Genomic DNA, 57,671 nt, shown 5'->3' with positions numbered 1-57,671 from the left:
CGACTTCACGCCGGCGCAATGACTCCAACTCCGTGGCGGCGCCTTTGTATTGCGCCTCAAGCCGGGACACTTCTTCCTTCAGAGACGCCTCACTTTTTTGAGCGACCTCCTTTGCAACAGACTCATTCATACTGGTTGCCCGGGTTCTCGCCACATCCTGTCTCAAATCAGCATTTTCCCGCTCCAGTTTCCTGAACAGATCAGAGGCTGGCGCAGGCGTGACCGCAGCGGGAAGCGAGTTCGTTGCCGGCATGGCGGCGCTGGCGGCAAGGGATTCACGCAACCGCTCAATCTCGCGGACTAACACCACCTTTTCCGCATTGAGCCGCGCCATCTGAGCCGCCAACTCGTCAGGGGTCTTGAGTTGGGCGACCAAGGCGGTCAGCTGATCGCGCTTGCGTTCAAGGTTCTGAATGTCAAGCAACAGGGTGGCGTTTTTACGGCGGAGCGCCCCCGCCTCACCCTCAAGCCGGGCCTGTTCTTTGCGTAAATCCAAATTCTCCTCAACCACGCCCTGATACATGGCCGCATCGATGCGGGCAGGAACGGAAGCCGTCTGGGCCAGCGCACAGGAGGATGCGGAAAGCATCCAGCAGAAAATGCAAAAAGCGACGCGCGGGAATACGGTTTCGACGGAACGAAACCGTTTAGACTTGAGAAGAAGACTCATCGTGTAAATGTTGTTTATCAACCTGATGGGCCAAGCCCCTTTTATTGCACAAATTCAGCGGCGGTCACACCCATCGAAGGGATCGCCCCCTTCACTGGCTTCTTCATATCCTTGCCACGTTCGAAAAATTTATCTCCGGTAACAATCCGGGGGGTCAACAGGACAATGGTCTCCGAATTTTCCGTGGACGTTTCATCGTACCGGAACAGAACCCCCAATAGCGGAATGCTGCCTAGAAACGGAACTTGAGCGCGCTTCTTAATTTGCGTCTCATCGATCATGCCTGCAATAATAATAGTCACTCCGTCCTTCACACTGACGCTGGTTTCCGCATATGATTTGTGGACCACCGGAACACCGGAATTCCCCTCCAGGGATAACGGATCGGCATCATACCAACTTAGCACAGCGCTGATTTCGGGCCGAATGTCGCAGGTGATGAAACCAAGCTCATTAATGTGAGGGGTGACCGCCAGCGTGACACCGACATCGACAAATTTATAGGTTTTACCGACAATATTTGAACTTCCGGTTTCATATTGCAGCTCAGAATAAGGCTGAGTTGTAATCGCCTTGATCGTCGCCTCCTTGCCATCCAACGTGGCAATATGAGGGTTCTGAAGTAATTTTGTTTTGCCTGTTGTGGCCAGGGCTCTCACCACCATGTTCAAATCCGATCCTGCGGCGATGGTGTGATACGTCAAGCTGCTTCCGGTAAGCGACGCGGCCCCAAGCGGATTTATCCCGCCCGCTGTAGTCATTTTCGAAACCGGTTCCAGCGAAAAACGCGGATCAAGTCCCTGGAACAGATAATCCCAGTTAACCCCGAAACTCATTTTATCTGACAATTGAACCTGAATGATTTTCGCCTCGATAAAAACCTGTTTCTGGGGCCGGTCAAACATGGCGACCAGATCCCCGATTTTCTGAACCACATTGGGCAGGTCTGTCACAATGAGGGTTTTGGTGCGTACATCCACTTTGAGCTGCCCGATGCTGGCATCTTTGATTTTCGTAAGCATGGGCGTAACCATGGGTTCAATTTTATCCGGCAAGGCATATTGCAGCACAAAATTCGTGGTCACCGTGGGATACGCCCGCTGAAACGAGGGGAGTTCGGCGCGGCTGATCACGTCTTCCATCTCCCGGATTTTCTCCGGGGTATCGATCAATACCAGATTTCCCGTGCCGTCATCATAAACGATTTTGCCCATTGGGCTCTTCACCTGCTCAAGAAGCACCGCCATCTGACTGGGAATAGAGGACTTGAGTGCAATTATCTTGGCTTTTTTCCTTTCATAGAAGCCTTCCCCGTACAGTTCCCGGTACTCCTTATCGGTCATGACCTTGATGATATTGGCCTGAATTTCATAGGCCAGACTGTTCGCCGCCAGGACAATCTCCATCGCCTCGCCGATCGTCACGTCTTTGATCATCAGCTTGCTGGACCCCGCCACATCTTTTCCGATGATGATATTCAGGCCGGCCTTGACCGAGAGAAACTTCAGCAGATCCACCACATCCATGGACTCCAGCAGATCCAGTGAGATCTTTTTCTCCAATCCGGGCAGATGATAGTCGCTGATCATATGCGGTCGTTGACCCGGAATCTGGACGGCCGCCATGAGCGGGGCGGCCTCTGGTGCCTGAGTCCACCCGCCCACCGGCAGGAAGGCCAACATCCACGCCACCCCGACACTCAACCGCAGGGCAAGACACGCTCTATATCGGTATGTATTCATATCAACCTTTTATTTCAGCTCAAATTCCTGCTTCCGCTGTTTCAGGACAATGCGATCCGCCAGTACCCTGGCGAGAACTAACCCGGTATCGCCAACACTCTCCCCCAATTTCACAAAATAGGTCTTTGAATCCGCCTTGTTTTTGATGATGGCCATGGATTCAGAAGGCGTGGCGGCATCCAGTGAAACCGCGACCAGTTTGAAATCTTTTGTCAGCCCTGCCGGGACAGCGGCTTCTGAACCGGCCTCCCTGCCTTTTTCAACCACTTTAGGAGAAAAGAAATTCCTCGTATTGACTTTTTCCACGAATACTTCCACCGGAGGGACGGGCTCATCCGATATGGCCATGGGCGGGACCGACATCTCTCCTGCGCCACTCATCTGACGCTGAAGTTCTTCCTTAATGCCGCGCTGGGTCCCTGCCACGCTGTAAAACACCACGACAATCAGCAGCATCACGACGACCGCCAATACCCGGTTCGTGATCGTCACCCCCGAGATTCGAATCGAGGGAAACGCCATAGGCTGGGAAGCGGGCAGAGTTGTCGGGCTGTTGAGTGGTTGAGTTGCCAGGGAAACCGCTACAGGGGTGACGGCTACAGGAGCAGCCACAGGTACAGGTGCGGTGGACGGCAAAACGACAAGGGGGGCCTTCTTGATTTCAGCAGGAGGCGGCGCTATCACCACAGGGGCGGGCGTTACTGGCGCGGGCGCCTGCGTGGCAACAACAACGGGTTGGGTGTTTGCGGCCTGCGGCTCAGCCGGAGGCTTCGCCCTACCTGACGAAATCTCCTGTATTCCGGTAGGGCGAGGCGTCCCTGCCGAGCTGGCGGCGCGGAGAGGTTTAGCAGGCACAGGATCAGGTGCGGGGACAACAACAGGTACCGCCGCGACGACAGGCTGAGCCTGCACCGCGTCCGGTTTCCGCTTATCCTGTTCAAGCAGCGCCAAGAGCTTCTCCTGCGGCGTAACGGAGGAGGCCCCTTGTCGCTTATCCTGCTGGATCAACGCTAGAAGTTTTTCCTCTGGCGTCATGTACTGAATAGTCCCCTCATAATGATCTCTAATTAATACACAATCGAACGGGGTTCGACAACTCCCGAAACAGGCCGTAATTCTTCAGCCAGCACTTCCTTGACGAGGCTCTCATCAATGATGGAGCGTTCTCTCATCACCAGCATTTCCAGAAGGTTATGACAGAGAATGGACATCTGTCGCGGATAGCCCCGGGTATGCGCATGAATCAACCGGATGGCTTCATCCTTGAAAAGCCCGGATCCATGATATCCCGCCTGCAACAACCTGTAATGGATCAACTCTCGGGTCTCATCAAAATTCAAGGGATTAATCACACATTTCAAGGCAATCCGGTCCCAGAAATTCGGCATCTTGCTCAACACCGGCACCAACTCCATCTGGCCTACCAGAATCAATTGGAGGATTTTGAACTCATTGGTCTCGTAGTTTAACAGAATGCGCAGAATTTCGAGAACGTAAGGGGGCAGGAGCTGTGCTTCATCAATCAGCAACACCACCCTTTTTTTTTCCTGAACCCCGGTTTTATAAAGGAATTGCTCCACTGCCTCAATGCAATCCAGACCAGACGTTTTTTTGGGATCGATGGGCGCATGAAGAATGGCCACCAGCCGGGTTAAAAACTGTTTTTGGGTCCTGAAATACGGATTCAGGATCATCGAAAAACACACATCATCCTCATTACTAAGTACTTGTGATAGTTTCCGACTCAAGGTCGTTTTCCCGGTACCGGGATCACCGACAATAATACTCAATCCACGCTTGAGATTAAGCGCTATGCGCAACCGCGTCAGGGCCGACTTATGCTGAGCGGACTGAAAGAAATAGGACGGGTCAGGGCTCGTAGAAAACGGCTCATCTTGCAGGCCCAATAATTTATAATAGCTCATACGCCCCGCACCCTCCGCGACGATTCGAATAGCCGTCAATTATGAAGAGCCTGGTCAAAAACTTCAAGCCCCATTAATGGGCGCTCAGTCTTCCTGGGCCCGGACGGCCTTACGGACCCGGGGATCTTTCCTCAGCCGGACGCTCTTGGGAGTGACCTCGACCAACTCATCCTCATTGATATAGGCAATGCAATCTTCCAGACTCATGATGGTCGGGGGAACAAGGATGATATTCTCATCTGAACCGGCCGCCCGCATATTGGTGAGCTGCTTGCCTTTGGCCGGATTAACGGTCAAATCGTTGTCCCGGCAATGCTCCCCGACAATCTGTCCCTTTTGAACCCGGACGCCCGGCCCCATGAACATTTTACCCCGTTTCTGGAGATTGAAGAGCGCAAACGAAACCGTTTGACAGGTGTCCATCGAAATCAACACCCCGTTTCGCCGCTTGCGCATCTCCCCGGCAAAAGGCCCGTATTCGAGGAAAATATACGTCAAGACGCCCATGCCCTTGGTGTCCGACATGAACTCGGACTTGAACCCGAGCAGACCCCGAGTGGGAATCCGGTATTTGAGCCGGTTCATACCCGCCCCCTTCTCCATCTCAAGCATGATGCCCTTGCGCGCACCGAGTTTCTCGATCACGGTGCCCATATACTGCTCGGCCACATCGATCGTGAGTTCCTCGTAAGGTTCCAGCATCTTGCCATCCTCTTCACGGTAGATGACATTGGGACAGCTGACCTGGAATTCATAACCTTCCCGGCGCATCTTCTCGATCAGAATGGACAGATGCAGTTCACCGCGCCCGGACACCTTGTGCCCGGAGCCATCGCTCAGCACCTCAACCTCCAACGCCACATCGTACAAGGCTTCGCGCTTCAACCGATCGGCCACGTGAATCGATGTGACAAACGTACCTTCAGTGCCGGCAAAGGGCGAGTTGTTGGGAATGAAATTCATGGAGAGCGTGGGGGGATCGACCGGGATCGAGGCGACCGGACGGGGTGACTCGGGGTCCGTATAGGTGTCACCAATGGCTACTGAATCCAATCCTGCCACCGCCACCACCTCTCCCAACCCGGCATGTTCGGTCTCAACTTTTTGATTGCAGTTGAACCGGTACAGCTTGGTAATGCGCGTGGGGGCCAGTTTGCCGTGCATGTTGGCCACCACCACCGGCATGCCAACCTTGATGGAGCCTGAGGTGATTTTACCGATACCCAGTCGTCCCATGAATGGCGAATGGTCGATGGAGCTCACCTGCAACTGGAGCGGTGCCTCAACGTCGCCGGACGGCATGGGAATATACTTGATGATCGCATCCAGAATGGGCCGCATATCCGTGCCCTGCTGATGCGGGTCAACGGAGGCAAACCCGCCAATGGCCGAGGCATAGATGGTATGGAAATCGAGTGCCTTATCGTGCGCATTCAGTTTGACAAAAAGATCGAACACATGATTGACCACCCAATCAATCCGCGCGGCGGGTTTGTCGATTTTATTCACCACCACGATCACCGGAATGTTGCGCGCCAGAACCTTTTTTAGCACGAAAAACGTCTGGGGCATGGGCCCCTCCTGCGCATCCACCAGCAGCAAGGCCCCGTCCGCCATCTGCAGCACACGTTCAACCTGTCCGCCGAAATCCGCATGTCCGGGCGTATCGATAATATTAATCGTATGCTCCCCGTACTGGAAGGAGCCATTCTTGGAGGCGATCGTGATCCCGCGTTCACGCTCGAGATCCATGGAGTCCATCAGCCGCTCGGCCACCGCCTGGTTGTCGCGGAACATTCCACTCTGCTGGAACAATTTATCCACCAGGGTGGTTTTGCCATGGTCAACGTGAGCCACAATGGCAACATTTCGAATAAGGTCAGGTCGATACATATTTGTTTATTTACTTTCAGGGGGGATCGCCAGCGGGGACTTACGAAAACTCACCAACACCTGAATAGAGTACTCGACCTGGGCGGAACTGTCAAATGGTGACAAACGGCCGCAGGCGGCGTATCCGCCGCCTGTGGCCTTCGCGAGCTTTGCGCCTTCTGTTCAAATTTCCTGATCTGACAGCCGTGCGCTTTTCCGCCTTGAATAGCGGTTTACGCCTTCTGTTTTTTCGGATCGAAGCCGTATTCCGCCAAAATCTTGGCGACCTGGTCGGGCTTGACCTCGGCATAGACCTTCTCATCCACGATCATCACCGGGGCCAGCGCACAGGCGCCGACACAACGGGCCACATCGATTGAAAACAGGGCGTCCGGCGTCGTCTGACCGACGTCAATGCCGAGCAGGTCTTTCAACTTGCTCAGGACATGCCCTGCCCCCTTCACAAAACAGGCGGTTCCCATACAAAGGGAAATCCGGTGTTTTCCCCGGGGGGTGAAATTGAAGAAATGATAGAAACTCGCTACCCCCGTGACCTTGGTTGAAGGAATCTGCATCAGGATGGACACCCCATCCATGTGCTCCTTGGCCAGATACCCGAAGTGATCCTGAACCTTGTGCAGGACGGAAATCAGGTGGCTGTCAGGATTTTTCTTCGCCACACATTCCTCGATATAGCGAACCACCGTTTCCGGAAAAATCGCCTTGGCCTTGTCCTGTTCCTTTTTCAATAACTCGGACTTCATTTCACACCTCGCGGATACTTGGGTTCATAGTGGGTATGCAACAATTCATGACAAAGATGGCTGTTCGGCGCCCCCAGGAAATTCTCATACAAGAGTTCGATGGCGGGATTCTCGTGTGACTTCCTCAGGGACTTGCTCGCATCAATGGAGTAGAGCGCCCGGGCACGCAAGCGTGCCAGTTCGGGATCCAACACATGCATCCCATCCGGCGGATAGGGCTGGCCCCCGCCTGCGACGCACCCACCCGGACAGGCCATGATCTCGATGATGTGGTAGGCCTTCTCACCACTGACGACGCGATCCAGAAGATTTTTGGCATTCTGCAACCCGTTGGCCACCCCGATGTTCACCGTCAGGCCATTGATCTCCACCGAGGTTTCCTTGACCCCTTCGACCCCGCGGACATCTTCAAAATCAAGGGCTTCGAGTTCCTTGCCGGTAATCTTTTCATAGGCGGTCCGGAGCGCCGCTTCCATCACGCCACCCGTGGCACCGAAAATATCGGCCGCCCCGGACGAGACGCCCATCGGGGAATCATACATGCCATCCTCCAGGTTATGGAAATCCACCCCGAGGCATTTCAGCATCCAGACCAATTCGCGTGTCGTCAACACGGCATCCGTGTAGGGCTTACCCCAAGGGGCCATGTGGGCGGGCCGGCTGGCCTCGAATTTTTTCGCCGTGCAGGGCATCACCGCGACCACGAAGATATTCTTCGGATCCAGCCCCATCTGCTGGGCATAATAGGTTTTCAGCAGCGTGGACATCATTCCCATGGGCGACTTGCAGGTCGAGGTCAGGGGAATCAGCTCCGGATAGAAGCGCTCCATGAAATTCACCCAGCCCGGCGAGCAGGAGGTGATCAGGGGAAGGCGCTCATTTTTCTGGATCCGGTGAATGAACTCCGCGGATTCCTCAATAATGGTCAGATCCGCCGCGAAATTGGTGTCGAAGACCTTATGGAACCCGGCGCGACGGAGCGCCGTCACCAACTTGCCCGTCACCGGGGTGCCCGGCCTGAAGCCGAACCCTTCACCGATCGTGGCCCGGATGGCCGGCGCCGTATGCACGACGACATGCATGTCGGGGTTCGCCAGGGCCTCGAATACGGTTTCGGTGGCATCCTGCTCGGTGAACGCGGCCGTCGGACACACATTGACGCACTGTCCGCAGTGGATGCAGACCGAGTCAATCATGTTGCACTCATGGGCGGGCGCCACCACGTTATGGAACCCGCGGTTCTGGACGCCCAGATTGTGAACGCCCTGTACTTCTCCGCAGACGCGGATGCACCGGCCGCACAGGATGCACTTATCCGGGGTGCGGTGCACCGGGGACGACGTATCCTCTTCAAAGTGCTTGCGTTCCCCCTGGAACAGCCGCTCGCGTACGCCGAGATCATAGGCGAGTTTCTGCAATTCGCACGTGCCGTTACGCACGCAGGTCTGGCAATCCATGGGATGATTGTCAAGGATCAGCTCCACCACATCACGGCGCAAGCGGCGCAACAGCGTGGAGGAGGTCTTGACTTTCATGCCTTCTGCCACCGGATAGGAACAGGAGGCCACAGGATTGCGCTGCCCCTCAATCTCCACCAGACAGACCCGGCAGGCACCCAGAACGCTCAGGTCGGGGTGATAACACAAACTGGGAACATCGATATTGATGGACCGGGCCGCCTGAAGCACCGTGCTTTTATCAGACACGGTCACCTTGACTCCGTCAATCCAAAGGGTAACTTTTTTTTCTGTTGTCATGACTATTTCCTCTTTACCGCGTCAAATTTGCACACCTCGAAACATTGTCCGCACTTGATGCAACGGGACGCATCAATGGTATGAAGCTCTTTCGGCTTCCCGCTGATGCAGGCCACAGGACACTTGCGCTTGCAGGCCCCGCACCCGATGCACTTCTCCGTAATCGTATAGTTCAGCAGGTGCGTACAAACCCCCGCCGGACAGCGCTTTTCGCGGATATGAGCCTCATACTCGTCCCGGAAGTGCTTAATGGTGCTGATGACCGGGTTCGGGGAGGCCTGTCCGAGACCGCACAACGAGGTCCGCTTGATCGTGTCGCCCAGCCGGAGGAGCTTCTCGATATCGCCCTCCACGCCCTTGCCATCCACGATGCGCTGGAGAATCTCAAGCATACGCTTGGTGCCCTCCCGGCAGGGAGTGCATTTGCCGCAGGATTCATCCTGGGTGAAATCCAGGAAGAACCGGGCCATGTCCACCATGCAGGAATCCTCGTCGATCACGATCATCCCGCCGCTGCCCATCATGGAGCCGGCCGCCGAAAGCGACTCATAGTCCACCGGCGTGTCGAGACACGACTCAGGAAGACAACCGCCGGCCGGACCACCCGTCTGGACCGCCTTGAATTTCTTACCGTCCTTGATGCCGCCGCCAACCCCGTACACCACATCCCGCAGCGTCGTGCCCATGGGGACTTCGACCAGCCCGGTGTTACATACCTTGCCCGCCAGCGCAAAGACCTTCGTCCCCTTGCTCTTCTCGGTCCCGATCGAGGCGAACCACTCGGGTCCGTCCAGAATCACCACCGGAATATTGGCGAACGTCTCTACATTATTGATGACGGTGGGTTTGCCCCACAGTCCGCGAACCGCCGGATACGGGGGCCTTGGCCGGGGCATACCCCGCGCGCCCTCGATGGAACGGATCAGCGCGGTTTCTTCGCCACAGACGAAGGCACCCGCCCCGAGCCGGATCTCAATGTCGAAATCCCATTCGGTCCCGAAAATATTTTTGCCGAGGAACCCGGCTTTACGGGCCGCCGCGATGGCGACTTCCAGCCGTTTGATGGCCAGCGGATACTCCGCACGGATGTATACATACCCCTGTTTGGAGCCGATCGCATAGCCGCCAATAATCATCCCCTCAATGATGGTATGGGGGTCGCCCTCAATGGTGCTGCGGTCCATAAAGGCGCCGGGGTCACCCTCGTCGGCGTTACAGATGATGTATTTCTCTTCGCTCTTCTGGACCGAGGCGAAGTTCCACTTCACACCGGTGGGGAACCCGCCACCGCCGCGCCCGCGCAGGCCGGACTTGGTGATGGAATTCACGACATCCTGAGGCTTCATTTCCGTCAGGACCTTGACCGCGGCCTGATAGCCCCGGACGACCAGGTACTCATCCAGGCTCTCGGGATCAATGACCCCGCAGTTCCGCAACGTCACACGCATCTGCTTGCCAAAGAAATCCACATCGCCGAAAACGGAGGAAAACCGGTCCGCCAGACGGGCATCAGACCAGAGCTTTTCCTCGGAGAAGTCGCTGCCAGCCTTCTCCTTGTGCGGCATCGAGAGGGCTTGCACCGGAGCCCCCTTGAGAATGTGCGAATCGAATATGGTCGCCACTTTGTCAGGAGTCATGGAAATGTACTTGATCGGTGCAGATCCCTTGGCAAACACGGCCACCACGGGCTCCATATCGCAGCGTCCGGAGCAACCCACCCGGCTCAACGTAACATCCTTGAGCTTGTGTTGCTGGATTAAGGTTTCAACCTGCTTGAAGACTTCATTGGCCCCAGCGGCATTTTCACAGGTTGCCGAGCCCACCGTGATACGGATTTTCGAACTCAACTTCTCCTTCTGCAGCCGATGTTCGGCCTTGCGGCGAAGTTCAAGCAATTGTTCCATTGGTTTACTCATACGTATTCCCTTTTTATTAGAAAAATAGCTCAATAACGCATCTGCGCGTCTCTTGTCAAATGATTAACGTTAAATATTTAACATTTCTATTACTATCCAATAATTAAGGTGTAGTTCGTGAAAATATTCACGAACTTAATCCTGAAACGGACCACCAATAAACTTTCTTTTGAGGCCTCTTTCCGTTATTCATTTTCAAACATTTATTTGGAGATCATCTTATGGCCAGAACCGTACGCTTGAATAAACGCCCCGAGTGGAAGGCATTGAAAAAAAACGCAGACTTGCTCAAAGTGACCCACCTGCGCGACTTGTTCCGTGATGATCCGGGCCGTGGCAAGCAGTTCACCATGGAAACCTGCGGTCTCTACCTCGATTATTCAAAAAACCGGATTACCGCAGAAACCCTGAGCCTTCTGCTTGACCTCGCCCGGGCCTGCCATATCAATGAGGCCGCACAGGATATGTTCACTGGAAAGAAGATCAACCAGACCGAGAACCGGTCCGTCCTGCATATTGCCCTACGGAACCGCTCCAACACTCCAATCATGGTGGATCGCAAGGATGTCATGCCTGAAGTAAACGCGGTCCTCGACAAAATGATCACCTTTTCCCGCAAGGTTCGCGCAGGAGAATGGCTGGGCTATAGCGGCAAGCCCATCCGGACCATCGTCAACATCGGGATTGGTGGCTCTGACTTGGGCCCTGTGATGGCCTATGAAGCCCTGAAGGCGTATTCGGACCGCACCCTCACGCTCCGCTTTATTTCCAACGTGGATGCCACGCATTTCGCCGAATGTACCCGTGACCTGAATCCGGAGGAGACCCTCTTCATTGTAGCCTCCAAGACCTTTACCACGCAGGAGACCATGACCAACGCCGAAACGGCACGGGCCTGGTGCCTGAAATCCCTGAAGGATCCCGCCGCCGTGGCCTGCCATTTTGTGGCCCTCTCCACCGCCGCCAAGGAGGTCAGTGCCTTTGGCATCGACACCGCCAACATGTTCGGCTTCTGGGACTGGGTAGGCGGCCGCTACTCCCTCTGCTCCGCCATCGGCCTGCCGGTCATGCTGGCGATTGGGCCTGAAAAGTTTATCGAGTTTCTCGAGGGGTACCACGCCATGGACCGGCATTTTATCGAAGCCCCCCTGGAACAGAATGCCCCCGTTCTGCTGGCCCTGCTGGGGCTCTGGTACAACAATTTTATGGGCGCCGAAACCCACGCCATCCTGCCGTACGATCAGTATCTGCACCGGTTCGCGGCGTATTTCCAGCAGGCGGACATGGAAAGTAACGGCAAGGGCTGCGACAAGCAGGGCAAGCCGGTACAATGGCAGACGGGCCCGGTCATCTGGGGTGAGCCCGGGACCAATGGCCAGCACGCCTTTTATCAATTGATTCATCAGGGAACCAAATTGATCCCCTGTGATTTCATCGGGTTCAGTCAGAGCCAGAATCCCATTGGCGACCACCACGACAAGTTCATGGCCAACTTCTTTGCCCAAACCGAGGCATTGGCATTCGGCAAGACCGAGGCGGAAGTGATCGCCGAAGGCACCCCGGCCAAACTGGTCCCCTTCAAAGTCTTTACAGGGAACCGGCCGACCAACACCATTCTGGCAGAGAAACTGACGCCCCGTATTCTGGGCTCGCTCATTGCCCTCTATGAACACAAAATCTTCGTTCAGGGGGTGATTTGGAACGTCTTCTCATTCGACCAATGGGGGGTCCAACTCGGTAAAGTATTGGCCAATAAAATCCTCCCGGAATTGCAAACCCCGGAACCCACCCTGACGCACGATTCCTCAACCAATGAACTGATCCGCCGCTACAAGGCAGGAAAATGAAACGGATTTTACTGATTGGTAATGATGGGCAAGTGGGGTTTGAGTTGCAGCGGGCGCTGGCCCCGTTGGGGCCTGTGACCGCCGTGTGCTATCCCGCCATTGATTTCTCCGACCCCGACTCCATCATTCGGATCGTACGCGAAGCGCAGCCTCAACTGATTGTCAATGCCGCGGCCTATACCGCGGTCGACAAAGCCGAATCAGAGCCGGACCTGTGCCGCAAACTCAATGCCATCGCGCCGGCGATTCTGGCGGAGGAAGCCAGAAAACTAGGTGCCGGGTTGATCCACTACTCCACCGATTTTGTCTTTGATGGAACCAAGCAGCAGCCTTACCTTGAAACGGACCTGCCCCATCCCCTCAGCGTCTACGGGACCACCAAACTGGAGGGCGACCGGGCCATTCAGGACTCCGGTGTACCTCACCTCATTTTCCGGCTCGCCTGGGTCTATGGCCTGAGGGGCAGGAATTTCCTTCTCACCATGCGCCGCCTGGCGAGTGAAGGGAAACCCCTGCGCGTGGTAAGCGACCAGATCGGATGTCCCACCTGGTGCCGGACCATTGCGGATGCTACCGCCACGGCTCTCGCAACCGTCCGGACAAAAGACGGGACATTCCCCCTGAATGACGTCAGCGGCCTCTATCACTGCGTCAGCGCCGGACAAACCTCCTGGCAAGGCTTTGCACGCGCCTTTACACCGGCCGGCATTCCTGTCATCCCCATCACGACCGCCGACTATCCCACACCGGCTCGCCGACCGCCCTACTCCGTGATGAACTGCGACCAGTTCACACGGACCTTCGGAACCTCCCTGCCCCATTGGGAGCAGGCGCTCAGCGACTGCCTGGCATCCCTTAAATAGCGATCTGAAGCGCTTCAGATGCCAAATGGAGGTAACTGAGGCGGAAGCCCAGGTGGCAGCCGACGTCCCGGCGGCTGAGCGACAAGAGGGAAACAAGAAATCGTTCGCCGGGGACGTCGAACGCCACCTTGGGCTTCTGGATTCTGACTCCTGAATTCTGGATACCCGAGCCTGTCGCCGGTCTTTCAGCAAACCCGGACCACATCCAGACCCAGAATGGCACCAAGTTTAGAGAGCGTCCCCGCCACATGCCCCACCCCGATGGCACAGTGGTGGGCCGGTCCGGCCTTGGACCATTCGTTCATGAAGGCCTTGGCGCCGATGCTGAAGCGATAGCGGCTATTGGTATTCCCGATCTGGAGCACCGGCCCCGACACACTCTCCCCCTCGGCAATGAGCAGGGATAGTTTCCCCGCCGCTCCCTGCACAACCGAAAGCAGTGTCACCGGCCCATGTTTGACGGTCATCTGAATCGACAGCCCTTTCCCGGGCTTGCCATGGTATACTGACAAAGGAACCAACCCCACGCCCCCCTCCGCAATCGCGAAATGGGCGGGTCCATCATGCCCGAGATAGATCACGTCGTCCTTGAAATCGGCGAGATAAAGTTCCGAGAACGACCCGCCCACCCCCAGCAGGTCCAGGATCTTCATGGCCTGAACATTCTTGACCTCACACTCTCCGGCGATGGGAATATGGCACCCGGTCAACAGGGTGTTCCCGGCAATGACGGAGGTGACAATATCCTGGTAGGGATTACCGTCCACGCCTTCGTAATAATAGGCCATTGAGCCAAGCTGATGCGTCTCAATCAACGCATCGAGCGCACAGGAGGTTTTCGCGGCCCTGCGGAGTTCAGCCTCACCACAGTCCGGTGAAACCTCAAAGACCCGGTGGAATTCCGCGACTTTCTCCACCACCCGGTCCTCGGACATCGCTTCGCGCAAGGCGTGCAGTTCGCACATTTCCAGCACTTCAAAGTGGTTGCCAAACCTGGCCGATTGCTGGGTCATATCACTGTATACATCCAGCATGCCGCCATAATAATGGCCGAGCACGCCCACCCGGTTCTCCCGCATCCCGGTGGCCACACGGGCGGCTGCCACCCATTCCCGGATTTCACCCCAGGCGGCCTCTTCCTTCAAGTACCCGGTAACCATGTGATAGGCAATCCCGGAGCGGTTGAACACACAGGCGATCTCAGGCGCACTGCAGGACTGGCAATGCTCCAACCAGAGGCCAGTCATTTTCCCGCGATCCCCCAGCGCATTGAAGGCATCGTAGTCCAACTGAGCGACCGGCTGCAGATTCAGCACCACCACGGGGACCTTGGCCTCCTGCACCACTGGCAGCACCGTGGAGGACAACGCATAGGTCGAGACGTAGAGAAAGATCAGGTCCACGCGTTTTTCGCGCAACAACGCAGCGGCGGCCCGTGCCTTGACCGGATTGTCGACCATGCCCGCATCCACCAACTCAACCTCCAGGTGCCGCAGTTTCCCGGCGATTTCAGCCTGATACCCCGTCAGGTGTTCCAGCAGTCCGTCAAACTGTGGCCAGTAGGTATCCAGGCCAATCCCGAAAAGCCCGATCCGGGGCGCTGTTGAGGGGTGCGTTTTCGTTTTCATCTTCAGCTCCGCAGGGCCAACACGTTCCGTTCATACTGGCCGACCTCTTCGAGCCAGGCCGTGCCCACGGGGACATCCTTGCTCAGGCAGAGCCAATCCCACACGGCGCCAAACGGCAGGGTCTTCAGTTCTTCCATCAAGCCCAGGCGACTGGCGTTATCCCCCTTGCGTTCTAATTTCGCGAGGCTCGCTGACGGCTCGAGCAGGGCAAACAGAATCGCCTTACGCGTGGCGCGCAGACCGATGACATAGGCCGCAATGCGGTTGATGCTGGCATCAAAATAATCCGTGGCAACCGCCACCCGGTCCCAGGCATTCCCGCGCGCAATTTCCTGGAACAGATGTTGCAGATCATCCCCGAACAGCACCACATGGTCACTATCCCAGCGCATCGGCCGGCTGACATGCAACAACAGCCGCTGATGGAACTGGAGCGCACTGGACACCTTATCGTGAATGGTTTCCGTCGGGTGATAATGCCCCATGTCCATACACAGCCCCACCCCGCGGCTCAACGCGTAGCCGCTATAGTACTCGGAGGACCCCACCACGTACTCCTCACTGCCAATCCCGAACAGTTTGCTCTCCACGTAATCGATGCATTGCGCCTTGCTGACCGTCTTCTCATTCGCAATCGCCTGGTCCAGTGACTCGGTCAGTAACGCCCGCGGGGTCCAACGGTCGGCCGGAAAATCCTTGGAGCCATCGGGAATCCAGTGGTTGACAAGACAGGGGGCGCCCTGGGAGCGAGCCATGGCGGCGGCGATTTTGCGACAGGCAATGGCGTGGCGAACCCAGAAGGCCCGGATGGCGGGATCACGATGCGACAGCGTATAGCCCTCGTTGGCCTTGGGATGCGCAAAAAAGGTGGGATTGAAATCCAGACAGAGCTTCTGTTGTTTGGCCCAGGCCATCCAGTTGGCAAAATGACGGGGCTCCAATGCATCGCGATCCACCGCCTTGCCTGAGGTTTCGGCATAACAGGCATGAATATTCAACCGCATCACGCCGGGAACCAGTGCCAGCACCTTTTCATAATCCGCACGGGCTTCCGCCGGTGACCGGGCACGACCGGGATGATTACCGGTAGCCATAATGCCGCCGCCATTCAGGGCCCCTTCCTTCACCTCGAAACCGCCCACATCATCGGCCTGCCAGCAATGCATGGATACCGGGATACTCAAGGCCTGCCGGATCGCCTTATCCGTATTGATCCCCAACTCCGCATACCGGGCTTTCGCCATGCCATACATCTTCTCAAGCTCTTTTATATTCATCGTGCTCCTTAAAGGTTGTCGATAAATTACCCCACTATGCCCAAACTGCCAATAGGAGGAATGACCATAGTTTTATGCTTTCTGACCAAATCCGAGGCAATAGGATTCAGGGTCTTTTGTTTTAACTTTCTGGCACTGGTTTCGACAAAGCGAAACCCTCCATTTTGATTGAAATCATGATAATATCACGCGTTTACACAATGGAGGGATGCGCTCCGTCGCATCCGCAGCACCAAAATAGGCCAAAACAAAAGCCTCGAACAAAAGAGCTAAGGTCATTGAAAATTTAAAATATATTACCTAATATGTCCGTCATGGCCAAGTCTCTACCGGAACAGATCAGTCGTTCGTTTTTTCGTTATATGCCCATTAGTGAACGCATGCGGGAATGGGGCTTCGCCGTCACCAACGCCGGACAGTCTGTCATTGTGCCGGGGAGCGATTACCCCCCGACCCGCCATCCTGCCCACCACCATTTCACCTGGGAATCGGGCCGCGTGCTGAACTCCCCTTCCTTCATTTATGTCACTCACGGTGAAGGGCTGTTCGAATCTGCCTCCAGCCGGCCGGTCAAGGTGATGGCAGGGCAGATCCTGGTTCTCTTTCCGGGCCTCTGGCACCGCTATAAGCCGGATCGGCAGACCGGCTGGCATGAGTATTGGGTAGATTTCGAAGGCCAGCAGGCAGACCATTTTTTTGGATTGGCGGGATTCGAGCCCCGGAACCCTGTGGTCACGGTTGGGTTGGATGAGACGCTGATTCTGGCGTTTACGCAGCTTACCGAACTGGCTCGCATGGAGCCGTTCAGGATGGAGCTACTGCTCAGCGCCGAGGCGACGCGCATCCTGTGTCGGATTACCGCCCTCATGGATGCCAGGCAATTGGGAACGCATCAGGATGCGGCCGCCATCTCCCACGCCAAAGCCGCGCTGCTGGAGGATTCAGGCTCTGATATCGATTTGCAACAGATGGCCAGAACTGCCGGCATGAGTTACACCTCCTTCCGGCGCCTGTTCAAGGCCAGCACCGGCTTTTCTCCCCGCCATTTCCAGCTGGAGCACCAGTTACACCGGGCTAAAGCCATGCTCAGCCACTCCACCCTGCCAATCGGGGAACTTGCCGAAGCGCTCGGGTTTGCCTCCGTCTATTATTTCTCGCAGTTTTTCAAGAAGAAGACCGGGCTGGCCCCGCTCGCCTTCCGGAAACAGGCGGTGGCGCAACGGCAGACTCAATGTTTCAACACAAACCAGTCGCCCTTGCGCTCGTAAAGGTCATACCAGATCCGGTCCTTGTCACGCACCTGATGGCGCAGGGTCGCCGTCTTGGCAATCGCCGGTCCATCCAGATCCTGATTAAAATAATAATTCCCGACCCGGGTGACTTCCGCGTAGCGCCACCGTTCCTCAGCCCCGGGCGATGGGGGCGAAACCTCGGCGTACTTCAATTGCTCCGGAGGCACCGGCGTGAAACACAGGTGATAGATATACCCCTGCAACAGTCGCGGAAACCGGACAGACCGGACGTCAGGCTGCCGGGCAAGGTAGCGCATGACATCAGGAACCCCCTGTTGCAGGTATTCCTTGAAAAAGAGATCATTCCTGGCCAAGCCCTTGAAAGTCTTCACAGTCGACGCTCCAAGATACACCGCCAACAGAACCGCAAAGACCGGCGCAGCCACCCGGAGGGGAATGCGGCGGAGTAGATACCAGACGGCCGCACACCCTACCGCCGTGATCAGGAGAACGTGTGCCAATAGATGCGTCATCCGGGCCGTGTACATCTTCTGGGTGAAAATAGCACCCACGATGGGGGCGACCAGGAACCCCGCCAACAACCAGAGTGCAGACCGACGCCAATGACTCGCCTCATCCCGACTATTCGGCCGGCCCAATAACGCCAGAAGCCTTTCCGGGATGAACACCGACGCAAGCAATACCCCCAGTCCAATCAGGTAGAAGGGGGCCAGGCTATGCTGGATATGCGCGATCCCGGGAATTTGATGAAGCTCCAGCATCTTCGGGGCATGAAATAAAAATAGCAGGGACTGGTAGTCACAGTAGTTGTGCCAGAAATTTGACCACACCTGGTCGGCAAAGAAAATACATTCGCGGTGGAGCCGCCCTGTGGTGGAGGGGTTTTGGACACGCGTCAGGATGGCCAGGAGCATGAGCAGGGTATACACGCCGCCCATGAGCATGATCCGGGGCCAGTTCTTACGGCTCCACAACAGGAGGCCTGCCCCGATCATCAGAGGCGCGAAAAAATACTGAGACAGGTATTGATGGGTCCATAAGAATAACACAAACCCCGTCAGGATCGCCCCCCCGTAGATGCGGATCCGACCTGTCTGGGCGGTAAGCACCCGGAACATCAGCAATAGACCTGCCAGCTGGAAAAAGGTGACAAAGCCCGGGCTGACCGCCCAGCGTGAAAAATAGATGTTCCAGGGAGAGACGGCTAGCAGAGCGGCACCCATGATCCCGGCGGCACGGCTCCGGAACAGGCCGTATAACAGGAGCCCGATCAAGGGAATGGCGGCCACATTCAGAAGTGCGCAGGGCAGCCGGGCAGCCAATTCGGTAGGGCCTAACAGTGCCACAAACGGGAGAGTGATATAAGACGGGAGGGAAGACGGCGAATCCCCAAACTGCCGGGAATTCAGGGGCCAGCGATCCCCATGGTGTTCTGCCCCCGTGGTGAGCAGACTCCAGGCATCATACATATCCACCGCCTCATCCTGCCCGAAGCCTCCGGGGTATTCTCCGAGTTTGACCAGGCGCAGCCCTGCACCCAACAGGGTGATCAAGGCCAGGGCGATGAAAAACGACCTCGCCCTTTGGGGGAGAGGATCAAGGTGAGGGGTATCGGTATGTGATGAGGAAAACGGCATAATGACCACGATCTTCCAAGCATGAACCTTTACTTTAGGTTGCTGATAGCCTCGTACATCGTACGCGCTACAAAACGTAGCCCCGGCTGCTCTTTACTCCATGGCTCAAGCCCCCCCTCAGACTCATAGAAATCGAGATGGATGGCATCGCTGGCGAACCAACCGTCACATTCCGGCCCCGACATCAACTTCTGCAGATCCACCAGAACGGTCCCGGTTTCCTGGGCCACCTCCCGCACAATCTGGGCGTATTCATCGTGCTGGCGCTCAAACTCATCTCTCGTGCGGGCACAGCCCTTGGTGACATAATCCTCAGGAATCCGCCGGCGGGCGGCGGCGACCAGAATCGGCGTGGCCCCGCACGACCGGATCTCCTTCACAAATTGCCTCATGGTGATCCGGAAATCCTCCGGTGGCAACCGGAGTTCCCGTGAATCCGCTTGAGGGGCTTTGGGTTTTACAGCGGTCCATTGATGCCGGGTATCCATGACATGCAGGAACAAGCGCCCCACGGTCCGATGAGACAGAAGCATATACATCCGGCGGAATGAAGGTGACAGCCGGGCCCCTAGCCGTGTCCGGTCCGGAACTTCCCATACATGGTCATTCCTCCCGAAACTCACAATCACCACATCCGGCTTTAAGCTCTTTCCCAACAGGTCAAATGATCTCAGGCCTTGCATCGAGGAGTACCCGTACACCCCCATGCTCAAGGCTTCCCATTTACCCCCGTCCGGTGGCGCATTCGTCAGCATCTGATTCAGATATTGAGCATAGCAGGGTTGACCTTGGGCCGTGACGGAATCCCCCATACAGATCACCCGGCGCACCCCCGGCCCCTTCTCGCGGCTGACCTCCCGATCGCGGAACCCGAGGCTGTTGATCTTTCCCCCATATACACTGGAACCCGGCTCGAACTTCCAGACCAGGTCGGGGTCGGCCAGCATGGACTTGTGAAAATGCTCCACTCCCTGACTCTTGCTCACCAGGACCATCGGGGCAACCTGAAACTCGACCTTGGTTTTTTTCAGGAGATTGTCGGCAATCATGATCGTGCCCATGCAGGCCACATAGAGCATGACCAACTTGGCGGTGATCGAATAGCGGAACACCCCCAGCCGCAGCGCACGGTCAAGCCCTTCAGCTCGCCAGGCGGCGACCCCGTGAATCACCAGGGCCGCCAGAGGGATCAACAGGCGATTGTCATTCCAACGAAGCTCCAAGACGTGGTTGAATATCGCGACCGAAGTCTTGACTTCCCACCAGAGCCACCAGACCAGAACCAGACTGACGAGAAACAATACGTCAGCAATCCAGATCACCGCCTGCACCGCAGTTGCGGATGAATTGAAGCGTGAGTTCAAGGAGTTCATGAGGCCTGTTAGAACCGGCAACTCAGGCCGGCGCCATAGGCCACATAACTCATGGTCATCACAAACGGGCCCCCATAGTTCCGCCCGTAGTTGTAATACCAGTCTCCGGTAATATCATCGACGGTCATCGACCTGGCATAGAAATCCGCTGACAGGTTCTTGTACAGGCGCACTCCCAGCCCACCGCCTAATTCAAACCCATTCACGCTACTCGTTGCATCCACATAGCGTTGCCCGTTGTTGCCCCAGGAATTAGGAAGAAATTTAGCCTGATAGAACGCATAGCCAACCTCTGCATAGGGGGTAAAGCGGGTCTTGTTATCCCAGACCGCTTGCAGATACGGAATGAACCCCTTGATTTCCTCATTCCCATCACTTCCGGACATGTCCGCCACCCCGTCCCCGTCCCCATCATCCATCGTCCGGGCGGTGACATGATCATAACTCACCCCCAACCAGAGGGGGGTATGGGGAAGCCGGGCCTGAAGATAGACTTTATCAGGTGAATGATCCTGAACCTCGGTAATTTCCGTAATCGTTCCGAAATACGACCCGTTCCCCGGGGTGCCACGGGTCGTGTCAGACAACGACACCTGCATCATCCGTGTACCAACCTGGAAGGAGGGATGTTGCCAGGTATCAACAAAGAAACGGTCATTTTCCGGTATGGCCACTTCATTGGTGGGACTAACGGCCACACTGACGGGCGCAACGGCCACAGGCGTGACAGGCATCACCACCGCATTGGTGGCCACATGCGCGGGCACATTGGTAGCGGTATGCACCACTACCGGGGCCACATGATGCACAGGACCATTGGTCGCCACAGGCGCAGGAGCGGGCTTAACCACCACAGGCGCAGGCTCCTGAACCACGGGAACAACCGCCGGGGTTACTGGCTCGGCCTCCAAAATGGGCGCTGTGGCGGGCGCCTGAATATTGAGCGCCGGCTCTTGTGCCTGCATGGCACTCGCCAATGACATCATACCGATCAATGCTACCAGCCCGAACCCTTTTAACCCGCTCATACGTTATCTCCTGTGCTTTAATTTATTAAAAATCAGCGCTGACTTTGTACCATAGTTTCACTCAAAAACAAGACTGAATACGTCGTCTATCAAGAAGCTGGGAAATTTCACGTACTGGTTGATAGCGCCCCACTATTTCATGCTTGGCAAAGGGGCACGAAAATGCCGGATCACGCGAAAATTGTCCCACAATTCCAGGACGGAACCCGGATGTTCCCTGCCATCAGGAGAGGAATAGGAAACCGTCAGCGGAAGAGACGTAATATGTATCTGAGGCAACCATGCAAAGAAGCCATCACCCCAGACGACTTTAGGCGTCACATCCAAATCACGCCCTTCTTTTGAAATATCCACGTTCATCACCCCATTCGTCCCGGGATGATCCTGAATCTTGAAACGGTGCCAGCCCCCCATCACTGAAACACGGGGAAGCTCATACATCGCTGTCCCGGGCTTAAACTCCCCGATCCCATCCGCGCAGGTCGTGGCAGTCGTGAATTTTGACCGGCTCATTCCGGCCAGGGTTTCACCTTTATATTGTCCATACGGAAAACAAAATCCCTCCGGGGTAACGCCGCCTTTTCGAGTCAAATCCCGATAACAGGAGGCGATCTCCTGCCGGGGATCAGCCAATGCCCGGAGATTGGCATGGGTTCGGCTATGCCCCCCGAACCGGATCGTGCCCCGTTGATACATGGCCCGGACTTCCGGCCAGATGAGCAGCGGCGTCCCCTCCCATTTCTGACGGGCCTCCGCCGTGTCGCCTACCCGTCCTGTTATTAAATAGGATACCCCCTTATAGCCGTATTTTTTCAGTAAGGGTTCCGCCTGCTCCATGAGGTCCAAGTACCCATCATCAAAGGTCAGGACAATGGGCTTATGGGGAAGGGGCCGGCCCCAGCGTTGATGAGCCACCAGATCGGATGGCCAGACACTCACATAGCCCTGCTCGCGTAAACTCTGTAATTGGGTTTCAAAATCCCGCGCCGTGACCCACCAGGGGGAATCCACTTCATCCCCGATCCGGTGATACATTAAAATGGGCACCGGAACGGGGCGGACACGTTGTGCCTGCAACCAGCAAAAACCGGCAAGGATCAACATCACTGCCACAAAAACCGCCATATATCGCCTTGTAATCATGCTTAGCAAAAACTCCACATAAATAGTCCCCTCACCCCAGCCCTCTCCCCCAAGGGGCGAGGGGATGCCGGCTAAGGCAAATGAGTCAGTCGCACCCGCCCATCCTGACTTCCATCCACATGAAGCGGCGCCGCACCCCATTCAACATCCGCCTGCACCCTCACGTAAAGATCCGAAACGGAACAGGGATTCACCAAGGGGATCGTGAGCGTAATCCGGCTTCCCTGCCGGACAGAGTTGGGACCAATCGGACATGCATGGATTTTCCGGGGACCTGCCGTTTTTCTGCGATACACCAGTATTTGGAGGGCCGGGACAGGATCTTTCAACACTTCAAACTGTAACTCCGCCGTCGCGCCGCTGGTTTCAGCCTTAACCAGTTTAAGCCAGGGATAAAATACAATCCCTGCCTGATTGACACTTGCCTCCGGGGCGGCCTTTTCCCTCTCGAGCTCCAGCCACCCCTCCTCGTCAGGGACTGAGTGCCGCGCGGACTCCAACCATCGACGGGCCTCCCCAGCCTGTCCTCGATGCAGCGCATGCCGGATCAACGCCCGGTATACCTCGCGCCGTTCTGCCCATAATAAATCAGCCCCGCTCCACTGGATCTCCATCGGCGATAGCGCCAATCGCCCGCCCCGCTGAGAGGAGGAAAAGGTCAATTCCAGTTCCTGCTCCTCCCGGACTACAAACGAGTAACTCCACTTGCTTTTCAGCCCGGGCTCAATCACCACGGCCACTGTGCCAGTCCGTGACATCTGACCCACGTTCAGAACCCATGGCTGAGTGATTTCAAAGGGCGGGGCCACACTCGCCCCACCCTGCACCGTATACCGTCCGGGCGCCAACCGGACGGGCAGTTGAAGCGAAGCAAAAAACAGCTTATCCGTTTCCACCGACTCAACATTCAATACCCATTCCGGAATCTTCATCTGAATTCCATCACGCCCCGTGTCGATCACCGGTAGCCGGATCCGGGCATGATCACGGTAGGCGGCCCCGCTAACCCCGTTCAGCATCAGCTGTTCAGGGAGAACCCCGCAGGCTTTTTCAAAGTCAGCCAACGCCTGACGCGCCAGAGGCTCGTAGCGCCCGGCCAGCGCCCACTGCCCCTGTTCCACCGCACAGGCATACCACAGCCATGCCTCTTCAGCGGCCGTCGGGCTTTTCCTCAACCACTCCAGCGCATGATCCGGATACCCTTTCTGGTAAAGCAACAACGCCACATCACGAACGTCGGTTACCGCCTGGGCATAACAGGGCAGATACTCGACATGGGGCTGCGAGCGGACGTGAAGGGTGATCTCATCATATTCAGAAAGGCGCGGCCAATACCAGGGCCGCCGCACTTCAACCACGTTCACATCATAGGGATTCATGTGAATGACCTGTCGATCCCCCATGCCGTTGACAACCACATCCCCTGCCCGTTCTTTCGTTTGCAGAACAATATAAATGGGCCGTCGCATCGTGCTGGATCCACTTACAATCAGCGAACGCGGGGTGGTATCCACGAACAATCCGGGAGAACTCCCCACTTCACTTTCACTAAGCGGCACCATCACCGAGGGCGAATGATCGATCAAGGCCGGCCGGAACATGGGAGTGCGGATCGCGAGGTCCGCCTTGCCCTGCCGGGTATCCCACCATTCCATCTGGTGCCCCACAAACGCAAAGTTAGGCTCACGCGGGCCCCACTCACACAGCAAATGCGCCGACTGTTTAAATTCCTTCAGATTTTTCGCAAAATCTGGATACAACGCTCCGGTACGCGGATCCACCGTTCCCCGGCCACAGGCCGACACATTACGCAAAAGGTAGTCCATGTCGAGGTGGGCCCGGCGTTCCGGCGTCACCCACTCGATCTGAGGAACATCACAGCCCTCATCAAACAGGCGACAGGTGGGCACGGTATAAGCCTCTATGCCGACTTTCCCCTGAAGCGGGGCATGACAATACAGCCATCGCAACGCCTGGATTCGTGGTTCAGGCACTTCGCATAAACTGGAGAAGCGAAGTGTGCGCACCAAACTATCCCCACCCGCCACTAACAAGACCAGCAGGATAGTCGATAATGCCAGCACACGGTATCGAGCCTGATTCGCCCATGCCCAGCTTTCCTTTACGCCAATGGCCAGGCACACCCCCATGTACGGGAAAAAGGCCAGACATTCCTGCCCTCTGATCCAGGGGGCCACTTTTAAACAATAAAAAAGGTACACCCCGATGGGGAGCAGCGTGACCGGCCAATATCGGCGATACTTCCGGAGGCACGACACCCCCGCCCCCAGCCCGATGAACATCAGCCAGCCCCAGTGGATATCGGCCAGATTATCCACCAGAATACTCCAGTTGGAGCGAAGCACGGCATAGGGATCCGAGACGGACGCACCCAGATTAACGCTCCGCTCGGCATAAGTGGCCTGTCCGGCCCGTTGCAGTTGCCGCCAGAACTCCATCCCTTCAAACACATGCCGGTTCGTATAACACCACCCGCTGACCACCAACAGGAGTCCAAAGCCCAACAGTTGGACGGCTCGGGAACTCGTCTTTCTCTCCCCCATCCGCCAGCAGACCCACCCTCCGGCCCCCGCCTGCAAAAGCAGTAAAATATTTGTGTATTTTGTTCCAATCGCCAAGCCGGTCGCCACCGCCGCCATCCCGAACCAGAACCACTTCCCCGTCTCCATGACCCGTACCCATAGATAAAGCGCAAGCGTCAGGGTGAATAACATCGCAATATCCGTTTCGGCATAATGGGAATGTTCCACATGAAGTCTTGAAAATGCCAGGAGGCCAGCCGCCGCCAGCGCAGCCCAGGCGCTCCCTGACACGCGCCACGCTAGGCTATAGAAAAGCAACACGGTTAATACCGCTAGAACGACGTTGATCTTGCGCAGGAAAAAAGTCCGGCCATCATCACCCTGCACCGCCTGGAGTCGATGTCCCTGGAACTCGGACCACGCGGAAGCCCCCCCGACACACACGCTTTTTAGGAATAAGATGGGCTTGATAAGATGGAAATACCCCCCGGGGTAGGCGGCGTTCTCCGTCTGAGAATGCTCCTCCATCCAGGTTGCCCAGTGGGTGATTTTATACTCATCCGGATGGAGAAGCGGCCATTCAATCCCACGCTCACGGACCCAGGCTGACCCAGCCAACAGCACGATCAGTCCCGCGACCATCCAGCTTCGTCTTGCCCGTTTACCAGACATGGTGGCTCCTGTTGATCATGGGTTAGCGTTCCTCATGATATTCGGATTCGGTGTTGGCGTCCCAGGGACTGCAGTCCTGCCCCATGAGGTTCCTTGCCGCGAGCCAGCCGGAAAGAATGGAGTGATCCATGTTGTTGTACCGGAACATGCCGCCCCGGCCGGCCACCTGCAAATTGGAGAGACCCGACAACAGGGTCCGGGCGTGAGTGATCGCTTCCTTATACGGGCCCGTGTACATCGGGTAGGCATTGCTGACCCGGCATACACAGCCATCTTTAATCATCGCATTGCCCCCCAGCCCGATGGCTTTGAGTTCCGTGGCCGCCAGTTCCAACAACTCCTTATCAGGGGTATTCCAGAGTGCGTCGCCCGCCGTACAGAAATACTCACAGCCGATCGGCGTGTGTTCCTGCGTGGGAGTCATCCAGCGGCTCCAGTTCTTGAAATTCTGAACCCGGCCCAGTTTGACCGTGGGATCATGGACGTAAATCCAGGTATCAGGAAATACCTCCGGTTGATCCAGGATAAGATTAACCGAGATGAAATCGCGGAACCGCATATTCCGCGCCGTCACCGCCACCTCCGGCTGGCCGGGAAAAAGCAGCGACAGGGTGTCCGGCAAAGGAATGGTGGAGACGACCACATCGGCCACGTACTCGGTCTTGACGCCATCCCGGGTCACTTCAATTCCCACCACTTTACCATCCTGATGCCGCAACCCCGAGACGTGATGTCCGGTCAGAATGGTTCCGCCCGCCGCTTTAACCTGCGCGGCCACCGCCTCATACATCATTCCCGGCCCATATTTGGGATAATTAAACTCCTCAATCAGCGACGTTTCCTTGTCTTTTGACTGGATCAGGGCATTGCGAACCGCATCCCACAGGGATAGTCCCTTGATGCGTTGCACCGCCCACTCGGCCGACAATTCGGTGGTGGGAATCCCCCAGACTTTCTCGGTATAGGACTTGAAAAAGGTTTCGAACAGCCGTTTGCCAAACCGGTTCGTCACCCAGTCGGCAAAACTTTTTTCAGGGCGGATTGGTTTGATTTTGTACCGCAGGAAGCTGAGGAACCAGAGGAGGGAGGGGCCTATCCCTGCATTATTAAGCGCATCCTTAATGGCAATCGGATACTTGAAAAACCGCCGGTTATAGTAGATTCGCGACAAACGGGGGGTCCGCTGGAAATCCGACTTCAATGCCGCATGCCACCAGGCTTCCACCTCCCGGTTCTTGGTGAAGAAACGGTGCCCGCCCATATCGAAGCGGTAGCCATGATACTCGGTGGTCCGGGAAATACCCCCCACCACCTCATCCCGCTCAAATACAGTCACCTGATAGTTCTTCTGCACCAACTCCAGCGCCGCCGCTAATCCGGCCGGTCCCGCCCCGAGTACAATGGCGGTTTTTGGTTTCTCTTGATTGATCATTATTAATCTTGCCAGTTATTACGTTGAAACTATTAAGATTTATTATTATTGACCTCTTATGGCTATGATATCAACTAAATATCAACACGCACCGTTCAATCGGAAGGCCGAGCCCGTTTATACGTAAGAACACTACGTAAAATATATTTATACGTAAAATCCCGCCCTCTAGCTGCCTGTTGGAAAACGAGTAGCCGCCGCTGATAAGCGGTGGATGTTCATGGAAAGTCCTGATAAATCGAAGAACCACGCCTTATCAGGCGCGGCTACGAAAGAAATAAACTATTTTTCAACAGGCTGCTTTGGCGTCAATGTCGCCGAGTTAAGCCTGACGCCTCCGGACCTACATCCGCGTGAGGGTTGCCGGATTATGCTTGTAAGGGTCGTGCCAATGCTCGATGAAATCCATCTGCAGCGTATTCTTGTCATCACTGATCGTACCCTCAATATCCAGATCCCCGACACCGGGATTCGACCCTGATCCGGTGAAACTGTTGCCTGATTGGGTGTAGGTTCCACCCAAGTGTCTATGGGTAAGCGCGGCATCATCATACTCCGCCCATGTACCATCAGAACTGAACACCGTCCTGCCATCGCCGCCAGCGCCCCATGTCCCCACTACGCTACTGCCACCCGACCCGCCATCGCTACTATCACAACCCGATACGAGCCCTAAACCGACCAGACTCAACGCCATTATTCCCGCCATGCACGACCACGTCATCACTCTCTTCATCTGCTATCCTTTCGTTTTTACGTTAAAACTATTAAATATTTACAATTATTACGGCTGTATTCAAGAAATAAGTTATATATTTAGGGTTTTTGTCTTTCGAATGCTCATTTTAGTCTTTACCCGAATGAGTTTTTACATTTTAATTAAAAAATAAATTATTGCGCAAAAACACTATGACATTAGCAACCACAGCCAAAGGGGCAGGCGGGCGTCCGCCGAAGTTTCAGGAAATCCGGCGTCCCATTACGGTGACTTTACCTGAACGGATATTGAAAGCACTGGAGCGGGTGAGCCCCGACCGGGCGTTGGCTCTGGTAAAATGCGTTGAGGAGGCCATTGGAACGGGGCATAGAGAGAAAAACCCTGTTGAATTAGTCGAAGTCCTTCCCGGGAAGGCGCTGATTGTGGTGAATTCAAACCGGTCCTTAAGCAGAATCGAATGGCTGCGCATGGTTGAAATTGCACCCGCGCGATATTTGCTGATCTTACCGCCTGGCATGCCGATTGAACGGCTGGAAGTGGAAATGCGTGATGTGATCGAGGGGCTTGAACCCGGGAACGAAGGTGAGCTTATATTGCTGGATCAACTGCAAAAAATGCTCATCCAACATCGCCGACAAAAAAACATTTCGAAGGCTGAGTTGCTCCTGGTGGATGTGCCCCGATGAAATCGTCATTTCGCGAAGCGCTCCGGGCATGGCGATGGCCTCTCCTGGTGGCCTTAATCACGGGGATTGGACTCATCATCAGGCTCTGCATGGCCTGGGCCATGAGGTATCCCGCCTGCAATGGGGACTTCAGCATTATCGGGCTGATGGCCCGGCATATGGCGGAAGGCTCCGACTACCCAATTTTCGCCTATGGAGTCGCGTATATGGGGAGCCTCGAGCCAGCCCTGGCCGCCTTACTGGCCAGGCTCCTGCACGTTGAAGTCTCCGCGTTTATCGTCAATCTCAGTCCCGCCCTGGTCGGAACCCTGCTGCTTCCGCTGCTCTATCTGTTCGGCCGGGAGGCCGGAAGCCGGCGCGCCGGTCTGCTGGCAATGCTCTTCTGCCTGGTCGGTTCCGACACCCTCCTGCATAATTCCGTGGCCCCGCGCGGGGGATACATGAATGTCATGGTGGGGGGCCTGCTCACACTCTGGCTGGCCTGCCGGATTACCGCCCGGGAGTGCCGTGGCGAGTTTGTTTCATGGCGAACGTACCTCTGGATGGGACTGGCCGCAGGTGTGGCCTGGTGGGTGACGCAACTGGTAGCGGTATTCCTGCTGGCCGCTCTCGGAGTCCTTCTCGCGGGATTCCGCTGGAGAATGGTGAGAGTCGGCTTGATCCCGGCCCTTGCGGGGGTTCTGCTTGGAAGCCTCCCTTGGTGGGGCTGGAACATCACCCATCATTGGGGGTCGCTCGATTTCGGTGGAGGCATGGATAAAGTCCCGTTTTCTCAAGGAATAGTCAGTTTCGGGCACATGTTCCTGAGACTGGTCGAAATGGATCCCCTCGCCTCCTGGCGCGGGGCCCCCCGCCTCATCGTGCTGCTGGGACTGTTAGTCGGCTTTGTGGGACTGTTATTACGGAGCCGGGTCCGCAAGACACCGGATGACCGCTTCTTTTTCAAGTTGGGCGCCTTGCTTCTGGCGCTATTTATGATGGCCGTGTACAGCACCTCCGGCTTCTCCCACGTGAATACCACCCGGTATCTACTCCCCCTCTTCCCCGCCGTTGCCATCATGGTGGCGGTCTCCTGCGACTGGCTCATGCACCGCTACCGGCGGCCCTGGGGATGGGCGGCCTTTATCCTGACGATCCCTCCCAACCTCCTGCTGCTCCCCCATATGTTCGACGGCGTGCCGGCGGATCGTTCGCGCTGGGAGATGGCGGCGCAGTTGCAAAAAGAGGTGGCCCCGCTTTGCGACGGGAACTTTGTCGGGGACCTTTACACCACCCATTGGCTGAACTTCGCCTCACATGAACAGCTCTGCCTCGCCACCCTCCCCCTGGAGCGATACGCCCCCTTTGCCCGGCGGGTGGAACTGGCTGAGCGCCGCGCCTATGTGAACGGCTACGGCAATCTGGTCGCCTTCCTGCAGGCTACCAAAAGCACCTCCCGCCATACGATGGTGGGCACCATGAGTATCGATTATGGGCTCATCCCTCCCTCCAACAAATGGCGCTATGTGGAGCCCCGCGACATCCATGGTCCGGCGGTTCTGACGGATTCCATTCTGGATACCGCCTGGGAAACCCTGCTTACACCCGGAACAACCGGAAACCTGTCTTTCGCCTTTGAACATCCCGTACCGTTGTGCGGGATCCGCCTGCTCAGCTTGAACAATGCGTATGCCTGGCAAATTTCTGTTGAGGGGCGAAAGGATGAGACCTCCCCCTGGCAAGTCCTGCTGCCTCCACTGGGAATTACTTCCTGTTTCTGGTCCGGCCCCTACGTCATGATCGATGGGATCCAGTACTTTCAGGAGCTCAGGTTCACCCCACCTGAAGGCGGCCTTCTCGAAGTGCGGCTGCGGCTACACGGGCCAAAAGAAGGCGAAGAGCCCGTCAGGCTCGGCGAGGCGCTTTTCATGGAAGCAGAGGATGCCTCACGGGGGACAGCGGGTGAAGGGTGGGCTACCGCCGACGCCCCGGCCGCCATCGTGGCCCGGAGCGTGACCGCGCTTCAGCAGGAAGGCCTGACCCGGTTCTTCGCACCCCGCTGGCTCGCGGAACGCATTTCGGAGTCGACCTCCAATCTCACCGCAACGGTATTGCCTTCTTTGTTCACCCGCTCCATCCATGAAATGGCCGGGGCGGACTCGCGGGATCCCCTCCCTGTGACCTTTGCCGTGAATACCGGCTTATTCATGGATCCACGGGATGTGCCAAGGAGCCGGGCGGTTCTCCGGACGGCGGAGTTGACATGGCGGGAAATACCCCTGGGCCCGATCACACTCCTGAACGTCATGGCCGACCAGGGCTCCCATGCCGGCTCGATGTATTCACGGCTCTTCTGGACCGAACAGGGCGGCTTCAACGCCACCTTCTCGAAGGAAAAAGCGCAACTGCTATATGAGTCAGCCACCCGGAAGGAGGTGACTGGCGGGACACCCCCTCAGGCCCGCCTCGAAACGCTCAGGGAGGCCGTTCAAGCGTATCCGCCCCATTATCCTGCCCGGCAGGCATTGATCGCTGCATTGAGAGAGAACGCGCTGACTGCGGAGGCGAACTCAAATGCCGCGGTACTGAACGTAATGATTCAACCCGCCATCCCTGCAGTGGCCGCTTTCCGCAATGGGGCTGAATTGCTGGGCGTCACCCTTGATCAGCAGGTCAAGCGGGGGCAAACGATCCCGGTCAGTTACTATTGGAAATGCCGGTCTGACATAAATCCCGGAAAATGGGCGGTCTTCGTCCATATCAAACAACCCAACGGCCTGTTTCAGGATGACCACGTGCTGTTGTCGGAGCTGCCCGTGGAAACCATCCGGTATCAGCCTTTTCCGGAGATCATGGTCGAGCGCCGGAAGGTGACCATTCCCGCAACCGCCAAACCCGGCGACTATGAACTCTGGATTGGAATGCTGGACAGGGGCACCGGCAAACGAGTGGCGGTCACCACCACGCTCCCGAACAAACGGAATGCCACAAAGCTCCCCGTCCATTTAACGATCTTATGAATACAATACTTGTCTTCACTGCCACCTATAACGAAAGCGAGAATATCGCCTCGCTCTGCCATCATGTCCTGGGCTTGAATCCCGGCTACGACATGCTGGTGATTGACGACGACTCCCCCGATGGAACCGGCCGGATTCTTGACGAACTCGCAGCAACCAACCCCCGCCTCAAGGTGGTCCACCGGCCCGGGAAACTGGGTTTGGGAAGTGCCCATGAATGGGCCATGGAGTATGCCGAGACCCAGCATTACGACGCCCTGGTCACCATGGATGCCGATTTTTCCCATAACCCGGATGATATCCCCCGCCTGCTGGCAGCGCTGGGGGACAGGGATTTTGTGACCGGCTCCCGCTACATGGCCGGGGGGTCCTGCAACTACGCGGGCTATCGCCGCATTATCAGCAAACTGGCGAATTGGGGTGCCAGACGCCTGCTGGGCATCTCACTGCACGAAATGACGACGTCGTTCCGGGTCTTCCGGGTGGACTTCCTTCGCCAGGTCGATTTGGGGAAAATCAAATCCAATGGCTATAGTTTTTTCATGGAAATCGTGTTCCGGCTCTCCCGCGTCGGGGCGCGCATGACCGAAGTGCCCATCTGTTTTGAAGACCGCCGGGCCGGTGCCTCCAAGATTCCGCCATTTGAGATTTTCAACGGCCTCAACCACCTGCTCTACCTGACCTGGCTCAGGTTGTTCTGGCGGAAGCCCTGATTCAGAAATGAAGAAATCCAGAGAGGATTTCACGCGCACCGAAGACACGAAAAGAAATGTATGTTTTTTTAAGAAGTCATAGAGAATGAGAGAGGGTATGAAATTCAATGGAGGGCGCTGCTCTGTCCTGCTCCTTACACGGATTTAAGAAGAAGACTTCACCACTAATTCAAGAAATGAAATAAATTCAGATTCAACCGAAGAAATCCCCTTCGAGGAACCTCAGGGCAGGCAAAATGTTGCGGCATTATTAATTCGGGGCGCTCTTTCTGTCGGGTTAAACGGGAACGCGTTATGGTCTTTCCCGAATTAAAAATCCCGCAACGGTTTTTCGGGGGACATTAAAGAATCATAGCGAGATTACGCCCTTGAGATTCTTCATTTCCCCCGATGTCCGGAGAAAACCCGTTTGGCGATTTTTCGTGGCTGGCTATTCATAGAGGAACCTACCGTGCCCATAGCGCGCCAAGCCAGACATGACAAATCGCCAAACATTTTGGGCGTTTTTGGATTTCCTTCATTTCTTAAATTAGTGGTGAAGTCTTCTTGTATTCTTGATCAATTGCTAGCCCTTACGAAGATGACCGGGGGGGACGCCGAAGGCGCGGCGGAAGGCCCGGGAAAAGTTATACGGATCACTGAAGCCAAGCTGATCCGAAACCGCCCGGATCATCAGCCCTGAGTTCTGGATCAGTTCAGCCGCCCGGTTCAGACGCAGGTGCAGCAGATAGCGGCTGGGTCGCTCGCGCCCAAAGCATTGGAACAGCCGGCATAAATAGGCCGGATCCACATGACAGGCTTCGGCCACTTCGTTCAGGTTCCGGATCGCGAGGTAATGATCACCAATGTACTGCCGGCACCGCTGATAGGTGGTAAAGGCACGCGAGGTGGACGCTTCACCGGAGGGGGTCGCCAGATCCCCGATTTTAATGATCAGGTATTGCGCCACCACGGCACACATGCGGTGCCGGTCGGGATGATCATCCCGTCCATGCCGGATCAAATCCTCAAAGATCTGTTGAACCTGCTCAGGCTGCCCCACCCGCACCACCGTCCCGGGCGACAACTGGCATTCATGCATCAAATCCCGCCCCGCCTTCCCGCTCAACACCACAAAATATTTCGTCAGGGGCTGTCCCGGCTCACAGGTGATGCGGTGCTCCATCCCACGGCTGTAGGTGAACACCGTCCCCGTCGTGAGGGGGTGGCTTCGCCCCCGCAAGGTCAGCCGTCCCGCTCCGCGGGCCACAAATTCAATAATGGGATGCGGAAACCCCGTCCGGTGAATCGTGTATTCGGGCCGGCACTGCTCGACCCCGCCGCTGATTACTGTCAGCGGCACCGGATCGGAGGGCTTGAGGCGCAGATAGAACCGTTGCGCCGAAACCACCTGGTCACTGAAATAGGTAGGCTCTGTTTTCATTACAAATCGAGGAAGAGAAGACTTCACCACTGATTTAAGAAATGGAAGAAATCCAGATAAAACACAATATTTTGCGATTTTACTGAATGGCCGGTACGCCATTCAGTAAAATCGCAAAATGGGTTTACCCGGACATTTAAATACATGGATTCAACACACCCGGCTCTTTTCCATTGATTCACAGAAAACCGTTTGGGCGTTTTTGTTGGCGTGTATTCCACGCCGGCACAAATGCCCAAATATTTCTTGTTCGTGTCCTTCGCGGCTTCGCGTGACACCCCTCTTCTCTGAATCTCCTTCATTTCTTAAATTAGTTGAAGTCTTCTTTTTTGTCATAGCGGAGAGTGAAATGGAAGTCAAATAATGACATTTGTGTGTCAAGGGAGGCCATTGGCAGTCACCCGCCACATGATAGGATGACATGAACGAGCAACCAAGGAGCAACTCAAATGACAACATGGATCGGTGGTTTTCCCAAAATCGGTATTCGTCCCACAATTGATGGCCGGCGCAGAGGCGTCCGGGAGTCCCTGGAAAAACAGGTCATGGCCATGGCCCTCACGGCCTCCAAGTTCCTCACCTCGAATCTCAAATATCCCAACGGCCAACCCGTGGAATGCGTCATCGCCGACACCTGTATCGGCGGGGTGACCGAGGCTGCCGCCTGTGCCGACAAGTTCCGCCGTGAAGGCGTGGGGGTATCGCTGACGGTCACCCCCTGCTGGTGCTATGGCAGCGAGACCATGGACATGGATCCCACCATGCCCAAGGCCGTCTGGGGCTTCAACGGGACCGAGCGGCCGGGCGCAGTCTATCTGGCGGCCTGTTTGGCAGGACACAATCAGAAGGGGCTCCCCGCTTTCGGCATCTATGGCCGCGACGTGCAGGATAAGAGCGACACCACCATTCCCGCCGATGTGCAGGAGAAGTTGTTGCGCTTCGCCAAGGCCGGCCTCGCCGTCTCCACGATGCGCGGCAAGTCGTATCTCTCCATGGGCGGCGTCTCCATGGGCATTGCCGGCTCCATTGTGGATCAACCTTTCTTTGAAAGCTACCTGGGGATGCGGGTCGAAAGTATCGACATGTCGGAATTCACACGCCGCATCGACGAGAACATCTTTGACCCGAAGGAGTTCGAGAAGGCCTATGCCTGGACCCGCAAAAACTGCAAGGAAGGCAAGGATATCAACCGCACGCCCCGTGACGCCAAAGGCAAGGATCGCGACTGGCAGACGGTCGTCAAAATGACCATGATTGCCCGCGACCTGATGGAAGGCAATCCCCGTCTGGCTGAACTCGGGTTCGGCGAGGAAGCCCTCGGCCACAACGCGATTGCCGGCGGATTCCAGGGTCAACGGCAGTGGACGGACCATTTTCCGAACGGTGACTTCATGGAAGCCATGCTGACCTCCTCGTTCGACTGGAATGGCACCCGCGCCCCCAAGGTGTTTGCCACGGAAAACGACAGCCTGAACGGCGTCGGCATGCTGTTCGGCTATCTGCTCTCCAATACCGCCCAGATCTTTGCCGATGTCCGGACCTTCTGGAGCCCGGATGCGGTCAAGCGGGTCACCGGACAGAAGCTGACGGGCGCGGCGGCCCACGGCCTGATCCACCTGATCAATTCCGGAGCGGCCACCTTGGACGGAACGGGCGAACAGACCCTCAAGGGCAAGCCGGCCATGAAACCCTTCTGGGATATCTCCGAGGCCGAAGTGGCCAAGTGCCTGAAGGCGACGACCTGGCCTTCTGCCGTGCATGAATACTTCCGGGGCGGCGGCTTCTCGTCCTGCTACCTCTCGCGCGGCGGTATGCCGATGACCATGACGCGGGTCAGCCTGGTCAAGGGACTCGGGCCGATCCTCCAGATTGCCGAAGGCTGGTCGGCGGACATTCCCTCCAAGGTGCACCAGACGCTGAGCGCCCGGACAAACGAGACCTGGCCAACCACCTGGTTTGCCCCGCGGTTGACCGGCAAGGGTGCCTTCAAGGATGTCTACGGAGTCATGAACAACTGGAGTGCGAATCACGGCTCCATCAGTTATGGCCATATTGGAGCCGACCTGATCGCCCTGGCCGCGATGCTGCGGATTCCCGTGGCCATGCATAATGTCGCAGAGGAGAACATCTTCCGGCCCAGCACCTGGGGGCTGTTTGGCGAGCAGGATGCGCAGGGCGCCGATTATCGCGCCTGCCAGAACTTCGGACCGCTCTACGGCTGAGCCAAACGGCGCTGACAGTGCAACGTCCTCCATTTAATAAAATGGGGGGGCGTTTTTTTTGCGACAGGGATCGGAATCCCTCACTACAATTTAAATCCTGTCCGCGTCCACCCTTGCGCCCCTGATTTTTCCCGTGCTTCTTTCCGGAGCCGATACAGCCGTTCGGTAATGCCCCCTTCTTCAAGAAACTTTTTCTCCAGTGCGGACAGCTGATTCCGGGTCAAGTAAAGGGCAAGATTCAGTAACGACAATACGCCATTCGCCGATATCTGGTCCGAAGGGAAAGCCCTCCCGGATCGCTCCCACGCCTCCTTGACCCAGTTGCGGAACTCTGCCAGGGACTTCACCTGCCGCCCTTTCAAATCCAACAACGCCGGGTGCTGGGGTGGCCACTCCTCCAGCTTCTTCTTTTGGAGATATTTCCGGTAGTCTTTGGCCAGTTCATCCAGGCACCCGATCGCAATCCCGGTCAGCTTGATTTCGCTCTTCTTGGAGACGCCGGAGTCAACGGAGCCCTCGGCAATGTTCTGGAAGCCGGATCGCGCGGATTGGACCATCTGGTCATTCGTGCGATCGGAGATCCGCACGAATTTCTCGCAGAACAACACCGTGATGTCGAAGACCAGTTCGGCCAGTTGATACGAAAGCAGCTTCTTGTATCCGCCATGCTTTGGCAGGAGGGCTTCTTTTTCGCGCATATAGGTTGGCTCCCTTTGGACGAATCAAGATCACGGACAAACACAGACAACCACAGACGATCAAGGACGCAATCTATCAGTCCGTGTCTGTCTTTGTCCGTCCGTGTCCGTCCGTGTTGCGAAAACTTTAGCACCTCTTTAATCTAGCTAAAAGATATATATTATCTATTTATTAGATCTACTTTAGAAGGACGTCGTTCGACAGGAAGCCTCTTTACCGGCGGCGGAGGGCCAGGGAGACGCCGAAGAAGCCGCACGCCCAGAGCACGATGGTGGCGCCGGTGGCGGTATTCCAATAGTAGGAGCAGATCAGACCGAGCACGCCCGAGAGCAGGCTCACGATCACAGAGCCGATGACATACCGCCGGGTATTCCAGGCCAGATTCCGGGCGGTGGCGGCGGGCAGGATCAACATCGAGTTGATCACGAGCAAGCCGACCCAGGGGATGCTGACCGAAACCACCACGGCCACCAACACTGCAAAAAGCGCTTCCAGAAGCGCAGTCGGCAGGCCGCGGCTGGAGGCCAGCGACCGGTTCACGCTCACAAAGAAAAAGGCATTGAACAGGAACACCCACACCACCCCGGCCACCACCGACAACACCGTCAGCCCCCCCAGCTCCAGAGGGGTAATCGTCAAAATATCCCCGATCAGATACCGCGAATATCTGGCAAAGCCTCCGCCCCGGGAGAGCAAAACCACCCCCAACGCCACGACAAAGGCCATGACCAGTGCAATACTCGTATCCGCCGGCAAGGCGCTGTAACGCCGCAACAGGAACATTCCCAGCGCCAGGACCACGGCAAAGCCGATAATCATGGCGGAAGGGTTCCCGATGCCGAGCAGGGCCCCCAATGCCACCCCGGTCAGGGCCGAGTGCCCCATGGCCTCTGAAAAGAAGGCCATGTGGTTATTGATCACCAGACAGCCCATCACCGCCAATAAGGGGGTAATCAGCAATATCGCCAGCAGTGCATAATGCATGAAGTCATATTGCGCCCACTCAAAGGGCAGGCTCATCAACAAGGCATGCCACATACTCATAATGGGCCTCTTACCGGTAGGGCACAGGGTTCATGGAGCAATACCGGCAGGAGGGGGCGGCGCCCGTCAAGCTCCGCCTCGGTATACCCGAACCCAAAGGTCTGCCGGATCAGGGGATTGAGCAGCACCTCGCGCGGGAGTCCGTCGCAGAGCACTTTGCGGTTCAATAAAATCATCCGGTCGGAAAATTGGGCAGCGGCCGTCAAGTCATGTGAGACCAGCAGAATAGAAAGATCATATTCCTGACGCATCTTCGACACCGTCTGGTAAAACAGCTCCATCCCGCCCTGATCGAGGGCCGCCACAGGCTCGTCCAGCAGCAACAATTCAGGCACCGGCGTCAGGGCCAGAGCCAGCATGATGCGCTGAAGCTGCCCCACCGAAATATCCGACAAGCGCCGGTTCAACAGCGTCTCGGCCCCGACCAGCTCCAGCTTTTCATGCGCGTCCTGGCGTACCGCCTTTCGGGTCCCCACCCAGAGGGGCCACCGGCTGAGGGTGGCCGCAAACAAATCCAATACGGTCGTCGGCGAGGTCCGGTCCAATTCCAATTTTTGAGGAACGTACCCGATCCGGATCGGCTTGGTGCTCTCGATATTGCCGTGATGGATAAAGCGAAGCGTCCCGGTATGGGCCAATTCGCCCACCATGGCCCGTAATAAGGTCGTTTTACCCGCCCCATTGGGCCCGATCAGGGCGGTAAGCTCCCCGCAATGCATGTGGAGATTGATCTCTTCCAGCACCGACTCCCCTCGCAGCCTGACCCCGAAATCACGCAACCGGGTACAGCATTCGCCGCAGGAACGGATGGGCAGGCGTGGGGATGGAATGGAGTCACTCATGAGGTCAAAAAAGGGTCGCGATTATGGCCGCCAACAATAACACCAGGCCGATCCCGATCAGCAGGCGCCGCCGCGATTGCAGGCGGTTCTGGCCGGTTGGCTCCCCAGCCACAGGCTGCCTCATATAATCTCGTTCGTATAGTCCCATAGAAGATAAACTATAGATTGAAGGAGGAGAGATCAATCACATCTTCGACACATCCGCCGCCGGGGCCAGGGCCTTTTGCTTTGACTCTTCTGGCACTGGTTTCGACGGAGCGAAACCCTCCATCAGGATTGAAATCATGAAAATATCACGTGATTCCCCAATGGAGGGATGCGCTCCGTCGCATCCGCAGCACCAAAACAGGCCTAAACAAAAGCCCCTGGCCGCCGGGACGTCGGCGGCCACCTGTGATCTGTCCCGCGGTTTTATCTGAATTGAACTTTTCTCACTGTCGCACCGCCTGTCTCATCCCTGAGACGCCACCATTTCCTCAAACCTGGAAAGCCCCCGTTATGAACAACAAAAACGGCTTTCCGGAGCCCTTTACGCCCAGAATGTCAACACCCTGTTAAAATGCCAGCCCCCCATTCGCGTGGCACGAGGTATGCTATTTATGTTACTCGACCTGAGGTTGGTGATATTTGAGACGGTGCCTAAGGCGCTATCAAGTTTCAGATCAACTGGCCGACTGGGGCGCCCGGTAGCAGGCAATTGCTCGCCACACTAACCGCGGTTCGCCAGAACCGCGGTTTTCTTTTTGGGAAGGATTTACCACGGAGGAGCGGAGATTTAGAGAGAGAATACAAATATAATGTGGCGGCATTTGTAATTCCGGAGTACCAGAATTAAAAATCCCGCCACGGGTTTCTGGAGTAATGCCACGAGTTATTCAGTGCGTCGAAGGGTTCTCCCGTATTTCTCAAGGAAACCGTGGCGTTTATTTTCTCCACATGTACTCGTGTGGAAAAATTAACGCCACATTTGCATTTTCTTCTCTCTCTGAATCTCCGCTCCTCCGTGGTAAATGCCCCCCTCTGTTACGCAGATTGTAACTGCGTCTGCCCTGGTTCTTTTCGGCTATCCCCTTGACGAGCGCGGTACTGCCATTTATCTTGCCCTCCCTATGAGCACCATCAGATATCCAGCCGAGTGGGAGGAGCAGGACGGCGTATTGCTGGCCTGGCCCCATGCAGGGACCGACTGGCAACCCTATCTCGTCAAAGCCCAGGAAACCTTCGCCCGGATCATGGCCGAGGCCTCCCATCACGGACGGGTGATTGTGGTCACCGCGAGTCCGGCAGAAGTCCACCATTTTCTCCAGCATACCGACGCCCTGACTGACCGGATCCAGTGTTATCCCATCCCTTGTAACGACACCTGGGCCCGCGATTTCGGGCCGATCACGGTTTTCGAGAACCAGCATCCGGTGCTTCTGGACTGCCAATTTACCGGCTGGGGCGGCAAATTCAATGCCACCCTGGATAATCTCATTTCATCAAAACTGAAGGAACACGGCGTATTCGGACCCACCCTTCTGAGGTCGGCCCCCTTCATCCTTGAAGGCGGCAGCATCGAAACCGATGGACAAGGCACCCTCCTCACCACCGCCTCCTGCAATGCCAATGCGAACCGGAATGCCCACATGAGCCGGCAGGATACCAACCAGGCCTTCACCCGGTTTCTCGGCACCTCCCGGGTCTTATGGCTCGAACACGGGTACCTTGCCGGAGACGATACCGATGGCCATATCGACATGCTGGCCCGTTTCGCCCCCCATGACACGATTGTCTATCAGGCCTGCGACCAGGCCGGGGATGAGCACTTCCCGGAACTGACGGCCATGGCCAATGAATTGAGCCGCCTGAGAACCCTGTCCGGGGCCCCCTACCGCCTCCTCCCCTTGCCCTGGCCGGCGGCGCAATACGACGAGGAGCAGCATCGGCTCCCGGTCTCCTATGCCAACTTCCTCATTTTGAATGGGGCCGTGCTGGTCCCCATCTATAATGACCCCTGTGACGCCCACGCGCTCATGGTGATCGGGAAAGCTTATCCCGGGCGGAAGATCATCGGCATTGACTGTTCCACACTCATTCTTCAACATGGTTCTCTGCACTGCGTGACCATGCAACTGCCTAAAGGAACGCTCGCATAGGACGAGAGAGAAAGACTTCACCACTAATTTAAGAAATAAAGGAAATCCCGAGAAGAGTTTTCACACGAAGCCGCGAAGAACGCGAAGGAAATGCAAATGTGGCGTTAATTTTTCCGCACGTGTACATGCGGAGAAAATAAACGCCACGGTTTCTTTGAAGAAATGCAGGGATATGTATTCTTTTCCAATGTCACGGAAGCACCGTTTTGCGATTTTTCTTGGCTGGGAGTCATTTATCAGTCTATCCCAGGAAAATTCACAGACTCACCCAGCCATGACAAATCGCAAAACATTTTGGAGGTCTTTTCGTATCTTCGCGGCTTCGCGTGAGAATCTGAATTCCCTTCATTTCTTAAATTAGTGGTGAAGTCCTCTTCCGGGTGATACGTGCAGGCAAATAGAAAGCAAGTGATTATGAAAACAGCCTTGATCCAGCATGCCTTCGGGCCTGACCGCGCCGCCAATGTCGCCAAAAGCGTGGCGGCCATTCAACAGGCAGCCCAGGCGGGCGCCAAATTGGTGGTGCTCTCGGAACTCCACGCCTCCCTCTATTTCTGTCAGATCGAGGATCCCGGCCTGTGCGGCTTGGCGGAATCCATTCCAGGCCCCCTCACCGACACCTTCGCCCGGGTTGCACGCGAACAGGGCATCGTCCTGGTCGGCTCTTTCTTTGAGCGCCGGGCCGCCGGCCTGTACCACAATACCGCCGTGGTATTTGAGACCGATGGCTCGATTGCCGGCCGGTATCGCAAGATGCATATCCCAGATGATCCGGCCTATTACGAGAAATTCTACTTCACCCCCGGTGATCTCGGGTTCCGGGCCATTCAGACCTCCGTCGGCAAACTAGGCGTCTTGGTCTGTTGGGACCAGTGGTATCCCGAAGCCGCCCGGCTGATGGCCCTGGATGGCGCGGAGTTGTTGATCTATCCCACGGCCATCGGTTGGGAGCCCAGCGACACTCCGGACGAGAAGCAGCGCCAGCTGGACGCCTGGGTGACCAGTCAGCGGGCTCATGCCATTGCCAATGGGGTGCCCGTGCTGAGCGTCAACCGTATCGGATTTGAAGCGTCGCCCGCGGGACGGGGCGGCATCCAGTTCTGGGGCCACAGTTTCGCCGCCGGATGCCAGGGCGAATATATCGCCCGGGCCGACACGGAGCATGAGGCGGTGCTCCTGGCGGAGGTGAATCTGAAACAGAGCGAGGAGGTCCGCCGCATCTGGCCCTTCCTGCGCGACCGACGCATCGACGCCTACGGCGACCTGACGAAGCGCTTCAGGGAAGAGACTTCACCACACAATAAAGAGAACTTTTACCACGGAGAAACGGAGATTTAGAGAGAGAATACAAATACAATGGTGCGGGAATTTAAATTCAGGTGTACCAGAATTTAAATTCCCGCACCGGTTTTCTGGAGTAATACCCGGAGAAAAAAGGCCGAGGATTGACGACACCTCCCTCTCGACGAATTCCTTCAGGAAACCGTGGCGTTTATTTTCTCCACATGTACTCGTGTGGAAAAATTAACGCCGCATTTGCATTTCCCGCTCTCTCTCAATCTCCGCTCCTCCGTGGTAAATCCTCTCCCCCCCATCACAAGGCTTTCTTACCGTTCGCCGGCTAAATCTTCAAACTGATCCGGAAGACCGTTCCGTCGGTCTCGGAAGTTGAAAAATCGACCTTCCCGCCAAGGGACTGTTCGCCGATCACCTTCATGAAATAGGTACCCATTCCCCGCCCCAGTTCGGCATGGGTCGTGAAATTCTGCTGAAAAATCCGCTTGGTGACCTCCGCCGGGATCGCTTGGCGGTTCCACACGGAAAACGTCACGACCGAGCGATTCAGTTCCGCGGAAATACGGACGTCATCGCCCTTCGCAGAGGCCTCCAACGCGTTCATCACCATCCCCCCGAGCACCCGTTGCAGGAGCCAGGAATCCACCTTGAATTTAAGTCCGGCCGTTTTATCCCCCACCAGCAGGCTTTTCCCTTGTGCCACCGGAAAGGCCTGAACGGATTTCGCGACCTCCTTCAATACCTCAGCAACGGCGGTCAGGCGCAACAGTGGAAAAAATTCCCCGCCCGTTTCCTGGACCAGTGCCTTTTGAATCCGGACCTCCTGAGCCAGCTTGATCAAGGCCCCGAAAATATCTTCCGCAAGCATACGGCCGCGCTCCGCATTGGCCGTCAGCATCAACTTGCTCCGGCCCAGCGCCGACGCGATCGTGCTGTTGATCTCGGCAAAAAAGGAGCGTTCCAGAACGGCCCGTCTCTGGTGCGCACTGATATCCTGCATAAACAGGACGACCAGCCGCCGCTCCCCCAAGGTCAGGGGATAGGCCCTCACGCTGAAATACAAATTCTTATTCACGCCCTCTTTACGGACCGCGAGGGAACAGGGACACTCCACCGCCTCGTTACTCCCCAGGCAGGTCATAATGGCCACCACCACGCCGCAGGTGGCGCAATACTCCGTCGTCCCGCAACCGCCCTCATGCTCGGAGGGATGAATGCACTGGAGCGCCTCCCCGGGACGGAGCCCCAGAACCCCACTGACATCCGAGACCCCGATTGCCTTTAAGAACGACTCGTTGGCGACAAGGATCTGCCGCTGCTCATTGAGAATGGCCAGAAACCCGCCCATGGATTTCAACAGGGTGTCAATGACGGGATTCCCCACCATCGACTGGGCGTACTCATGAATTTCCGAATCCGTCATTCGGGCGGCCGGCGCATAGCACGTATCAGGACCTGACGACGTAGTGGTTGAGGTCATAACAGAACTGCTCCCCATTTTTCCGTTAATGGGGAAATATTACCAAAATTGCAGAGATAGGCAATCTTACTAACGTGCCGGAAAGAAGGACTTCAACTGATTTAAGAAATGGAGGAAATCCAGAGAGGCAAACATCAACCGGCACGGGATTTTCGACTGCGGAGTACCTCAGCCAAAAATCCCGAGCCGGTTTCCCTTGTAAAACAAAGCATCTTGAAGGGATGAAGCGATTATTTATCCTGACGTCCGGATAGAACCGTTTGGCGATTTTTCGTGGCTGGCCGCTTACAGAGTGGCGCACGTGGCCACTAAAGAGTCGGGGCAGACATGACAAATCGCCAAACATTTCTTTCACCACACAGGCGTCCCCTGGTGCATGGCGCCTTCGTGATTTCCTTCATTTCTTAAATCAGTGGTGAAGTCTTCTTCAAATGGTCCGTTCGTGGTCCATGAGGGGACCGCCCATGATGGCGGCGCCGCCATCGACGGCGAGAATCTGGCCTGTGATTTTGGCGGCCAACGGACTGAGCAAAAAGGCAGCGGCATTGGCCACGGCCTGCCGGTCCGCAACGGGATCCCAGGGGATAGGACTGGTTTGCGCCCAGATATTGCCGATATGTTCGAACTCAGGAATTTTACTGGCAGCCATGGTGGCCACCGGGCCGGAGGAGATGGCATTCACGCGGATCTTGTCCCGGCCATGACGGCGGGCCAAGGCGCGAACCAGGGCTTCCAACGCCGCCTTGTGGACGCCCATCCAGTTATATTGGGGATAGACATGGTGGGTATCAAACGACAGCGCCACGATTCCGCCGCCATTCGTCAGATGCGGAGCGGCACATTGGCTGATGGTGGCAAGCGAGGCACAACTGATCTGGTAGGACTTGAGGACATCCGCCATGGAGCGGGTATGGAACTCGTTCCCCATGCAGGTCTTAGGGTTGGCATAGGCGATGGAATGCACCACGCCCGCCAGGGAGCCCAGCCCGGCAAAGAGGGCTTCAACCTGGGATTCATCCGACACATCGCAGAAACGCAGGTCCAGTTTGCTTTTTTCCTCAGCGGTCAGAAGTTTGCTGGCGTTAAGATAGCGCTTCTGCACCACCTCGTTTTGCACAGAATAAATCACTTTCCCGCCAAATTGTTCAATCGTGCGGCCGATGAAGTACGCAATGGAGTTCGGGTCAAGCAGTCCCATAACCAGATAAGTTTTGCCCTGTTCAATCATAAGTGAGCTCCTGAATGCAAAGCTTGTTGATAGCAATTGTACCTGACGGGGTCAAGACACAGTATTGACATGCGGAAGCCGTTTTAATACTCTGCCTCGCGTTTTTTGATGGCGGGGTAGCTCAGTGGTAGAGCAGAGGACTCATAAGCCTTTGGTCGTGGGTTCAACTCCCGCTCCCGCCACCATCCTTCGCCCCCCACTTCATTTTTTCATGTCTCCCGCGAACTGGATACGTAATGCGTTGCGCGGTGGACATTGATTCCCGGCTTGATCCGGAAACCCCTCACCCTGACCCTCTCCCCCAAGGGGCGAGGGAATGGATTTTGCACCAGGTCTTCTCCCTCTCCCTTCAGGGGAGAGGGTTGGGGAGAGGGTGTTATCTTTCGGTCCGTTTCCAGGTGCCGCGGAGGTTGCCTTTGCAGAAGCGCAGGAACCCCACAAACAGGGCGGCCTGCATGGCCAGGAAATAGCCCAGCAATTTAAGACCCTTCCGGCCTCTCTTCGTAATCACCACCGCGCTGGCCAGCGCGAGAAGGCATACGGTTGTTAAGTTGATGAGTTGATGAGTTGATGAGGAGGGAGGGGCCTCCGCGTCCTGACTTAACCACCTGACAACTAAACAACCTAACAACGCCCCCCCCGCCACCAACAAATGCGGCGTAAACCACCGGAGCACTTTATGCGACCAGAACATCCAGGCAAAACCCCCATAGCGCGGCAACAGACAGCGCCAGCACAAGGCGAGGGCCTGATAGGCGCCGGCACCGATCCTGACCCTGCGCCGCCATTCGGCCTCAACCGTCGCGGGCAGCTCCTCCACCGCCACCGCCGCCGGCTCATACACCAGTCGCCGGCCCTGTTCCCTCACCTTCATCCCGATCACAAAGTCATCAATGATCGTGTTATCCGGAAAATGCGCCGGAAACAATCCTGCCCTAATCGCATAGATCGCGCCATTGGCGCCCAGACAGGAATCCAGCGCACTCTCCGCAACCTTGAGCCGCGTCTCCAGGCTCCAGTAGGTCGCCTCATCAGCAGCACCGGCGCCGACAGAGCGGCGCCCTCCATTTTTTTTCGATGGAGGGTTTTGCTCTGTCAAAACCAATCGCCCACATACCCCGCCGACGGCCGGATCCGCCAAGGGCGCCACCAGGCGGCGCAGGGCATCCGGAGCGAACATGGTATTGGCGTCGGTGAAAACCAGGAGGTGCTCCTCAAGGTGGCGTTCGACGCCTGCCCGAAGTAGCCTTGGCGTAGGCGGGTCCTCGGCCTGCCGTGAGCGAGTCGAACGGCGAACGTATTCGCCCGCCAGTTGTCCCTCAGCCGCCGGGACGTCGGCTGCCACCCCATTCCGGTCTGCCCACTGCCCACCCTGGCCTCCATAGCCTTGGCGACGGAGGCTGCCCACTGTCCCCTGACTCGCAACTAACTTCTTCAACATCACCGTCTTGCCATGGTTTTCCGGGGAGATGATGATGTGGACATTGGAGTGGGACTGGGCCCAGCCGAGAGCGATTTCGGCAGTGCGGTCGGAGCCGCCATCGATCCCGGCGAAGACATGAATGCGGTCAGCGGGATAATCCAGCGCCGCCAGATTCTCCAGCCGCTGGCGGATGACGGATTCTTCGTTGTGGGCGGAGAAGAGGATAGCAACCACAGGCAGTTCTTTTTGCTCCGATGTGGGAGGGGCGCTATGCGCCGCGACTTTGCGCCCCAACCACAGCACCAAGGCCGGATATACCAGCCAGGTGTAAACCAGCACCCCCATCACCACTATGAATGCAATGACCATAAACGTTGTTTATTACCAAGAGAACATGGGAAAAGAAAGACTTCACCACTAATTCGGGAAAATAAAGAAATCCAGAGACGCCCAAAATGTTTTGCGATTTGTCATGGCTGGGTGGGTCCGTGAATGTTCCAAGGACAGACTGAAAAATGACTCCCAGCCAAGAAAAATCGCAAAACGGTGTTCCAGGAACATAGAAGAAAATACAAATCCTTCGCCTATTCCCCGAATTAACCAGAAACCCGTGGCGTTTATTTTCTCCGCATGTACCCGTGCGGAAAAATTAACGCCACATTTGCATTTTCTTTGCGAGCTTCGCGACTTCTGTTCAAACTCTTTTCTTAATCTGGATTTCTTCATTTCCCAAATTAGTGGTGAGGTCCCCTCTTCTCTTCACGACTTTAGCCGGAATGCCCACCACGGTGGCGCCGGCAGGGACGTCATCCAATACCACGGCATTGGCGCCGACTTTGGCGCCATTACCAAGCGAAATAGCGCCGATGATCTTGGCCCCGGCACCGACAAACACCTGGTCACCCAGAACCGGTGAGGCCCCTTTTTCCGCGCCGATGGTCACCTGATGCTCGAGGACCACGTTGCGCCCCCCCTTGACCGAGGTATTGATGACCACGCCGATACTGTGCACCAGGACGAATCCCTCGCCGAAGTCGGCTCCCCGCCCGATGATACACCCTCCCATGACAATAAGTTTATTGAAAAGCATGGCGAGCGGAGCGAGGTGATGGTGCTGCGCCCACTGCATCCAGCGATAGAGAATCATCGCGGTGGAACCATCGGTCAGACGCGCCTTCACGACGTTGCGCAGGGAGTCATCCCCGTACAACCACCGCGCCTTCGCGCGCATATCGGACCGGATTAGGGTAAACAGGTTCATAAGGGGTATTGGTTATCAGTTATTGGTTAACAGGGCAAGGATTTCGCCCACCTTTGCGGTCCAAGTCTCGCTGGCCATCGAGTCACTGACCGCCCTGCGTCCCTGTGGCGAAAGCGGTCGTTCCAACACCCGCCTCACCTTCGCCACAAACTCATCATGATCATGAGCCACCTGCACGGGGGGCGGGGGGGCCATTCCAGGTGTGGGGCGGATGTCCCCATCCGCCTCTCGGGCTGGTCCGGGGAAAGGTGGATGAGGACATCCACCCCACACCGCAGGGCAAGGGGTGGCCCCCTCATTCGAGCGCTGGTACCGGGCGACTTCAGGTAAATCAGTGGAAACCACCGGACAACCGGCCGAGAGCATCTCGCGTAGCTTGATGGGATTGACCGAGCGGGTCAGGTCATTCACCACAAAGGGAATGATCCCCACGGTGAAACCGGCCACGTAATCAGGCAATTCAGAGAAGGGTTTTGGCCCCAGCAGCTGGATATTCGAGATGCCCTGCAACCGCGTCACCGCCACATCCGCCTTACCGATAAGAACCATCGTCGCGCGAGGGAATTCCTGCGCAAGCCTCAGGATCAGCTCCTGATCCACCCACTCGGACAGCAGGCCGAAGAAACCGATGGTAGCGGAAGCGGGGTCAGGCGCACTGGATGTGGGGCGGATGTCCTCATCCGCCTCTCGGACTGGTCCAGAGCCAGGCGGATGGGGACATCCGCCCCACACAGGAAACAAATTCCTGTCGAGAGACAAGTTCCTATCAGAAGCCAGGTTCTTACCGGGCCCTGACACCGGTATTTTCGGCACCCCTCTCCTGAAATGCTCCCAATCCACACCATGGGGAATCAACACCGTATGGGGATTGATGGCTTTACAGCGCTCATACAACTCACCGGCAGAGGCAATGACTAGATCAGCATATCGGCAGCACCGTTGATCCATCTCACCCATCATCGCGGAGTCATACATGGCAAAGGCATCCCAGCGGTCGACGCAGTGATACACCACGCGCGGGGCGCGTGGTGAGACCTTAGACTTCAGACCATAGATATTAGACTTATCTGAAGACAAAGCGCCAAGGTGGCGTTCGCCGTCCCGGCGAACGATGTTTTGGCCACTTAGTGACCGCTCCGGGCAATCAGCCGCCGGGACGTCGGCTGCCACCTGTCCTTCGGCCTCTTGCCCTTTGCGCCAGCCGCGCATCGCCTCTGCCAGCACTGGGACATAATTGATCAGGACCGGGTCCGCAAACCCGAGCCGCCATGCCCAGAACCGCATGCTGAGCCGGCAAATCAGTCCGTTGAGACGCCGAACCCGCTCATAGCGAGGGAGCGGAATGAAGAGAGGGGAGAGGATATGGAGAGAAGGAGGGGTCAGTGAGGGGTGAGATGTAAGATGTGAGATGTGGGGAGGCATACTGGATTCTGACTCTGGACTGCCTGCTACCCACTGCCTGCCCTGCATAGCCTTGGCGACGCAGTGCCCACCGCTCACTTCCTCCCTCCGCGCTCCCCGGAGCGAGGCGACGACCTTCCTCACCATCCGGAGGCGGTCTGAGGATGACCCGACGCTGGGGGTGCGCATGCCGGAGCCTTCAATCCAGAGGACACGGTGTCCCTGCCGGACCAGTTCAATGGCAATCCGGTGCTTGCTTGTCGGGTTATCCTTCCCCGCACTCCAGGCATTGGCGATGATAATAAAGTCCATGGCTATTGGTTATCAGTTTAGATTATTTCAAACTCGTTAGTAACTTCAATATCTTCTCTGCCATCTGCCCCCAGGAGACAATCGCGGTATCAGGGACGCGCCTGGACAGGTCACGGGCCAGCATCTCGCGCAGGCCCTCGGCCAGATCCTCCGGACGGCATGACTTCACCACCAGGAAATGATCCTGATTCAGCGGCAATTCCGGGATCGCCCCTGCCGGCGTGGCCACTACCGGCAGTCCGCTCGCCCGCGCCTCCAGCACCACATTCGGCATGCCTTCGCTCCGGCTCGACAAACACAACACATCCGCCCGGTTCATCCACAAGGCCACCTCTTCGCGGGACCGCCGCCCCAGGAAGTGGACCCGGTCGGCAATGCCGAGGTCACGGGCCATGCGCTCAAGCCGGGCGCGCATCGGGCCGGAGCCGATAATGAGAAGGGCCCCGACAGGTTTTTCTCCTCTGGTTGTGGGGCGGATGTCCTCTGTGGGGCGGATGTCCTCTGTGGGGCGGATGTCCTCATCCGCCTCTCCTACTGGCCGGAAGACAGGTGGATGGGGACATCCACCCCACACAGGAGCAGGCAGTGCCGTGGCGAGCGCTGCAAAGGCGCGCAGTAGCACGTCCGGCCCTTTGACGGGGACCAGGTTGCCGACGAAGAGGAGGGTTGTTAAGTGAACTCCCATCGGGCTCTCTCCCCTCAACAACTCAGCAGCTTGACCACTCAACAACTCCTCCCGGCTCCGCACCCGGAACAAGGAGGCATCCACTCCATTCGGCACGACATGCAGCTTTGCGCGGGACACCCCGGCCGCAGCAAGACGGTCGGCCAGCACCTGGGCGACGCAGACAATGCCCTCCGCCTGCGCGCAGGCGTCCAGGATTTTACGCCGGCGCAGGGGGGATTGGAGGTGGAAGGTATCCGAGCCCAGGGCCATGAGCCAAAGGCGGGCACCCGTCCCCCGGATCGCATGAGCGACGGCCACGCCATCCGGGTAGAGCCAGGGAACATAGCAAATGGGAGTGGTTGTTGTGGGGCGGATGTCCTCTGTGGGGCGGATGTCCTCTGTGGGGCGGATGTCCTCATCCGCCTCTCGGACTGGTCCGGGGAAAGGTGGATGGGGACATCCACCCCACACAGGAGCATGGGCTTTATCAAGGTCGTCGAATTCCCCCCTTAACGCGCGAGAGTAAAACCACCAGTTGAGGGAACGACCGAGGAGGGGGAGATAGAAGACGGGGAGGTAGACAGTTGTTATGTTGTTGGGTTGCTGGGCTGTTGAGGAGAGAGAGCCCTTTGGGCTTTCACTTAACAACTTATCAACTGGACAACTTAAAAACTTTTTCGGCACGCCCCAGCGCCGGATCGCAGGCCAGCGCCAAAAACGCCATTCAGGGACAAGGCAGATGTTCAGATAATGGTTATTAGTTATTGGGTGTTGGTTATTGGTTGAATTACCTGATAACGAATAACCATTAACCAATAACTCCTTCGCCATCTCCCGGAATAGGTAGTAGTTGTACAGCCCCCGAGTCGGCTGATCGGGGCGCGGGAATAGGTTGGAGATCGTGATGAGCATGATGATTATAAGTTGTTGTGGGGCGGATGTCCCCATCCGCCTCTCCTGATTGGCTGGAGCAAGGTGGATGGGGACATCCACCCCACACACGAAAGACTCTGCTCCGTCTCAATCAGGCTCGGTCGATAGTCACAATTTCCCCTTGATATGGCCATTCTTGCGCATTTCTCACCAAACCTGCCCTTACTGGATTCTGCCAGACATACTCCCATTTTTCACGATAACTTTCAGAATGCCTGACAACATGATCAAATAAGCCTTCCTGCCACAAGCCTTTACCCTTCTGTTGCTTCGGTGGTTGTGGGGCGGATGTCCTCTGTGGGGCGGATGTCCTCATCCGCCTAGCGGCCTGGCCGGAAGACAGGTGGATGGGGACATCCACCCCACACGCGAAACACTCCGGTTGTTGCGGGGTGGTGGCCCCCATCCGCGTGATCTCAAGAGAAATGCATCGCTTCAGCCCCCGAATCCAGATGCCGAGTTGAAAGCCATCCGGCCCTCGAACAAACAAATGCACATGATCCGGCATGATTACATACCGGCCAACGGCCACAGAGACCCGGCTCATGGCTTCCTCCGCATATTGAATCAGTGCCTGGTGCACCCCATCACTCGCCAATACAGGTTGCCTGTTCATTGTACAGAATGTCACGAAATATAAAGGAGGCGAGTAATCCTGATAAATTTGCGCAAGACGATGTGGCCTGGGATCAAAGGAGGTCATAGTCTGTTTTTTTGTTTGTTTGTGGGGCGGATGTCCCTTGTGGGGCGGATGTCCCCATCCGCCTGTCGGACTGGTCAGATGCCAGGTGGATGGGGACATCCACCCCACACACTGAACCCTGCTCCAGCTCTTGTGGGGCATAAAGCGTTTCATAGCCATCCAACGTAGTCTCCAGGGAATAGTGGGTACGTACGCGCTCCTGGGCCGCCTGTTTTTTCATGGCACTACCCCCGGGATCATTCAACATGGCCGCCAATACTCCCGGCCATTGGCGCTCGTCTACCGGCAGGATGACCCCGCATTTGCCATCCTCAATCACTTCCCTATTGGCCCCCACATCTGTCACGGCCACGGGTACTCCGGCGGCCATCGCCTCCAGCAGCGCAACGGACAACCCTTCACTCCGGGATGGCAGCACAAACACATCCATGGCCGCCAGATAAGGAGCCGGATCGCCCTGAAACCCGGCAAAGATCACCCGGTCGGCCACGCCAAGTTCCTGCGCCTGCCGCTCCAGCGCGTCACGCTCCGGGCCGGCGCCAATGAGAAGGAGATAGACGCCAGCCCCGGAATGATCCGCTCCCTCATCTTTTGGTGTGGGGCGGATGTCCTCATCCGCCTGGAAGCAGCGAGGTGGATGGGGACATCCACCCCACACTTTGTCCCCTGTGCCTTCTGTTGTGGGGCGGATGTCCTCATCCGCCTCTCGGACTAGTCCAGAATCAGGCGGATGAGGACATCCGCCCCACACCGGAGAGCCGTTAAGCGCTGCAAACGCCAATATCAACCGGTCGGCCCCCTTCACCTGCGCCAGCCGTCCAACCGTGCCAACCACCCGTGCATCCACGGGAATTCCCGCCTTAATCCTGAATGCGTCCCTCTGCCCGCCTTGGCCGCCGGAGCCTTGGCGTAGGAGGCTGCCTTCCTTGGCCGCCGGAGCCTTGGCGAAGGAGGCTGCCCTCTGCCCACTGGCCGCCACTCCATTCACCACGACCCGGATGCGTTTGCGGGAAATCCATAACCTGTCCGCCATGACCTCCGCGGTGGCATCGGAGACAGCCACCAGTTCATCGGTAAAGCATGCAAGGAGCCGGGCCCGCAAACGGTCACGCAGCCCGAAGTTATGAACATTCGCTCCATGCTGGGTGTAGATGAGGCGGAGGGGCGGAGGCGTTAAACGTGGCTCATGAGCCGTTGATGGAGAGGAATGAACTGTGGAACGGATGTCCTGTGTGGGGCGGATGTCCTGTGTGGGGCGGATGTCCTGTGTGGGGCGGATGTCCCCATCCGCCTGGCGACTCGGGACAGCAGAAGGCGGATGGGGACATCCGCCCCACACCGTGGTCCTGGACGTTTTCCTCATCAGCTTCACCAGCACCCCGTATTGCCAGGCGGCAAGATTGTGGGTGTGGAGGACAACCGGCGTACGCCGGTTGTCAATACAACCCAACAACTCTCCCCGGATCCGCCGGACGGCGGCAAGGTCGAAGGGCCAGCGGGAGCGCTTGGCCCCAACACACACAACCACTTCCGGCATTTGCGACGCTGAACCCTGAACCCTGAACCCTGCCCCCTCCTTCACCTGCCCCGCCAACTCGCCTGAGTCATCCAGACAGCAGATCCGCGTTGAACCGGGGTGACGGGCATTCCGGGCATTCGTCCAATCGACCACCAGCCGCTCCAACCCCCCCGGGGCGAGCGATATCACAAGATGAAGAACGTGAGTAAAATTCACTTCTTGAGTTAATCAACCTGAAAGAAGCAGTTCAACTACGAAACACGCGAAAGACGCGAAAATAATATGTTGAAAAGGGAAGAGTTCTGCTCACGTCATGAAGATTTTACCACGGAGGAATGGAGAGTGCGCAACGTCCTGTTACCGCCCCGTTTACTCCCGGGAAGACGTTTCACGAATTTCTCATAGGGCAGGGCTGCTGTCGCAGTCAGTTGTTAAGTTGTTATGTTGTTAAGGACAATAATAGGGAGGCCGCAGGACGTTTACTTATCAACTGAGCAACCTGACAACGCAGCAACTCTCCCCACCTCTCTCTCGCCTTTTCTCCGCCTGCCCTGCGAAGCACGGTATTTCCGGGCGAAGCAGGGTGTCTCCAGCGAAGCGGGTGGTAAGTGAGGTAAGATGCGAAACGTGAGTTGTGAAACGTAAGGTAGCGTTCGGCGCCTGCCCGACGTAGCCTTGGCGTAGGCGGGTCCTCGGCCTGCCGTGAGCCTGTCGAACAGCGAACGATTCTTGTCCTTTTAGAGACTACTCACAGACATCAGCCGCCGAGGACGCCGGCTGCCACCCAGATCTAACATCTCACGTCTTACCTTGCCATCAGCCGCCGAGGACGCCGGCTGCCACCTGTGCTTCGCGCTTCAGTTTTCTCTAAGGTGGCGTTCGGCGTCCTCGACGAACGATTCTTGTCCTTTAGAGACTACTCACAGACATCAGCCGCCGAGGACGCCGGCTGCCACCTGTGCTTCGCGCACCTGGGCTTCGCGCTGGGGTTCACTTGGGCAAACAACCCAGGGCCAATCTTCGGGGAACTTGCACAAGTGGGCGCGGACTGGATTCATACGGATGTAATGGGCCTTCTCCACAAACTCATCATCATTGCGCAATCGATGATCAAAGAAATTACTTTGCCATTTAATTCCACAACGTTTCGCCGTGATAGTCTTCCACGCCGAAATTGTGCGACTCATCCCGGGCTCATCAGGAAAGGAGGCGATCATATGAAGGTGATCAGGCATAACCACGAGCAAACTCATCCCCCAGCGGCATTCATCATGATACCGGCGGGCAGCCTCCAGGACTAGCGGCGCCAGGGAGGGCCCGGTCAATGAACAGGGAGTATCCCGATCAACACGAACTCGAACATGGAACAGGGCCCCAATAGGAACCCATCCGGGCGTCTTGTGGGATAGCACGCCCTTTAATGCGACTGGAGTCTGTTTTTTAGGGTTTTCAATTAGGCTCACACATAGATCTATATACGGCTAAAGATAGCTAGTCAATAGATCATTACGACGTGAGACGTGAGATGTGGAACGTTAGGGTTGCGACTTGTCCGCCGTAGATTCGGAGGCGGGCGTCCTCGGCGAACGATTCTTCGCCCATGTCGTCAATCAGCCGCCGAGGACGCCGGCTGCCACCTAATCAATCAGCCGCCGAGGACGCCGGCTGCCACCTAATCAATCAGCCGCCGGGGACTCTACTACGTAGCGAAGGTCCGCTACTTCGAAGAGTTGTAACGCCGGCTGCTACCCAATCAGATGGGGTCGTTTAGGCGGCAGAAATACAGAACGGCTTTCTGATCCGCTCCTCCAGCGCCTTCTGCCTGACGACCTGGTCCACATTCGCCGCGCGGAGCGACTCCTCCACAAAATCGACATATTGATCCATGGAGAGATGAGGCGGGAAGCGAGAGGCAGGGAGCAATGAAACGGGAGCCGGCAAATCTGATGCGGCCGATGAAGGAGTTGGGTTCATGTATTTTTCAATCCTTCCACCTGTTCGCGAATAAGTTCGAAACTCTTGATGGATCCAAACTGACGGCATAGGGGGCGAAGATCCGATTCTAAATCCAAATTATTGAGCACGCTCAAATAGGCGATATCAGCCAGATCCTTGCCCATGCGACGCGGGATGTCCTGGGATAAGGCAAATATTTTCATCGCCAGCAGATCTTTGAGCGCCGGTATCCTGAGCGTGCAGCCATGCACGTTGCCAGAAATGGCATTGGCGAGAAGGGACTGCATCGTATCAGGGCTCACGCGTAGAAAATCCACACGGACAGGCATGTCAGGGGCACTGAAGAATGCCACATTTTCTTCAATTACGATATTCGTAAATCCTGCTTGCTTCATGATGTTTTTCACCACATCAAGCTGTTCCGCCGCAATCATGAAATCCACATCCAGAGTGTTACGGGTATAGCCATGATAATTGACAGCAAATCCACCGATCAGGAGGCAATCCACACCGGCAGCGGCAATCTGATGCGACGCAATATCAAGGATGGCTTTCAGATTTATCATACTCAGGAATTATGTAGTCTTTATAGCATGAGCGCAAGCCCCCAAGACGTAAGATGTGAAACGGAAGAGGCGTATCTCAAGGTGGCGTTCGGCTTGTCCGCCGTAGTACCGGAGGCGGGCGTCCTCGACGAACGATTCTTGCGCCCAGCTATCGTCCATCAGCCGCCGAGACGCCGGCTGCCACCTGTGCTTCGCGCTCACTGATTACTGCCCACCCTGGCCTCCGTAGCCTTGGCGCAGGAGGCTGCTCCCTGCTCACTGCTCCCTGCCCACTCCTACTTGCTCCCCTCCAGCCAATCCACGACCACGGGCTTATTCACCGCTTCGTCCATGAGCTGGCGGGTCGCCTGCATCATCGCCTTGGTCTCGGAGAGCTGATTGATCAGGGACTCCACGGCCTTGGGATCGGACAACGAGCCAGCGGTAACCGCCTTATCCCCTGCGCCCGCGGCCGCTGCTCCGCTCCCCGTCCCCGGCAGGACGATGCCACGGCTTTCCGAGACCTGCCGGATGGTATCCTGGGCACTCTTCACCGTCTTCACCATCTCCGCCGTGTTCAGCGTGCCGGGGATGCCGTTGATATTGGCCAGGGCATCTTCCAACGCCTTCCGGATCACACTCACATCCGACATCACCGTCCCCATCTGGCTCGATGTCGCGATCGTGTTCTTGATCCGCTGCGCCGCACCGGCCGCGCTATTGGCCTGTGACCGCGCGCCACTGGCCCGCTGGGCCGCCGCCGAGGCCGACCCGCCGACCTTCACGACATCCGCCTCAATCGACGCAATCCGTCCAAAGACCGTCTCGGTGCCCGCGCTATCGGTCGCCGCACCCAGTGCCCCCTCGACCATGGAATAGATATTCGAACTCAGGACCGACACCGTCGTCAGATTTGCATCCATGGCCGTCACGGCCCCCAGCGTATTGCTGACACTCTGCAACGACCCCATGGTTCCGGTAAACGAGGCCAGGGTATTGCTGATCGTCAGGGTCACATCCTTCAGCTCAGTCATGCCGGACGCCAGCCCCGTCAATTGGCCGGACATATTGGTCAACGCCACAATCTGCCCGATCGAGTTGGTCAGCACCGCCACCTGCGACCCCATGTTCGTAAGCGCCCCCAGCTGACCGATCGCCGCCACCACCCCGGCCATGTCATTGGACAGACTACCCAAGGCGCCTACGGCATTCGTCAAGTAGAGCATCTGGGCATTCAGATTGGTAAGGCCCGCGACCTGCTCCCCGATATTCGTCAGCCCGGAAAGCTGGTTAAACGCATTGGTCATCATCCCGAGTTGCGCCATGGCATTGGTGAGGTAACTCATCTGGCCCGCCAGATTGGTCATGCCGGAGATCTGACTGATCGAGTTCGTCATCTGCGCCACCTGCTCGCTGATATTCGTCATGCCACTCAACTGGCTGATGATATTCGTCAGGTAGTTCATCTGGCTTGCCAGGTTCGTCATCCCGCTGATCTGACTGATCGAGTTCGTCATCTGCCCCACCTGTTCGCTGATGTTGGTCATGCCGCTCAGCTGGCTGATGATGTTCGTCAGATAGTTCATCTGGCTCGACAGATTCGTCATCCCCGAGATCAGACTGATCGAGTTCGTCATCTGGGCCACCTGGTCACTGATGTTAGTCAGGCCGGTCAGCTGGCTGATGATATTCGTCAGATAGTTCATCTGGCTCGGCAGATTTGTCATCCCGGAGATCAGGCCCATCGAGTTCGTTAAAGACCCGATCTGGGAACTGATATTTGTCAGGCCGTTCATCTGCGCTTCGATATTCGTCAACCCGCTCATCTGCGACAGCAGATTCGTTAAATAGCCTACCTGATCAGGAATATTCGTAAGACCTGACAACTGGGCGATCGAATTGGTCATCGCCGCCACCTGGGCGTTGATATTCGTCAGCCCGGTCAGCTGGCTGATCACGTTCGTCAGATAGTTCATCTGACTCGGCAGATTTGTCATCCCGGAGATCTGACTGATCGAATTCGTCATCTGTGCCACCTGGTCGCTGATATTCGTCAGGCCGGTCAACTGGCTGATCACGTTCGTCAGATAGTTCATCTGACTCGGCAGATTTGTCATCCCG

The 57,671-nt window shown here is 56.6% G+C and carries 43 protein-coding genes and 1 tRNA gene (1 of these 44 running past the window's edge); 10 read left to right on the top strand and 34 right to left on the bottom strand.

Going from position 1 to position 57,671, the window contains the following annotated elements; translation table 11 throughout:
- From WCS52_13315 to nuoF, 8 genes are all read right to left on the bottom strand, one after another.
- Nucleotides 1–670: the 5' portion of a hypothetical protein gene (locus tag WCS52_13315; GenBank protein ID MEI6168161.1), read on the bottom strand. 467 nt of this gene lie to the left of the window's left edge; 670 of the gene's 1,137 nt are visible here — the first part of the coding sequence; its start codon is at nt 668–670; its stop codon lies beyond the left edge, outside the window.
- 41 nt (nt 671–711) lie between these two features.
- The gene (locus WCS52_13310) at nt 712–2,412 is read right to left on the bottom strand and encodes a secretin N-terminal domain-containing protein (protein ID MEI6168160.1); all 1,701 of its coding nucleotides are present in this window, start codon (nt 2,410–2,412) and stop codon (nt 712–714) included.
- Nucleotides 2,413–2,421: 9 nt separating this feature from the next.
- Nucleotides 2,422–3,447, bottom strand: a complete 1,026-nt coding sequence (locus WCS52_13305; GenBank protein ID MEI6168159.1) for a hypothetical protein — start codon at nt 3,445–3,447, stop codon at nt 2,422–2,424.
- A 32-nt stretch (nt 3,448–3,479) separates the two neighbouring features.
- On the bottom strand, nt 3,480–4,337 hold the full coding sequence (locus WCS52_13300) for an AAA family ATPase (GenBank protein ID MEI6168158.1): 858 nt from the start codon (nt 4,335–4,337) through the stop codon (nt 3,480–3,482).
- Between the two features lie 84 nt (nt 4,338–4,421).
- Nucleotides 4,422–6,230, bottom strand: a complete 1,809-nt coding sequence (gene typA, locus WCS52_13295) for a translational GTPase TypA (GenBank protein ID MEI6168157.1) — start codon at nt 6,228–6,230, stop codon at nt 4,422–4,424.
- Between the two features lie 212 nt (nt 6,231–6,442).
- The gene (locus tag WCS52_13290; GenBank protein MEI6168156.1) at nt 6,443–6,973 is read right to left on the bottom strand and encodes an NAD(P)H-dependent oxidoreductase subunit E; all 531 of its coding nucleotides are present in this window, start codon (nt 6,971–6,973) and stop codon (nt 6,443–6,445) included.
- Nucleotides 6,970–8,730 carry an NADH-dependent [FeFe] hydrogenase, group A6 gene (locus WCS52_13285; protein MEI6168155.1) on the bottom strand — a complete coding sequence of 587 codons (1,761 nt, stop codon included), beginning with the start codon at nt 8,728–8,730 and terminating at the stop codon, nt 6,970–6,972. The genes WCS52_13290 and WCS52_13285 overlap by 4 nt, the downstream gene beginning before the upstream one ends.
- Before the next feature lie 2 nt (nt 8,731–8,732).
- A complete protein-coding gene (nuoF, locus tag WCS52_13280) occupies nt 8,733–10,646 on the bottom strand; it encodes an NADH-quinone oxidoreductase subunit NuoF (protein MEI6168154.1) in 1,914 nt (637 codons plus the stop codon).
- A gap of 221 nt (nt 10,647–10,867) precedes the next feature.
- Here nuoF and pgi point away from each other — a divergent pair, with 221 nt between their 5' ends.
- Entirely contained in the window at nt 10,868–12,493 is a 1,626-nt protein-coding gene (gene pgi, locus WCS52_13275; GenBank protein MEI6168153.1) for a glucose-6-phosphate isomerase, read from the top strand.
- A complete protein-coding gene (rfbD, locus tag WCS52_13270) occupies nt 12,490–13,356 on the top strand; it encodes a dTDP-4-dehydrorhamnose reductase (GenBank protein MEI6168152.1) in 867 nt (288 codons plus the stop codon). Before pgi ends, rfbD begins: the two co-directional genes overlap by 4 nt.
- Nucleotides 13,357–13,541: 185 nt before the next feature.
- Here the strand turns inward: rfbD and WCS52_13265 are convergent, their stop codons facing one another.
- Together WCS52_13265 and WCS52_13260 are read right to left on the bottom strand one after the other, a co-directional pair.
- Nucleotides 13,542–14,984, bottom strand: coding sequence for an L-fucose/L-arabinose isomerase family protein (locus WCS52_13265; protein ID MEI6168151.1), 1,443 nt, complete (start codon nt 14,982–14,984; stop codon nt 13,542–13,544).
- A 2-nt stretch (nt 14,985–14,986) separates the two neighbouring features.
- On the bottom strand, nt 14,987–16,261 hold the full coding sequence (locus WCS52_13260; protein ID MEI6168150.1) for an L-rhamnose isomerase: 1,275 nt from the start codon (nt 16,259–16,261) through the stop codon (nt 14,987–14,989).
- Nucleotides 16,262–16,575: 314 nt separating this feature from the next.
- On the opposite strand from WCS52_13260, the gene WCS52_13255 reads away from it, so the two are divergent.
- Complete coding sequence (locus tag WCS52_13255) at nt 16,576–17,529, top strand: AraC family transcriptional regulator (GenBank protein MEI6168149.1); 954 nt, start codon at nt 16,576–16,578, stop codon at nt 17,527–17,529.
- Here WCS52_13255 and WCS52_13250 read toward each other — a convergent pair.
- The 7 genes from WCS52_13250 to WCS52_13220 all read right to left on the bottom strand — a co-directional run bounded on the left by WCS52_13250 (nt 17,490) and on the right by WCS52_13220 (nt 28,078).
- Nucleotides 17,490–19,151, bottom strand: a complete 1,662-nt coding sequence (locus WCS52_13250; GenBank protein ID MEI6168148.1) for a hypothetical protein — start codon at nt 19,149–19,151, stop codon at nt 17,490–17,492. The genes WCS52_13255 and WCS52_13250 overlap by 40 nt on opposite strands.
- Nucleotides 19,152–19,180: 29 nt before the next feature.
- A complete protein-coding gene (locus tag WCS52_13245) occupies nt 19,181–20,524 on the bottom strand; it encodes an SGNH/GDSL hydrolase family protein (protein MEI6168147.1) in 1,344 nt (447 codons plus the stop codon).
- Between the two features lie 8 nt (nt 20,525–20,532).
- A complete protein-coding gene (locus WCS52_13240; GenBank protein MEI6168146.1) occupies nt 20,533–21,552 on the bottom strand; it encodes a hypothetical protein in 1,020 nt (339 codons plus the stop codon).
- A gap of 132 nt (nt 21,553–21,684) precedes the next feature.
- The gene (locus WCS52_13235) at nt 21,685–22,695 is read right to left on the bottom strand and encodes a polysaccharide deacetylase family protein (protein ID MEI6168145.1); all 1,011 of its coding nucleotides are present in this window, start codon (nt 22,693–22,695) and stop codon (nt 21,685–21,687) included.
- 71 nt (nt 22,696–22,766) lie between these two features.
- Nucleotides 22,767–25,910, bottom strand: coding sequence for a phospholipid carrier-dependent glycosyltransferase (locus WCS52_13230; protein MEI6168144.1), 3,144 nt, complete (start codon nt 25,908–25,910; stop codon nt 22,767–22,769).
- 22 nt (nt 25,911–25,932) lie between these two features.
- Entirely contained in the window at nt 25,933–27,342 is a 1,410-nt protein-coding gene (locus WCS52_13225; GenBank protein MEI6168143.1) for an NAD(P)/FAD-dependent oxidoreductase, read from the bottom strand.
- Nucleotides 27,343–27,685: 343 nt separating this feature from the next.
- A complete protein-coding gene (locus WCS52_13220; protein MEI6168142.1) occupies nt 27,686–28,078 on the bottom strand; it encodes a hypothetical protein in 393 nt (130 codons plus the stop codon).
- A gap of 173 nt (nt 28,079–28,251) precedes the next feature.
- Between WCS52_13220 and WCS52_13215 the strand changes: the two genes are divergently transcribed.
- From WCS52_13215 to WCS52_13205, 3 genes are read left to right on the top strand one after another with little or no spacing between them, the layout of a single operon-like run.
- Entirely contained in the window at nt 28,252–28,746 is a 495-nt protein-coding gene (locus WCS52_13215) for a hypothetical protein (GenBank protein MEI6168141.1), read from the top strand.
- A complete protein-coding gene (locus WCS52_13210) occupies nt 28,743–31,745 on the top strand; it encodes a hypothetical protein (protein MEI6168140.1) in 3,003 nt (1,000 codons plus the stop codon). Before WCS52_13215 ends, WCS52_13210 begins: the two co-directional genes overlap by 4 nt.
- Nucleotides 31,742–32,458: a polyprenol monophosphomannose synthase gene (locus WCS52_13205; protein ID MEI6168139.1), complete on the top strand. Its 717-nt coding sequence runs from the start codon at nt 31,742–31,744 to the stop codon at nt 32,456–32,458. Before WCS52_13210 ends, WCS52_13205 begins: the two co-directional genes overlap by 4 nt.
- Before the next feature lie 565 nt (nt 32,459–33,023).
- Here WCS52_13205 and WCS52_13200 read toward each other — a convergent pair.
- Together WCS52_13200 and WCS52_13195 are read right to left on the bottom strand one after the other, a co-directional pair.
- Nucleotides 33,024–33,881, bottom strand: coding sequence for an AraC family transcriptional regulator (locus tag WCS52_13200; GenBank protein MEI6168138.1), 858 nt, complete (start codon nt 33,879–33,881; stop codon nt 33,024–33,026).
- A 23-nt stretch (nt 33,882–33,904) separates the two neighbouring features.
- Entirely contained in the window at nt 33,905–34,183 is a 279-nt protein-coding gene (locus tag WCS52_13195) for a hypothetical protein (protein MEI6168137.1), read from the bottom strand.
- A 147-nt stretch (nt 34,184–34,330) separates the two neighbouring features.
- Here WCS52_13195 and WCS52_13190 point away from each other — a divergent pair, with 147 nt between their 5' ends.
- Entirely contained in the window at nt 34,331–36,103 is a 1,773-nt protein-coding gene (locus tag WCS52_13190) for an L-fucose isomerase (protein MEI6168136.1), read from the top strand.
- Nucleotides 36,104–36,186: 83 nt separating this feature from the next.
- Here the strand turns inward: WCS52_13190 and WCS52_13185 are convergent, their stop codons facing one another.
- From WCS52_13185 to WCS52_13175, 3 genes are all read right to left on the bottom strand, one after another.
- Nucleotides 36,187–36,801 carry a four helix bundle suffix domain-containing protein gene (locus WCS52_13185; GenBank protein ID MEI6168135.1) on the bottom strand — a complete coding sequence of 205 codons (615 nt, stop codon included), beginning with the start codon at nt 36,799–36,801 and terminating at the stop codon, nt 36,187–36,189.
- Between the two features lie 214 nt (nt 36,802–37,015).
- Complete coding sequence (locus WCS52_13180; protein ID MEI6168134.1) at nt 37,016–37,846, bottom strand: metal ABC transporter permease; 831 nt, start codon at nt 37,844–37,846, stop codon at nt 37,016–37,018.
- The gene (locus tag WCS52_13175; GenBank protein ID MEI6168133.1) at nt 37,843–38,688 is read right to left on the bottom strand and encodes a metal ABC transporter ATP-binding protein; all 846 of its coding nucleotides are present in this window, start codon (nt 38,686–38,688) and stop codon (nt 37,843–37,845) included. The genes WCS52_13180 and WCS52_13175 overlap by 4 nt, the downstream gene beginning before the upstream one ends.
- A 1,109-nt stretch (nt 38,689–39,797) precedes the next feature.
- On the opposite strand from WCS52_13175, the gene WCS52_13170 reads away from it, so the two are divergent.
- On the top strand, nt 39,798–40,826 hold the full coding sequence (locus WCS52_13170; protein ID MEI6168132.1) for an agmatine deiminase family protein: 1,029 nt from the start codon (nt 39,798–39,800) through the stop codon (nt 40,824–40,826).
- 414 nt (nt 40,827–41,240) lie between these two features.
- Nucleotides 41,241–42,164 (top strand): carbon-nitrogen hydrolase, encoded by a 924-nt coding sequence (locus WCS52_13165; protein ID MEI6168131.1) that lies wholly within the window; start codon nt 41,241–41,243, stop codon nt 42,162–42,164.
- Between the two features lie 283 nt (nt 42,165–42,447).
- Here the strand turns inward: WCS52_13165 and WCS52_13160 are convergent, their stop codons facing one another.
- Together WCS52_13160 and WCS52_13155 are read right to left on the bottom strand one after the other, a co-directional pair.
- Nucleotides 42,448–43,602 carry a HAMP domain-containing sensor histidine kinase gene (locus tag WCS52_13160; protein MEI6168130.1) on the bottom strand — a complete coding sequence of 385 codons (1,155 nt, stop codon included), beginning with the start codon at nt 43,600–43,602 and terminating at the stop codon, nt 42,448–42,450.
- A 427-nt stretch (nt 43,603–44,029) separates the two neighbouring features.
- On the bottom strand, nt 44,030–44,830 hold the full coding sequence (locus WCS52_13155; GenBank protein MEI6168129.1) for an SDR family oxidoreductase: 801 nt from the start codon (nt 44,828–44,830) through the stop codon (nt 44,030–44,032).
- A 110-nt stretch (nt 44,831–44,940) separates the two neighbouring features.
- On the opposite strand from WCS52_13155, the gene WCS52_13150 reads away from it, so the two are divergent.
- A tRNA-Met gene (locus WCS52_13150) sits at nt 44,941–45,015 on the top strand.
- A gap of 191 nt (nt 45,016–45,206) precedes the next feature.
- Here WCS52_13150 and WCS52_13145 read toward each other — a convergent pair.
- The 10 genes from WCS52_13145 to WCS52_13100 form a co-directional block, all read right to left on the bottom strand.
- Nucleotides 45,207–46,622 (bottom strand): glycosyltransferase family 2 protein, encoded by a 1,416-nt coding sequence (locus WCS52_13145; GenBank protein ID MEI6168128.1) that lies wholly within the window; start codon nt 46,620–46,622, stop codon nt 45,207–45,209.
- 325 nt (nt 46,623–46,947) lie between these two features.
- Nucleotides 46,948–47,514 (bottom strand): serine acetyltransferase, encoded by a 567-nt coding sequence (locus WCS52_13140; protein ID MEI6168127.1) that lies wholly within the window; start codon nt 47,512–47,514, stop codon nt 46,948–46,950.
- 15 nt (nt 47,515–47,529) lie between these two features.
- Nucleotides 47,530–49,227, bottom strand: a complete 1,698-nt coding sequence (locus WCS52_13135; protein ID MEI6168126.1) for a glycosyltransferase — start codon at nt 49,225–49,227, stop codon at nt 47,530–47,532.
- Nucleotides 49,228–49,249: 22 nt separating this feature from the next.
- A complete protein-coding gene (locus WCS52_13130; GenBank protein ID MEI6168125.1) occupies nt 49,250–50,842 on the bottom strand; it encodes a glycosyltransferase in 1,593 nt (530 codons plus the stop codon).
- A 76-nt stretch (nt 50,843–50,918) separates the two neighbouring features.
- A complete protein-coding gene (locus tag WCS52_13125; protein ID MEI6168124.1) occupies nt 50,919–51,530 on the bottom strand; it encodes a transposase in 612 nt (203 codons plus the stop codon).
- On the bottom strand, nt 51,517–53,238 hold the full coding sequence (locus WCS52_13120) for a glycosyltransferase (GenBank protein MEI6168123.1): 1,722 nt from the start codon (nt 53,236–53,238) through the stop codon (nt 51,517–51,519). The genes WCS52_13125 and WCS52_13120 overlap by 14 nt, the downstream gene beginning before the upstream one ends.
- A gap of 740 nt (nt 53,239–53,978) precedes the next feature.
- Nucleotides 53,979–54,512 (bottom strand): hypothetical protein, encoded by a 534-nt coding sequence (locus tag WCS52_13115; GenBank protein ID MEI6168122.1) that lies wholly within the window; start codon nt 54,510–54,512, stop codon nt 53,979–53,981.
- Between the two features lie 304 nt (nt 54,513–54,816).
- Nucleotides 54,817–55,023 carry a hypothetical protein gene (locus tag WCS52_13110; GenBank protein MEI6168121.1) on the bottom strand — a complete coding sequence of 69 codons (207 nt, stop codon included), beginning with the start codon at nt 55,021–55,023 and terminating at the stop codon, nt 54,817–54,819.
- The gene (locus WCS52_13105; GenBank protein ID MEI6168120.1) at nt 55,020–55,571 is read right to left on the bottom strand and encodes a nucleotidyl transferase AbiEii/AbiGii toxin family protein; all 552 of its coding nucleotides are present in this window, start codon (nt 55,569–55,571) and stop codon (nt 55,020–55,022) included. The genes WCS52_13110 and WCS52_13105 overlap by 4 nt, the downstream gene beginning before the upstream one ends.
- 275 nt (nt 55,572–55,846) lie before the next feature.
- Nucleotides 55,847–57,671: hypothetical protein (locus WCS52_13100; GenBank protein MEI6168119.1), on the bottom strand; the 1,825-nt coding region annotated here is incomplete at its 5' end.

Source organism: bacterium, assembly GCA_037128595.1.
Lineage (GTDB): Bacteria > Verrucomicrobiota > Kiritimatiellia > CAIKKV01 > CAITUY01 > JAABPW01.
This window is presented reverse-complemented; position numbering and strand designations above follow the sequence as displayed.

What these genes read in the sequence shown, in the direction of transcription:
- WCS52_13310 (MEI6168160.1), bottom strand. Translation starts at nt 2,412, where the DNA reads ATGAATACATACCGATATAGAGCGTGTCTTGCCCTGCGGTTGAGTGTC.
- WCS52_13305 (MEI6168159.1), bottom strand. Translation starts at nt 3,447, where the DNA reads ATGACGCCAGAGGAAAAACTTCTAGCGTTGATCCAGCAGGATAAGCGA.
- WCS52_13300 (MEI6168158.1), bottom strand. Translation starts at nt 4,337, where the DNA reads ATGAGCTATTATAAATTATTGGGCCTGCAAGATGAGCCGTTTTCTACG.
- typA (MEI6168157.1), bottom strand. Translation starts at nt 6,230, where the DNA reads ATGTATCGACCTGACCTTATTCGAAATGTTGCCATTGTGGCTCACGTT.
- WCS52_13290 (MEI6168156.1), bottom strand. Translation starts at nt 6,973, where the DNA reads ATGAAGTCCGAGTTATTGAAAAAGGAACAGGACAAGGCCAAGGCGATT.
- WCS52_13285 (MEI6168155.1), bottom strand. Translation starts at nt 8,730, where the DNA reads ATGACAACAGAAAAAAAAGTTACCCTTTGGATTGACGGAGTCAAGGTG.
- nuoF (MEI6168154.1), bottom strand. Translation starts at nt 10,646, where the DNA reads ATGAGTAAACCAATGGAACAATTGCTTGAACTTCGCCGCAAGGCCGAA.
- pgi (MEI6168153.1), top strand. Translation starts at nt 10,868, where the DNA reads ATGGCCAGAACCGTACGCTTGAATAAACGCCCCGAGTGGAAGGCATTG.
- rfbD (MEI6168152.1), top strand. Translation starts at nt 12,490, where the DNA reads ATGAAACGGATTTTACTGATTGGTAATGATGGGCAAGTGGGGTTTGAG.
- WCS52_13265 (MEI6168151.1), bottom strand. Translation starts at nt 14,984, where the DNA reads ATGAAAACGAAAACGCACCCCTCAACAGCGCCCCGGATCGGGCTTTTC.
- WCS52_13260 (MEI6168150.1), bottom strand. Translation starts at nt 16,261, where the DNA reads ATGAATATAAAAGAGCTTGAGAAGATGTATGGCATGGCGAAAGCCCGG.
- WCS52_13255 (MEI6168149.1), top strand. Translation starts at nt 16,576, where the DNA reads ATGGCCAAGTCTCTACCGGAACAGATCAGTCGTTCGTTTTTTCGTTAT.
- WCS52_13250 (MEI6168148.1), bottom strand. Translation starts at nt 19,151, where the DNA reads ATGCCGTTTTCCTCATCACATACCGATACCCCTCACCTTGATCCTCTC.
- WCS52_13245 (MEI6168147.1), bottom strand. Translation starts at nt 20,524, where the DNA reads ATGAACTCCTTGAACTCACGCTTCAATTCATCCGCAACTGCGGTGCAG.
- WCS52_13240 (MEI6168146.1), bottom strand. Translation starts at nt 21,552, where the DNA reads ATGAGCGGGTTAAAAGGGTTCGGGCTGGTAGCATTGATCGGTATGATG.
- WCS52_13235 (MEI6168145.1), bottom strand. Translation starts at nt 22,695, where the DNA reads ATGATTACAAGGCGATATATGGCGGTTTTTGTGGCAGTGATGTTGATC.
- WCS52_13230 (MEI6168144.1), bottom strand. Translation starts at nt 25,910, where the DNA reads ATGTCTGGTAAACGGGCAAGACGAAGCTGGATGGTCGCGGGACTGATC.
- WCS52_13225 (MEI6168143.1), bottom strand. Translation starts at nt 27,342, where the DNA reads ATGATCAATCAAGAGAAACCAAAAACCGCCATTGTACTCGGGGCGGGA.
- WCS52_13220 (MEI6168142.1), bottom strand. Translation starts at nt 28,078, where the DNA reads ATGAAGAGAGTGATGACGTGGTCGTGCATGGCGGGAATAATGGCGTTG.
- WCS52_13215 (MEI6168141.1), top strand. Translation starts at nt 28,252, where the DNA reads ATGACATTAGCAACCACAGCCAAAGGGGCAGGCGGGCGTCCGCCGAAG.
- WCS52_13210 (MEI6168140.1), top strand. Translation starts at nt 28,743, where the DNA reads ATGAAATCGTCATTTCGCGAAGCGCTCCGGGCATGGCGATGGCCTCTC.
- WCS52_13205 (MEI6168139.1), top strand. Translation starts at nt 31,742, where the DNA reads ATGAATACAATACTTGTCTTCACTGCCACCTATAACGAAAGCGAGAAT.
- WCS52_13200 (MEI6168138.1), bottom strand. Translation starts at nt 33,881, where the DNA reads ATGAAAACAGAGCCTACCTATTTCAGTGACCAGGTGGTTTCGGCGCAA.
- WCS52_13195 (MEI6168137.1), bottom strand. Translation starts at nt 34,183, where the DNA reads ATGAAGGAGATTCAGAGAAGAGGGGTGTCACGCGAAGCCGCGAAGGAC.
- WCS52_13190 (MEI6168136.1), top strand. Translation starts at nt 34,331, where the DNA reads ATGACAACATGGATCGGTGGTTTTCCCAAAATCGGTATTCGTCCCACA.
- WCS52_13185 (MEI6168135.1), bottom strand. Translation starts at nt 36,801, where the DNA reads ATGCGCGAAAAAGAAGCCCTCCTGCCAAAGCATGGCGGATACAAGAAG.
- WCS52_13180 (MEI6168134.1), bottom strand. Translation starts at nt 37,846, where the DNA reads ATGAGTATGTGGCATGCCTTGTTGATGAGCCTGCCCTTTGAGTGGGCG.
- WCS52_13175 (MEI6168133.1), bottom strand. Translation starts at nt 38,688, where the DNA reads ATGAGTGACTCCATTCCATCCCCACGCCTGCCCATCCGTTCCTGCGGC.
- WCS52_13170 (MEI6168132.1), top strand. Translation starts at nt 39,798, where the DNA reads ATGAGCACCATCAGATATCCAGCCGAGTGGGAGGAGCAGGACGGCGTA.
- WCS52_13165 (MEI6168131.1), top strand. Translation starts at nt 41,241, where the DNA reads ATGAAAACAGCCTTGATCCAGCATGCCTTCGGGCCTGACCGCGCCGCC.
- WCS52_13160 (MEI6168130.1), bottom strand. Translation starts at nt 43,602, where the DNA reads ATGACCTCAACCACTACGTCGTCAGGTCCTGATACGTGCTATGCGCCG.
- WCS52_13155 (MEI6168129.1), bottom strand. Translation starts at nt 44,830, where the DNA reads ATGATTGAACAGGGCAAAACTTATCTGGTTATGGGACTGCTTGACCCG.
- WCS52_13145 (MEI6168128.1), bottom strand. Translation starts at nt 46,622, where the DNA reads ATGGTCATTGCATTCATAGTGGTGATGGGGGTGCTGGTTTACACCTGG.
- WCS52_13140 (MEI6168127.1), bottom strand. Translation starts at nt 47,514, where the DNA reads ATGAACCTGTTTACCCTAATCCGGTCCGATATGCGCGCGAAGGCGCGG.
- WCS52_13135 (MEI6168126.1), bottom strand. Translation starts at nt 49,227, where the DNA reads ATGGACTTTATTATCATCGCCAATGCCTGGAGTGCGGGGAAGGATAAC.
- WCS52_13130 (MEI6168125.1), bottom strand. Translation starts at nt 50,842, where the DNA reads ATGGGGACATCCGCCCCACAACAACTTATAATCATCATGCTCATCACG.
- WCS52_13125 (MEI6168124.1), bottom strand. Translation starts at nt 51,530, where the DNA reads ATGACCTCCTTTGATCCCAGGCCACATCGTCTTGCGCAAATTTATCAG.
- WCS52_13110 (MEI6168121.1), bottom strand. Translation starts at nt 55,023, where the DNA reads ATGAACCCAACTCCTTCATCGGCCGCATCAGATTTGCCGGCTCCCGTT.
- WCS52_13105 (MEI6168120.1), bottom strand. Translation starts at nt 55,571, where the DNA reads ATGATAAATCTGAAAGCCATCCTTGATATTGCGTCGCATCAGATTGCC.